Below are 56,453 nucleotides of genomic sequence, written 5' to 3'. Positions count from 1 at the left end.
TGACCGCGGACCGCCCGACCGTGATCGACGCCCAGGTCGACGCGGCCGTTCCGATGATCCCGCCGCACGTGACGGTGTCGCAGGCGCTGAACACGGCCCGTTCCCAGCTGGCCGGTGATCCCGACGCGTTGCGGATCATCGCCGACGGCATCCGCGAGACCGTGGGAGCGAAGGCCCGCTCGGTGCTCCAAGCCCCGAGCCCGTGAACGCACGGACGACTGAGCACAATGGACTGACAGGTCGACGCGCGGCCGTCCGTTTCCCGGTCGAACCGCGCCACGCCCGATTCAACTCCTCGCAATTTCGCGAGAAATTGCGACATCCTCGACTCGGGTCCAGTTGTTATTCGTACTGGTGGCGCGGCCTTTTCGGGTGCGTTCTCGGGGGTGTGGGTCGCAAACTTCTCGCGAAATTGGAGCAGAGGCCCGCAGGTGCGGGGTTTCTCGGGCGGGGAGGTTTGGGGGCTCGGTCAGCGGGCACCCGAAGGGCCGACCACCGTTGACGTTGCGGACCCACGCAGGATTGAGGTGCTGACGCGATGACCACCGCACGGGATATCATGACCGCACAACCCGAATGCGTCGCGACCGACGACAGCCTGGCCTTGGCGGCGCAGCAGATGCGCAGGCTCGGAGTGGGTGCGCTCCCGATCTGCGGGCCCGACCAGAAGGTCAAGGGCGTGCTCACCGACCGCGACATCGTCGTGCGCGGCCTGGGCACCGGCAAGGACCCCGGTCAGACGAACTCGGGCAGCTTCAACGACGGTGAGGCCGTGACGATCGGCGCCGACGACTCCGTCGACGATCTGCTCGACGTGATGATCGAGCACCAGGTCAAGCGCCTGCCGGTGATCGACGGATCCAAGCTGGTCGGCATGGTCTCGATCGCCGACGTGGCCCGGAACCTCCCGCACCCCGACGCCGGCCGACTCGTTGACGCGCTGTCGATGGCCTGACCCGGCCCCCACCCCGCCGCCCCGGCCCTGAACCAGGACCGGGGCGGCGATGCGCGAAAAGCAGAAAACCGTTCCACCTCAACAACTTCCGGACAATCCGCCGAGGCGCGGCACGACAAGGGTCCTTGCAGAAAGATCTTTTGATCGGTGCCCTGTCGGCGGCGAAGCCGCTGAGCGGTGACCGGCTTGAGCAAGAAGACCACCGGCGGGTTCTCAGCGGCTTCCTCGCGAGGACAGCTTTTTCCCTCGTGGCGGAGCCACTTGGGAAAAAGATCCCGCAGCGAGGAAGCCACTGAGGTTCCGCTGAGCGACCCGCTACGAAGGCCACCCGCGAGAAACCTCAATCCGGCAGCAGGTTCTGCACGGTGACGTCCAGCGGGGTGAGGCGGGCCGAGGAGTTCGGTCCGAGGAACGCCGCGAGCCGCGGCGCCAGGTCGGCGCACGCGGCCCGCAGCGGGTCGACGAGCCGCAGCAGCGCGCGCTCCGGCAGGCGCTTCTCGTGCCCGGCGATGGAGATCGATCCGATCGCCCGGCCGCTGTCCGGGTCGAAGATCGGGGCCGCGATGCCGTTGAGCGCGGGGTGGTTGTCGCTGAACGACAGCGCGTACCCGGTCTCGCGGATCCGGGCCAGCAGCGCGTCGAGGCCGTTGCGCTTGGGCGTGCCGTCGCCGCGCAGCACTTCGCGGGCCTGATCGTCGGGCAGGAACGCCAGGATCGACGTGCCCCCGCAGCCGGAGGTCAGCGGGGAGCGCTCCCCGACGGTGCTGCCGAGCCGGTCGGGGTTGTGCGGCGGATCCTCCGACATGATCACCACGCGGTGCGTCCCGCTGCGCAGGTGCAGGTGCGTCGTCTCCGAGGCGCTCGCTGCCAACCGGGCCATCGCGGGCCTCGCCAGCCGCAGCAGCGCCGGTCGGGGGCCGATGAGCGAGGACAGCGCCACGGCGCGGCTGCCGACGCGGTAGCCGCTGCGGCCGACGTGGTCGACGTAGCCCTCGTCCTGGAGCACCCGCAGCGACCGGTAGGCCTTGGACTTGCTCAACCCCGCCTTGGCCGCCACCACGTCCAGGTTCGCCGGTTGTTCCAGACCGGCCAGCGCCTCCAGCACGTGCAGCACGCGCGCCGGCCCGGAGAGCTCGTCGTCCATCCCGCCACCCTCGTTGGTTGCAGATGCTGTCACTCCGCTTGGTGATGCTGCCACGGCTCGCCGACGCTGTGAATCCACCGGGCCCGCCGGGCAGGCCGGGCGCAGAGCAGATCCAGGAGTGTTGATGACGAGCTCACGGCGGAACATGGCGCTGATCGCGTTCCTCCAGGCGCAGAACTGTTCCAACTACGTCGGTTCGTGGCGCGCACCGGGTTCGGCGAGCGATTTCCTGACCGCGGACTACTTCACGCGGATCGCGCGCACCTTGGAGCACGGCGGGTTCGACCTGGCGTTCTTCGACGACCGGCTGGCGATGCCGGACATCTACGGCGGCAGCCACGAACTGGCGGTCCGGCACGGTATCCGCTCGGTCAAGATGGATCCGACGGTGGTGATGCTGGCGATGGCCATGGCCACCCGGCACCTCGGCGTCGCCGCGACCTACTCCACGACCTACTACGAGCCGTTCCACGTCGCCCGGCACTTCGCCACCGCGGACCTGATGACCGGCGGGCGCACCGCGTGGAACATCGTCACCTCGCTCAACGACTCGGAGGCGGCGAACTTCGGGCGCACCGAGCACCTCGACCACGACCTGCGCTACGAGCGGGCCGACGAGTTCGTCGACATCGTCACCCGCATGTGGGGCAGCTGGGAGTCCGACGCGCTGATCCTCGACAAGCGCAGCGGCGAGTTCGCCGACCCCGCCAAGGTCCACCGGTTGGAGCACGAGGGCGAGTTCTTCACCTCGCACGGGACGTTCCCGGTGCCGCGCTCGCCGCAGGGCAGGCCGGTGCTGCTGCAGGCGGGGGCGAGCGGGCGCGGCCAGGCGTTCGCGGCCCGCTGGGCGGACGTGATCTTCACGCACTTCGCGAACGTGGAATCCGGCGCCCGCACCTACACCCGGCTGCGGCAAGGGGTCGAGGACGCCGGTCGCGATCCGGACTCGGTGGTGATCGCGCCGCTGATCAACGTGGTGACGGCGGAGACGGCGGAGCTGGTGGAGCGCAAGCAGGCGATGCTCGAAGGTCTCGCGCGCGACGAGGACGGGCTGGCGCTGCTGTGCGAGGCGCTCAACACCGACTTCGGCAAGCGCCCCTACGAGGAGCCGTTCACCGACGCGGAACTGCGCGCGATGTCCTACCAGGGGCTGCGCGACCGCGTGATCACGTTGAGCGGCAAGGAGAATCCGTCGGTGCGGGACTTCGTGGAGTTCTCCGGGCGCGGCAGGCTCCGCGAGGCCGAGATCGTGGCGGGCACCCCGGACGTCGTCGCCGACCGGCTGGAAGAGCTCCACGGCACCTGCGGCGACGGTTTTGTGATCGCCGCCGCCTCGGTGCCCGGCAGCTACGACGACTTCTCGCGGCTGATCACGCCGGAGCTGCGGCGGCGCGGGCTGGTCGGGCAGGACTACGCCGCGGACACGCTGCGCGGCAACCTCGGGTTGCCGATGCCCGCGGAGGTCGCGGTATGAGCGGCGAGGTCACCGTCCTGACGCCGACGGGCATGCTCGGCTACGGCTACCGGGAAGCGGACTTCGAGTCCTGCGTGCGCGCGGGAGTGGACGCGATCGTCGTCGACTCGGGTTCCACCGATCCGGGGCCGTCGATGCTGGGGCTCGGGCACACCCTGGTCACCGAGGAGTCCTACCTGCGGGACCTGCGGCCGATGGTGCGCGCGGTGCACCGGCACCGGATTCCGCTGCTGATCGGCTCGGCCGGTGGGGCCGGCACCGACGAGCAGGTGGACCAGATGGTCGAGCTGCTGCGCCGGATCGCCGTGGAACAGGGCATCGCGCTGCGCGTCGCGGCGATCTACTCGCAGCTGCCGCGCTCGGTGGTCCGGGAACGGTTGGCGCAGGGCAGGATCGAACCGAACGCGCGCGGCGAACTGCCCTCTGAGTCCGATGTGGACTCGTCGGAGGCCGTGGTGGCGCAGATCGGCGCCGAACCGTTCGAAGCGGCCCTGTCCGGGCCGGTGGACGTGGTCGTCGCCGGACGCGCCTACGACCCCGCGCCGTACGCGGCGTTCCTCGTGCCGCGCGGCATCGAACCGGGAATCGCCTGGCACATCGGCAAGATCCTCGAATGCGGCGGTGTCTGCGCGGAGCCGAAGGGCGGCGGTGCGCTGGCGACGGCGCGCGCGGACTCCTTCGACATCAAGCCGATGGGACCGGAGCAGCGGTGCACTCCGCTGTCGGTGGCCGCGCACACGCTCTACGAGAACAGCAGGCCCGACCTGCTCGCCGGCCCGGGCGGCGTGCTCGACGTCGGCGGCTGCGCGTACGAGCAGCTCGACGAGCGCACGGTGCGCGTCAGCGGCAGCAGGTTCGAGCCCACACCGCGACGGCTGATCAAGGTGGAGGGGGCCGCGATCACCGGGCACCGGTGCATCTTCATCGGCGGGATCCACGACCCCGTGCTCATCGGGCAGCTGGACGACTTCCTGGCGCGCGTCGAAGCGGAAACCGCCGAGCTCCACCCGGAACTTGCGGCCGGGTCCGCGAGCGTGCGGTTCCACGTCTACGGCCGGGACGCGGTGATGGGGCAGCGGGAACCGAACCCGGTGCCGGGCCACGAAGTCGGCATCCTCGGCGAGGTCGTCGCGGAGACCCCGGAAGCGGCCAAGGCGATCTGCACCAGCGCGCGGATCGGGGTGCTGCACCTGAACTACCCCGGTCAGCTCGCCACCGCGGGCAACCTGGCGCTGCCCCTGACCCCGCTGGACAACCCGATCGGACCGGTGTGCGCGTTCAGCCTCTACCACTTGATGGAGGCCGACGGGCTGGAGCACGCCGTGGTGCGCGAGGAGGTGGGCGCATGACCGCCCTGCGCGAGCTGGCGAAGGTGATCCGCAGCAAGAACGCCGGACCGCACGAGATCACCTTCGACGTGATGTTCACCGACGAAGCGACCTTCGCACGCGTCCGCGACAGCGGCGTGCTCACCCCCGAACGCCTCGCGCGGCTCTACCGGGCGGACGTCTCGCACGTGCGGGTGTGCACGTTCTTCGCACCCGCGCTGGCGTTCAAGCTCACCCTGGTCCGCTTCGGCGACCAGGGCGGCGCGGGCGAGCGCGACACCTTCGGCGCGCAGCAGCACGCCCCGCTGCTCGACGTGGAGGTGCCGTGATGGGCGGGCCGCGGCTGCGCCCGGTCGCGGATCCCACCGGGCTGCGGCAGGTGTTCGGCACCGTGCCCGCCGGGGTGCTGGCCGTGTGCGGGCTGGACGGCGAGGTCCCGGTGGGCATGGCGGCGAGCAGCTTCACCTCGGTGTCGCTGGACCCGCCGCTGGTGTCGGTGTGCGTGCAGCGCACCTCGACGACGTGGCCGGTGCTGGCCGGGCTGCCGCGCCTCGGGCTGAGCGTGCTCGGCGCGGGGCAGGACGAGCTGTGCCGCCGCCTGTCCGCGCGCGGCGTGGACCGGTTCGCCGGGACGCGGTGGAGCTCGACCGGCGGGGGAGCGGTCCACGTCGACGACGCGGTCGCCTGGTTCGAGTGCGCCCCGCACGACGACCTGCCCGCGGGCGACCACCGGATCGTCCTGCTCCGGGTCCTGGCCACCGCGACCGTTCCGGCCGCCGAACCGCTCGTGTTCCACGGCGGGAAGTACCGATCGCTGTCGATCGGCTGAGGGCCCGCGTTGATCGTGGCCCGCGCGGCGGGGCGGGTGCCGAGCCGGTCGCCGCTCGGCGGTTCCGCCGCTGACGGGACGGCGCTCGACGATGCCGTTCACCCCGAACGGGGAACGCGCCACCCGACCGATCTCGAAAGGCCCTGACGCGTTCCTCGACGAAACCGCTGGTGTTCTTCCCGTGCTCAAAGGAGAGTCATGGACAGCACTGCTGACGCCGCACCCGCGGCCCCCGACGAACGGCGCGTGCTCGTCGCGCGCCTGGACCGGTTGACGAAGACGACCCGCACGCACCGCACCTGGATGGTGCTGTTGGGCAGCCTGTTCATCGCCGACCTGGCCGACCTCAACGTCCTGTCCTACGCGGCACCGGCGATCCGCGAGCAGTGGGACCTGTCGGTGGCGCAGGTCGGCCACCTCACCTCGCTGTCGTTCATGGGCATGTTCTTCGGCGCGATCGTCGGCGGGCGGCTCGCCGACCGGTTCGGCCGCCGCCGCGTCGTGATCACGGCGACGCTCTTCTACTCGGTGGCGTCGATCCTGTGCGCGCTCGCCCCGAACCTCGCGCTGCTCGGCGTGTTCCGGCTGCTCAGCGGACTCGGCGTGCAGGCCGTGACCGGGGTGCTGATCGTCTACGTGGCCGAGATGTTCCCGCAGCACAAACGCGGGCGGATCCAGGCGTTCATGCTCGGCATCGGGCTGCTGGGCGTGCCGTTCATCGCCGGTGCCGCGCGGCTGCTGGTGCCGATCGGCCCGGACTCGTGGCGCTGGACGTTCGTCGTCGCCGCCGTCGGGATCGTCCCGGCGATCGCGGCCTGGTTCAAGCTGCCGGAGTCGGCTCGCTGGCTGCTGGTCCAGGACCGCGAAGCCGAAGCCGACGTGATCATCACGAAGTTGGAGCGGGAAGCGGGCCTCACACCCGACCAGGACGTCGTGCTCGACGCCGAGCCGGTGCGGGGCCGCTCGCGGGTGCCCGTCACCGAACTGCTCCGCGGTCGCACCCGCAAGATCACGATCGTGGCCTCGCTGGTGATGGTCTTCGACATCCTCGGCTTCTACGGCTTCAACGCGTGGGTGCCGACGCTGCTGGTCGAGCAGGGCTACAGCCACGAGACCACGCTGACCATCACCACGATCTTCGCCATCGGGCCGTTCGCCGGCGCGTTCGCCGGGATGCTGGTGGCCGACCGCTGGGAGCGCAAGACCGTCAGCCTGGTGCTGGCCGCGGTCAGCGGCGCCGCGATCGTCGTGTTCGCCGTCAGCGGTGAGCTGTGGCTGGTGGTGCTCGGCGGGTTCGTCGCCACCGTGCTGCTGCAGACCAACACCGCCGTGATCTACAGCTATCTGCCCGAGGTGTTCCCGACCGCGCTGCGCGGTGCGGGCGCCGGGCTGGCCAACGGGATGGGGCGGCTCGCGGGCACCGTCAACGGCGTGCTGATCGCCGCGGTGTTCGCGTTCGCAGGGTTCAGCGGCGCGTTCGTCGCCGCCGCGCTGTTCATCCTGTGCGAAGGCCTCGTCATCTTCTTCTTCGGCGAGCGGACCACGGGCCGCCGCCTGGCCGACACCGTCGATCACCCGGAGGAGCAGCGCGCATGACCGCACCGCAGACGTTGTCCGCCCGCATGGCCGAATTCGTCTCGGCCACGACCTTCGACGACATCCCCGACGCGGTGCTCCACGATGCCCGCAACCACGTCCTCGACGCGCTCGGCAGCGCGCTCGGCTCGTCGGCGATGAACTTCGGCGACGCCGTGCACACCGCCGCCCAGCGCCTCGGCTCGGGCCAGGAGGCGCACGCCGTCGGATACGGCACCGCGCTGCCCGCTCCGTCGGCGGCGCTGGTCAACGGCACGCTGATCCACGGCTTCGACTTCGACGACACCCACGTCGGCGCCGTCTACCACGCCACCGCGCCCGCGCTGGCGGGCGCGCTCGCGGCGGCGGAGGAGGCCGGGGCGAGCGGCAGGCGGCTGCTGCTGGGCTACGTGCTCGGCATGGAGATCGGCTGCCGGATCGCGGAGGCCGGGGCCGGGCGGTTCCACGCCCGCGGCTTCCACCCCACCGGCATCGCCGGGACGTTCGCCGCCGCGTGCGCGGCCGCGAGCATCCGAGGCGTCGCACCGGAGACCGTGCGCAACGCGCTCGGGCTCTGCGGGAGCCAGGCCGGTGGGCTGCTGGAGATCCGCAACTCCTGGCTCAAGCGCGTGCACCCCGGCTGGGCGGCGCACTCCGGGCTGATCGCGCTCACCCTCGCCGAGTCGGGGTTCAGCGGCCCGGTGACGGTGTTCGAGGGGACCAAGGGCCTGTTCGCCACGCACCTCGGGTTCGTCCCCGACGCGGCGGGACTCGGGCTGGACACCCTCGGCGAGCGCTGGATGACCGCGGAGACCGCCTACAAGCCCTACCCGTGCTGCCACTTCACCCACGCCTTCGCCGACGCCGCCTTCCAGGTGCTCGACGAGCTCGGGGTCGCCACGGTGCGGGCCGCCGACGTCACCCGGATCGTCTGCCCCACCTCGCCGGGCGTGATGCCGGAGGTGACCGAACCGGCCGCGGTGAAGATCGCGCCCGCCACCACCTACGACGCCATGTTCAGCGTGCAGTACGCGGTGGCGAGCGTGCTGGTGCGCGGCAGGCTGGACCTCGCGACCTTCTACGACGACCCGCTCGACGACCCGGAGGTGCTGGCCGTGGCGCGGCTCGTCGAGTGCCCGCCCGACCCGGACAGCGACTACCCCGCGCGCTTCCCCGGCGAGGTCCGGCTGCACCTCGGGGACGGCCGGGAGATCACCCGCCGCGTCACGGCGAGCCGGGGCACGCCGGGAAACCGCTTCACCGACGAGGACGTGATGGCGAAGTTCCTCGGCAACGCGACCCGCAGAACGTCCCGCGAGCAGGCGGAAACGGTCGCGCGGACCGTGCGGGGACTCGGCGTCGAGTCCGATGTGGACTCACTGGTGACGTCGCTGGACGCGGAGGTGCGGCGGTGAGCACGACGATCAGCGCGGCGGTGCTGCGCGGAGAACCGGGCCCCGAACCGGACTTCGCGCGGTTGTCCGTCGAACAGGTGCGGCTCGACGAACCCGGCGACGGCGAAGTGCTGGTGGACGTGCACTTCGCGTCGCTGTGCCACTCCGACCTGTCGGTGCTGACCGGCGATCGGCCCCGGCCGCTGCCGATGGTGCTCGGGCACGAGGCCGCCGGGGTCGTGGCGCGCACCGGCCGATCGGTGACGGAAGTGTGCCCCGGTGATCCCGTGGTGTTCACCTACGTCGCGTCCTGCGGGCGGTGCGGGTTCTGCCGCGACGGCCGCCCGGTGCTGTGCTCGCGGGCCCACGCGGGCAACACCGCGGGCGAGCTCGCGGCGGGCGGACGCCGGTTGCGCGACGCGGACGGGGAACCGGTGCACCACCACCTCGGCGTGTCCGCGTTCGCGGAGCGGGCCGTGGTGGACGCCGCCTCGGTCATCCCGGTACCGGCGGGAACGGACCTGCGCACCGCGTCCCTGCTCGGGTGCGCGGTCAGCACCGGAGTGGGCGCGGTGGTCAACGCGGCCCGGGTCGGACTCGGCGAGTCGGCGGCGGTGTTCGGCTGCGGCGGGGTGGGGCTGGCGGCGGTGCTCGGACTGCGCGCCGTCGGAGCCGCGCCGATCATCGCCGTCGATCGCCACGACGCGCACCTGGAACGGGCGTTGGAACTCGGGGCCGACCTGGCCCTGCACGCGGACGAGTCGACCGCGGAGCGGATCAGGGAGGCCACCGGCGGCGGAGCGCACCACGCGTTCGAAGCCGCCGGTGCCGTCGCCGCGGTGGAATCGGCGTACCGCGGCCTGCGCCGGGGCGGCAGGCTCACCATGGTCGGCCTGGCGAACCCGGCGGCGCGCTGGCCCGTTCCGCCCGCCGAACTCGTCGCGCACGACGTCACCGTCTCCGGCAGCTACCTCGGCTCCGGCGTGCCGCGGCGCGATGTGCCCCGCTACGCCGCGCTGCACGGCGCGGGCCGGTTGCCGGTCGACCGGCTCGCGGCGTCCACCTCGATCCCGCTGTCCGAGGTCGCCGAAGGCATGGCGCGGCTGCACGCCGGGTTCCCCGGTCGCATCGTCATTGACATCGCCGCGAGAGGAGCACGATCGGCATGACCTACCGCCTCTACGCCCTGCGCTACGGCATCGGGCACCGGACGGCGCCGGAGAACTACGCGCCGACCCCGGGGTTCCGGTACCCGGAGACCGACCAGTCGCTGCACTGCTTCTGCTGGCTCGCCGTCTCCGACGAGCACGTCGTCCTCGTCGACGTCGGCGCCGACGAGGCCACGGCGCGCCGGCGCGGCATCGACTACGAGCGCGACCCCGCGGAGTCGGTGCGCCGGCTCGGCCTCGACCCGGCGGCGATCACCGACGTGGTGCTCACCCACCTGCACTGGGACCACGCCGGGAACCTCGGAGCCTTCCCGAACGCGACGTTCCACGTGCGGGAGGCCGAACTCGCCTACGCCACCGGACCGTCGATGGCGCACCGCTTCCTGCGCCGCCCGTACGACGCGGACAAGGTCTGCGAGCTAGTCGCCCTGCTGCACCGCGGGCGGGTGCGGCTGCGCGAAGGCGAGTACGAGGTCGCCCCCGGCGTCACGGTGCACCCCGCGGCGGGCCACACGCCGGGCTCGCAGGCGGTGCGGGTCCCGACCGCGCGCGGCCCCGTCGTGCTCGCCTCCGACGCCCGGCACTACCTGGACAACCGCGTCGGCGGCGACTCCCCCGACGGCGCGCCGTTCTCGGTGGTGGTGCGGACCGACGACTACTGCGACACGTCCGTGCGCCTCGACGCGCTCGCCCCCGGCCAGGTCGTCCCGGGCCACGACCCGGCGGTCTCCCGCCACTACCCGCGGGCCCTGCCCGACGACCCGCTGATCCGCAGGCTGGACGTGGCACCGACGGCGGGGTGAGACCCTCAGTCGTTGCCGGGGCGGGCGTCGAGGGCGGCCGCTTCGTCCGGGGTGGGGGCGGTGCCGCCGAGGTGGGTGGGCAGCCACCAGCGGTCGTCCTCGCCCGCGGGCTGGTCGGGATACCCGGCCTGGAGGTCGTCCAGGATCGCCGCCATGCGGGTGCGGAGGTCCTGGGTGAGGGCGTCGAAGTCGTCGTCCGGGCCGGGCTGGAACGGTTCACCGGCGTGGATGTGGATCGGCACGTGGCGCTTGGTGAGCGTGCGCGGCCGGCTCTTCGTCCACAGCCGCTGGGTGCCCCACAGCGACATCGGCACGACCGGCACGCCCGCGTCGGCGGCCATCCGGACCGCGCCGGACTTGATCGGCTTGACGGTGAACGAGCGGCTGATGGTCGCTTCGGGGAACACGCCGACGACCTCGCCCGCGCGCAGCCGCTCGACCGCCTCGTCGTAGGAGCCCTTGCCCGCGGCCCGGTCCACCGGGATGTGGTGCATGCCGCGCATCAGCGGACCGGCGATCCGGTTGTCGAAGATCTCCTTCTTCGCCATGAACCGCACCAGCCGCTTCGCGGGCTGCGCGCCGAGGCCGCAGAAGATGAAGTCCAGGTAGCTGACGTGGTTGCACGCGATCACCGCGCCCCCCTGGCGCGGGATGTGCTCGGTTCCCGTCACGCGGAGCCGGTTGTCCAGCACGCGGAACATGGTCTTGGCCGCCAGCACGACGGGCGGGTACACGATCTCAGCCACGGAGTCAGGCTACGCACCCGTAAGTTCACGCAGGACCACCTGGGGCCGCCGTCACATTTTCCCAGGTGGTCGCCCCGTTCGGTGGCGGTGAAGTCACGATCGGTGATGGTGTGCGGCCCGCTGGAACGGTGTTCGCCGGGGCGTTCGACGACCACCAAGGTCGCTAGCGGCCACGACACGCGGCACGGGCCGGAGCGTCGCGTGCTGAGCCGTCTTCCGGTGCCACGGCAGCACATCGCGTGGACGCGGAGGCGAAAACCCCGCCCGTCAAAAGTGAAACGGCCGCCGCGCCCCTCATCGCGGAGGGGGCGCGGCGGCCGTCGGGGAGCTAGGGCGGTCAGGCCGCCTGCTGCTCCTTCTGCTTCTTCTTCTCCTGGTCCTTCTTGTGGCCCTTGTAGCCCGCCTGGATCGAGACCCAGACGACCAGCGCCAGCGTGATGTAGAGGGCGTAGTCGTCGATCATCAGGACGAAGTCGACGGCGTGCTGCCCGACTCCGTAGCCGAGGCCCGCGACCAGGCCCGCGATCAGCGCGGCACCGACCGCGTCGAAGATCAGGAACGACACCAGGCCCATCCCGCTCAGCCCGGCCACGGCGAACACCGCGGGGGCGGGGATGCCCGGCAGCGCGGCGACGATGAGCACCAGCGGCATCGCCCAGCGCGGCCAGGACTGGACCCGCGCGACGAACCGCTTGCCGAACTCGCCCGGCGCCCACAACTCGATGATCTTCGCGCCCCACTTGCGGCCGGCGAGCCAGAACAACCAGTCGAACTTGATCATGCCGAACACGCCCGCCGCGACGACCAGCCACAGCTCGGCGTCGCCGACGCGGGCGAACGCCGCGCCGGCGCCGATCGCCGAGAGGCTGCCGGTCACCGCGCTCAGCGCGAGCGGGTGCGAGGCGATCAGGAACGGCCGGAACGGCATCGACGCCATCATCAGCACCACGATGCCGAACGTGGCGAACACCAGGAACTTGTCACCGCGCGACATCGGGTGGTCCCACGGCATCTGGTCGCGGAACGCCTGCCGGGCTTCTTCCAGCTCCTCCGGCGTGTAGTCCTTGCTGCGCCAGCGGAACCGCTTCTTCTTCTCCGCCGGAGCGTCCGATCCGGCTTCCGGGGCGTCGCCCGCCGACGCGGCGGGCGTGTGCGACGCGCCGTGGAGCTCGCCCCCGGTCGGCACGCGCAGGGAGGGGGCGGTGTCACCCTCCAGCCCGATCTCCTGCTGCTTGCGGCCTGCACCAGTCATGTCTCTCCTTCGTGCTTCCAATACCCCCTCGATGCGGCGAGGAGTTCGTCCGGCCTGCGCGAGGCGGTCGACCGAACGGAGACCCGTGCGCCTCATCTGGGAGCAGTTTCGACTATGCCGCAGCGGCATGGACAAGCGACTTCCGCGCCCGAAAACGGTGTCCCCCGTCACACTCCGCGGCCACGCGGCTCGGCGGCCCGAGTGCGCGCGGTGGCCGCCGTCCGTGCCGCTGCTGGAACGCGGTGGCCGTCGGCTTCCGCGGGCGCGGGACATGTCGTGCTGAGGTCCGGATGATTTTCCTTTTGGGTGAAGGGAAATCGAACAGGTCCAGTGTGGATCAATTTCGGGTCGCGGGGGAGGTGGGGAGATTCGGCGGTGGGTGGCGTCCGTCGGCGGTGCGGGCGGCCTGCTTTGCGCGGTGCTGATCTTGCCGGTATGTTGCGTGGCATGGTTCCGGATGACAGCGCCGTTCTCACCCACCTCCGGCGGGGTGTGCTGGAGTACTGCATCCTCGCGATGATCGACGTCGAGCCGTTGTACGGCCTCGACATCGCGCGCAGGCTCGGTGCGCACGACGTCCTGCTGCAGAGCGAGGGAACGCTCTACCCGCTGCTGGCCCGCCTCCGGCGGCAAGGGCTCGTGGAGACCAGCCAAGTGAAGTCCGCGACCGGTCCGCCGCGCCGCTACTACGCGCTCACCGCAGAGGGCAGAACGGCACTGGAGACCTTCCGATCCACCTGGCCTGCCTTCCGCAGCGCCGTCGATTCCGCCATGACAGGAGAACGATCGTGACCAAGACCCACCCTCGCGTGCACATCTACCTGGAAGAGCTCAACGACCTGCTGCGGCACGCTCCCGTGTCCGTGCGCCGGGACGTGATCGCCGGGGTGCACGAGCACTTCGACGCGAGCGTGCCCCCGGACGCGGACGCCGCGACCGTCGACGACGCGCTCGCTCGGATGGGCACGCCCGAGCAGGTCGCCGCGGAGGCGGGCGTCGAGCCGGAACGCGCGCGATCCGCCCGGCTGGGCTCGGTGCTCGCCGCCGCGCTGGCCTGCGCGATGCTGGCGGGCGCGGCGGCGCTCACCTTCCTCGTCGGCGGGCTCATCGGGCTGTCGGCCGGGTTCGACGAGAACCCCGACTGGGAGATCACCGGTGCCACGGCGGCAGCGGCCTTCGTGCTCTCGTTCGTGGCCTGGGCCGGTGGTTCCGCGCTCGCGGTCTTCAACCGGTCCTGGTCGAAGCGGCAGAAGGCGGTGCTGATCGCGTCCTGGCCCGTCGCCTTGCTCATCTCCGAGCTCTGCCTGCTGCCCACCGGGTCCAACTTCGAGCTCAACATCGCCGCGTTCATCGTCCACGGCATCGTCGGCCTGCTCTACGTCGTCGCCATCGCCAAGCTCTGGTTCGCCGCGCGAGCCTGACGGCGGCTACTCGGCGTCGTCCTCGCGCGGGGGGCAGGTGGACATGCCGCGCCAGAGCAGGTCGATGAGCTTTTCGGTCTGGGCGCGCCAGGGGCCGTGCTGGTCGAGGAACAGCAGGCCGCCGAGGCCGCGCAGCACCGTCTCCGGATCGAGGTCCGCGCGCACCGCGCCCACTTCGGCGTTGGCGGCGAGCAGGGTCGCCAGCGAGCCGACCATCGCCTGGTGCGCGCTCTTGGGGAGTTCGCCGCGGGCGGCGGTCGCGGCGCTGAGCGCGTTCGCGAGGCCGCGCTTGGTCATCATGTAGTGCGCCAGGTGGTCCGTCGTCCACACCCGGAACGCCTCTTCGGGGCGGTGCGACTCCAGCAGGCTGGGCACCACTTCGACCAGGTGCCGCACTTCCCGCTCGTAGACCGCGAGGATGAGGTCCTGCGGAGCGGGGAAGTGGCGGTAGACGGTGCCGACGCCGACTCCGGCCCGCTTCGCGATGGCGTTGTACGACACTTCGCCGGAGCTCGACAGCGATTCCGCCGCCGCCGCGACGATGAGCTCGTGGTTGCGCCGCGTGTCCGCGCGCCGGTGGTTCACCGCGCCCGTCCCCATCGCTCCTCCTTCGTCCGCTCTGCTGCCGAGAGCCTCCGGAACTGCATGAATCGACCGGAACAGCGTCGTTTGCCGAGCGGATACTAATCCGCTAGCCTCGATGAGGACAGCGGATTTTTATCCGGTTCCCGGCGTGGCGTCGTGCTCGACGTGGCCACCACCCCCACCACATCATGCCGCCCTGCTCCGGTGCGGAATTCCAGCGGAGAAGAGTTCCATTGCACATCTCACTAGAAGTCAACGGCAGCGCTGAGCAGCTCGACGCCGAACCCGGCGTGACGCTGCTGGACGCGCTGCGCGAACGGCTCGACATCACCGGGCCGAAGAAGGGCTGCGACCGCGGCCAGTGCGGTGCGTGCACCGTGCACGTCGGCGGCCGGCCCGTGCTCTCCTGCCTCACCCTGGCGGCCACCGTGAAGGAACCGGTGACCACGGTGGAGGGCCTGGCGGAGGGCGAGGAGCTGACGCCGTTGCAGCAGGCGTTCGTCGACCAGGACGCCATGCAGTGCGGTTTCTGCACCTCCGGGCAGCTCATGTCGGCCAGCGCCGCGATCGAGCAGGACGTCGACGACGTCCGCGAGTTCATGTCCGGCAACCTGTGCCGCTGCTCGGCCTACCCGAACATCATCGCCGCGATCGACCAAGCGAGGCGCACCGATGCGACCCTTTGAGCTCGACACCCCTGATTCGGTCGCAGCGGCCACCGCGGAACCGGCGACCTACCTGGCCGGCGGCACGACGCTGGTCGACCTGATGAAGCTCAACGTCCTCACCCCGCAGCGGGTGCTGGACATCAACGAGCTGCCGCTGCGCGGCCTCGATTCCGAGGACGGGCTGCGGATCGGCGCGCTGGAGCGGATGAGCGACATCGCCGCGCACCCGGGCGTCTACCCGATGATCTCGCAGGCCCTGCTGCTGAGCGCCTCCCAGCAGTTGCGCAACATGGCCAGCATCGGCGGGAACCTGCTGCAGCGGACCCGGTGCACGTACTTCCGCGACGTCGCGATGCCCTGCAACAAGCGCGAACCCGGCAGCGGCTGCCCGGCGATGGAGGGCGCGGGCCGGATGCACGCGGTGCTCGGCACCAGCGACTCCTGCGCGGCCACCCACGCCAGCGACGTCGCGGTCGCGTTCACCGCGCTCGACGCCGAGGTGCGGCTGCTGGGCGCCGACGGTTCCCGGACGGTGTCGCTCGCCGAGTTCTACCGGCTGCCGGGCGACACCCCCGAGGTCGAGAACGACCTGCGGCCGGGCGAGCTGATCACCGAGGTGGTGGTCCCGCGCCTGGACTGGGCGGCGAACTCCACCTACGTGAAGGTGCGGGACCGGCAGTCCTACGAGTTCGCGCTGAGCTCGGCCGCCGTCGCGCTGGACGTGCGCGACGACCGCATCGCCGACGCCAGGGTGGCGGTCGGCGGGGTGGCCACCGTCCCGTGGCGGCTGCACGCCGTCGAGGAGGCGCTGCGCGGGCTGCCCGCGACCGAGGAGTCCTTCGAGCGCGCCGCCGACGTGGCCGCCGACGGTGCCCGGACGCGCGGCGCGAACGGCTTCAAGCCGGCCCTGCTGAAGCGGACCGTGATCCGCGCGCTGCTCGAACTGACCGAGGGGAGCCGCTGATGCCCAGCCGACTCGACGGGCCGGTGAAGGCCACCGGTCGCGCCAAGTACGGGGTGGACCACAACTTCCCCGGCATGGCCTACGGATATCTCGTGCTCAGCACCATCGCGCACGGCGAGATCGCGTCGATGGACCTCACCGCGGTCCGCGCCGCGCCCGGCGTGCTCGGGGCGTATTCGCCGTTCGACCCGCTGGAGCTGGCCACGCCCACGCTCCCGGCGTTCGGCGACACGTGGGTTCCGCTGCAGGAAAAGGAAGTCGCCTACTACGGGCAGCCGATCGGCTTCGTGGTCGCCGAGACCTTCGAGCAGGCCCGCGACGCGGCGATGCTGGTCGAGGTCGCCTACCACGAGCGGCCCGCGCTGACCTCGCTGGAGGAGGGCCTCGCGGGCGCTGAGGACGCGCCCGGCTCCGACCACGGTGGTGGGCCCTCGCTGGACATCCTCGCCGACGGCGTCGAGTCCATCGAGGACGCGCTGGCGGCCAGCGCGGTGGTGGTCGCGGAGACCTATTCGACGGCACCGCAGAACCACGCCCCGATGGAACCGCATTCCGCCGTCGCCCGGTGGGACTCCGAGGGGCTGACCGTCCACAGTGGAAGTCAGGGTTCGGACATGCAGGCCGCGGAGCTGGCGATGGCGCTGCGGCTGGACCCGTCCCAGGTGCACGCGGTGAACCCGTACGTCGGGGGCGCGTTCGGCGGCAAGGGCCGCACCTCCGCGCCCGCGTTCCTGGCGGCGGCAGCGGCCAGGGAGCTCGGCAGGCCGGTGAAGGCGTCGATGACCCGCGAGCAGGTGTTCACCGCGACCGCGGGCCGCGCTGCCACGGTGCAGGAGGTCTCGCTCGGCGCCGAGGCGGACGGCACGCTCACCGCGGTGCGCCACGACTCGTGGTGCAGCACCGGCGCGGATCGCTCGTTCGTGGAGCCGACCTCGCACGGCACCTCGCGCGAGTGGTACGCGACGCCGAACCTGTCGCTGCGGCAGAAGATGGTGCCGCTGAACCTGCCGCCGACGACGTTCATGCGCGCCCCCGGTGAGGCGCCCGGCTCGTTCGCGCTGGAGAGCGCGATCGACGAGCTCGCGGTGAAGCTGGAGATGGACCCGATCGAGCTGCGGCTGCGGAACAATTCGCTGGCACCGCCCGGAAAAGACCTCCAGTGGTCGAGCAAGTACCTCGACGACTGCTTCCGGATCGGCGCGCAGCGCTTCGGCTGGGACCAGCGCACCCCGGCCGGGCGCACCGACGGCGACTGGCTGGTCGGGGTCGGCACTGCCACCGCCATGTTCCCCGCGCTGCGCTTCCCCGCCTCGGTGCGGGTCACGCTCGGGGCGGACGGCGGGGCCGAGGTCGCCACCAGCGGCGCGGACCCGGGCACCGGCCTGCTGACCGTGCTGTCGCTGGTGGGCGCCGAAACGCTGGACATCGCGCCGGAGCGGGTCACGCCGCGGCTGGGCGACTCGTCGCTGCCGCCGGGCGGCATGTCCGGTGGTTCCACGGCCACCGCCAGCGCGGGTTCGGCCGTGATGGTCGCCGCCTCCGCGGTGCTCGACTCCCTGCTGGAGCTGGCGGCCGAGCCGGGCGCACCGTTCGACGGAGCCGAGGTCACCTACGCCGACGGGCACCTGTTCGCCGACGGCCGGAGCATGCCGTTCGACGAGCTGCTGCGGTCCGTGGGCCGGGATTCCCTATCGGCCACCGGGTCCTCGGCGCCGGGGGAGGAGCTGACGAAGCACTCGTTCAGCTCGTTCGGCGCCCAGTTCTGCGAGGTCCGGGTGCACCGCTGGACCCGGGAGGCGCGGGTGTCGCGGCTGCTCGGCGTGTTCGACGCGGGCCGCATCATCAACGAGAAGGCCGCCCGCAGCCAGCTCAGCGGCGGCATGATCTGGGGCGTGTCGGCGGCGCTGCACGAGGGCATGGAGGTCGAACCGAACGGCCGCATCGCCAACGGCGACTTCGCCGGCTACCTGCTGCCGGTGCACGCGGACATCCCCGACATCGACGTGCACTTCGTCGAGCACCCCGACACCCTGCACAACCCGGTCGGCGCGCGCGGAGTCGGCGAGATCGGCGCGGTCGGCATGGCCGCCGCGGTGGCCAACGCGATCTTCAACGCCACCGGCACCCGAATCCGCCACATCCCGATCACCATCGAGGACCTGCTGGAGGACTGAGCACCGCTGGGGCGCCGATCCGTCGGCGCCCCACCGGGCCGGGGCGTTGCCCGCAGCCTCAACAGGTGCCCGAGCCACGTAAGCAGGTTGGAGTCTTCTCCCGAAGGTCTTTGGATCAGGGACGCGGAACTCAGGCCTCGTCCAGGAAATCCTAAGGTGGCGCTTTGTCGGAGTTGTCATACTGATCACATGGCTGAGCCCTTGGGCACCTCCAACGAAATCAGCGGTGCGGTCCGAAATGCCGTTCAAGCCGCGAGCGTTCACGGTGATGCCTACGTGGGAGGAGTGCATCATCACCACGCACCGGAAGTGCGGTGGCCGTGCCGGGTCGGGGTGGTGCCGCTGGGTGCCGACCGCTTTCAGGAGCGCGATCTGAGCGCTCCGTTGGCCGATGCCATTGGTGCCGGGAGTACGGCGGTGCTCGCTGGGATGGGTGGTGCGGGCAAGACGCAGCTCGTGGCTGAGTTCGCACGTCTGATGTGGGATACCGGACAGGTCGACCTGCTGGTGTGGATTACGGCGGCGGCGCAGGAAGCGATCGTGTCGAGCTATGCCACGGCGGCGGTGAAGATCGGTCAGAGCGCTGGCGAACGGGACGACCAGGAAGCGAGCGACCGTTTCCTGGAGTGGTTGGCTGCCACCGACCGTCGATGGCTGATCGTTCTCGACGACGTGCAGAAGCCGAGTGACCTGCGTGGGCTGTGGCCACCGCGACAGCTGACCGGACGCGTGGTCGTGACCACTCGTCGCCGAGATGCCGCCCTCACCCGTCGCGGCCACCTGATCGAAGTCGGCACGTTCACCGCGGTCGAAGCAACCGCCTACCTGCGTACCAAGCTGGCTGACAGCTCGGCGTCGGCCGACGGCGCCGCCGAACTTGCGGCCGAGCTCGGGTATCTCCCCGTCGCGTTGGCTCAGGCCGCTGCCTACCTCACCGACCGGAAGCTGACCTGCGCCGCATACCTGCAACGGTTCGTGGATCAACGCAGACGACTGCACGAAGTAGTGCCCGAGCCGGAGAGCCTGCCCGACGACCACCGTGCCACACTGGCCGCCACGTGGTCGCTCTCGATGGAACTGGCCGACCAACTGGCGCCCGCCGGGCTGGCGTTGCCCGTGCTGGAGCTCGCCGCCGTACTCGATCCCAATGGCATCCCCGATGCGGTCTTGACCGCTCCGGCGGTCCTGGAGCATCTCGCTACCAGGCTCGGTGCTGCAGAGCCGGTCGAGGCTGAGGACGTACGGGAGGCCTTGCACGGCCTCAATCGCCTCAGCTTGGTCATCGTCGACTCCGACGACCCCCATCGCAGCGTTCGAATCCACGAACTCGTCCAGCGATCCACCCGTGATCGGCTCGGAGACGAACAGCTCGCCATCGTTGCCCACGCCGCCGCCGACGCTCTCATGAGCGCATGGCCGCAGATCGAACGCGACACCGAATACGGACAGGTCCTGCGCACGAACACCGACACGCTCCACCGGCGAACCCGGCTCTGGCACCCCGTGCTCTCCCGCGCCGGCAACAGCAGAGGCGCGGCAGGACGCGTCACCGAAGCCGCCGAGTACTTCACAGCCCTCCGATCTCACGCTATGCAGCGGCTCGGCCCGGATCATCCGGACACCCTGGCCATCCGCCATAACCTCGCCTGCTGGCACGGTGAATCCGGAGATACGGCAGGGGCTGTCGGGGAACTCGAGGACCTCCTTACCGATCGATCCCGAGTGCTCGGTGTCGGCCACATCGACACTCTCTACACTCGCCACGAGCTGGCCCGCTTTCGGGAGGCGGTCGGCGATGTGGCGAAGGCGGTCGCCGAGTACGAACAATTGCTCGCAGAGAGCACCGAACGGCTCGGCCAGGAGCACATCGATACTCTGACCACTCGTCACAACTTGGCCTATTTGAAGGGCAGTACGGAGGAAGGAGGCGCGGCGATCGTCGACATCGAGGGCCTGCTGGCCGATGAATGCAGGTCGCTCGGCTCGGACCACTTCAACACCCTTTCCACCCGCCGTACCTTGGCCAACCAGCTAGGCAAGGTCGGCGATGTGATGGACGCGATCGCGAAGCTCGAAGAATTGCTGGTCGATCAATTTCGCGTGCTCGGCCCGTATCACCCGAGGACTCTGATGACTCGCAACGATGTTGCTTACTGGCGCGGGAAATCCGGTGACGCCGCCGGTGCGGTCGCGGAATTTCAGGAACTGTACGCCGATGAGTCCAGCGTGCTCGGTCCGAGTCATCCGGACGTCCTGATCACCAGGCACAACCTTGCCTACTGGCGAGGTCGAGTCGGGGACGCGAAGGGTGCGGTCGCAGAACTTCAGGACGTGTTGTCCGACCAGAGCCGGGTACTCAGTCCGGATCACCCCTCCATCTTGTCCACTCGGCACAGCCTGGCCCATTGGCGCGGTGAAGCCGGTGATGCGGCGGGTGCGGTCGACGGGTTCGCAACTCTGCTCGCTGATCGGCTCCGGGTGCTCGGTTCTGAGCACCCCGACACGCGGCGCACGCGCGACGACCTGGCCCGCTGGCAGGGTGATGCCGGTGATGTGAACGAATCTGGAAAGTGACTGCCCTGCGCGAGGACGGGGAGCGGGCGCTCGACCGCTGACGTCGAACAGCGCGGCGGCCCATCCGGTGATGCCGGATGGGCCGCCGCGTCGCTGCCGGGGGCGTGCAACTAGGCGTCGTCGCCCCGCGAGATGGCGAGGGCCGCGGTCTTCAGCGGAGCCCATCCGCTGCGGGTCTCGTGGCGCTTGCCGTCGTCGGCGTTCCAGTAGTTGAGGTTGTAGTCGCCGTCGGCGTCGCCGGGATCGCCGTCGGGGTTCTCGCCGTTGTTCTTGAGCGTGCGGATGCCGCAGTGCGTGACCAGCGGCTCCTGGCCCTTGCAGGCGTCGTTGGACGGCGCTCGGTTGCCGTCCCAGTACCGGTATTTGTGGTCGGCGTGGTGGTCCAGGTCGATGGCCGAGTTCCCGTTGACCGTCTCGTCCTGGTTGGAGCCGACGAAGCTCCAGTCCGTCGATTTCGCCCAGTCATCGGTCAGCTTGTAGTCGTGCAGCACCTCGATGAACTTGGAGCCGGGGTCCATCTGCTGCCACTGGGTCGTGCCGGTGCACGAGCCCTTGCAGATCACGCCCTTGTGCGGTGTGCCGAGGGTGACGATCTGATCGACGTTGATCTTCGGGAACTTCTGCTCGCCCCAGTGCTCGTGGCCGAACATCGCGGTGCGCGTGATCAGCCCGCCCATCGAGTGGGCCACGATGTTGACCGGTTGGTCGCCGTGCTTCTTCTTGATGTAGGCGGCCAGGTCCTGGGCGACGTACTGGATCTTGGTGTCGCGGGTCGCGTCGGACTCGTCGGCGGGATTGATGTCCACGTCGCACTTGTCGTCCGGGTAGTAGCCCACGGTGATGAGCTTGTCCTCGTCCCAGCCCTGTTCCTTGAAGTAGTCCAGCGCGGAACCCCACGTCTTGGAGCAGTCCTTGCCCTTCTCTTCCTTCCCGTCCCCGTCGTAGTCCTCGTAGCCGTAGCCGTGCACGAAGTAGACGGGAACGTCCTTGGCGCCCTTAGCTTCGCCGCCTTCAGCGGCCTGTGCGCCGGCGGCGGGCCCGGCGAGCGCGATCAGCGCGGTCGAGGACACGACGGCGATGAAGCGCGATGATTTGTCGAACACTGTTGCCAACCCCTCAGTTCCCCAGTGAATTGCGGCTGATCGACTTTCGAGTCGATCCGCGCGCGGCCGACACGCTAGCAGGATCGGCTCGTGCCATGGGCGGATTTCCGGAGTTCCGATCCGCGGCTCCGGGGCAGCACCAGGTGGCCGCGGCGAGAGCCAACTCTCTTTCAGGCCAACGAATTCCTCGGTGCCCACGGCTTTCCGGGGCTGCGCTACGCGTTCTCGCTTGCCGTCACGGCAGCTTCACTCCGCCGTTTTCCGTGAGGGGCCAGTAGGGGTTGTACGCGACCTCCCAGGGATGGCCTTCCGGATCGAGGAAGATCGAGCTGTAGCCGCCCCAGGAGGTCTCCGCAGGTTCGCGGCCGATGGTGGCTCCGGCGCGGCGGGCCTCGTCGATCGCCGTGTCCACTTCCTCGCGGGAGCCGAGGTTGAGCGCCAAGGTGACCCCGCCCCAGCCGGGCGCGTCCTCGACGGCGCTGTCCTCGGCGAGCCGGGTGCGATCCCACAGCGCGAGGACCATGTCCCCGGCTTGGAAGAAGGTGATGTCGTCGCTCGGCGCGGCAGAGGGGCGCCATCCGAGCGCGGCGTAGAAGCGCCGCGCGCGATCCAGGTCCGCCACGCCGAGCGTGATCATGCTGACTCGTTGTCGCATGCGATCAGTGTCGTCCCCGCCGGTCACCTGCGCCGACCGGGGCGTTCTCGCGCCGATCCGCGCTCAGCGGTCGAGCGGGCGTGCGCGCAAGTGGCCGATCCCTCCGCCATTGCGATCTCCGGCGTCGATCGCGCCGACACGGACACGACCATCGGGATCATCCACAGTGGACCCTTTTGGGGCTCAGCTCTGCGGGGCCTCCGCGGCTTGCAAGGTGCCCGGTGAGAGCCGGTCTCGGCCCCAGCTGCGCTCCAGGTAGCCGATGATCCGGGCGACGTCCGCCGAGGGAACCCGCTCCGGTTCGCCGCGTTCGAGCGGGTCGACGTGGAAGATGTAGACCCGTGAGGCGAACTGGTCGAACGGCAGCGACGCCTCGCCGAACCGTTCCCCGTTGCCCGCGGTGGAGACGACGACGCCGTCGCCCCAGTCCTGCCCGCTGTCGTTGTTGGGGTTGAAGAAGTACACCCGCACGACGTCCTGCGGATCCGGCGCGACGCGCAGGATGGTGATCGCGTGCCAGCCGACGTAGCGGGCCGCGCTGTCGGTGACGGCGATCCCGGCGGGCTGCGGGTGGATCAGCGGTCGCCCGCCGTTGTAGTCGGGGTGGTAACCGGCGTGGAAGCGCCGCAGGAACTCGTCGAGGTCGATGAGGTTCCCGGTCGCGACGTCCACGTTGATCCAGAATCCGCGCCCGGCCCACCAGCCGTGGAACTCGGGGTTGACCCACCGGTGCGGGTCGCCGGGGCGGTCCGCGCAGCGGCGGCCCATCTCGGCGTAGATCCGGTCCAGGTGGGGGACGACGACGGACGACACGGGGTCGAGGTCCGAGGGCAGCGCGGTGGCGACTCCGGAGGCGCTGTCCTTCGAGGAGATCGGCTGCCCCTCGAAGTGCATGATGATCTCGTCGTCGCGCGCCGCCCAGACCACGATCTGCAGCAGGTAGTCCGGGTCGTTGTAGGCCCACATCGACAGCGCGCGGGCCGATTGGCAGGTCGGGTTGTCACCCTGCCCGACGCCGAGCGGCTGGCCCAGCATCGACAGCACGCCGGCGGTCAACCGCGCCTCCGGGCTCGGCTGGTCGCCGAACACGGCCACCAGCCGTTCCCGCGCCACGGGGGAGAGTTCCAGCGCGAGCTGGCGCCACAGCGCCGGAACCACCGGTGGTTCGTGCAGCACGCCGCGGTCGAGCAGCAGCGCGAGCCCGTAGACGCACTGCGCGGTCTGCGGGTGCACCGCTTCCTCCACCAGCCGGTGCACCACGTCGCGGTAGCGCAGGTGGCAGTTGCGCCCGGTGTCGGACAAGCCGAGGGCCTCGCCGACGAGGTAGTCGCTCTCGTGCAGCAGGAACCGCAGCAGCTCGGCGTGGTACGGCGACACCAGGCCGGTGTCGTGCATGGCGCGCGCGAAACCGCTGGCCTCGTACTGCAGCGCGCTGGTGTCCATCGCTTCCAGCCGGGAGCGGAACACCTCGACGCCCGGGTCGTCCCGGCACGCCTCGGTCGTCCCGAACAGGCTGGTGATCAGCCGGTCGAGCCCTTGGCCGGTCGACGCGCCCAGGTCGACGTCCGGGTCACCGCGGTAGACGGCGATCCGGGTGATCAGGGACTGCACCTGGTCGACCTGGATCGGTCGCTGGCGCAGGATCCGCCAGATCTCGTCGACGAGCCGGTCCAGCACGACGTCGTAGCCGACGCCGTCGGCGAGGTGCCGGAACAGGTCGCGGATCAGCTGCGCGTTCCGGCCTTGCGCGTTGCGCTCCGCCTCGTTCGGCGGGGTGAACAGCAGCTCCAGGTTCATCGCGAGCACCTGCGACAGGAACTGGTGCGCGTCGTCGGCGGCGAGCGTCGGGTGCTCGAATTCGCCGCGCGCGACGGCGAGCAGCCGCAGCTCGCTGGTCGCCTCCATCACCACCGTGTCCGCGTCGCCGCAGCGCAGGCCCGGCCCGGCCAGCGACGGGATGAGGATCTCCGGCGACGCCCAGTCGGTCCCGCCGAACAGGCCCGCTTCTTCCAGCGCCTGCGCCCTGGCCTGGACCGCCGCGGGTCCGCCGGGCAGGCGCAGGACGCGGCGCAGCGCCTCCAGCACTCGCCGCAGCTTCGCGTGCTTGCCGAAATCGCGGGTCTCGGCCATGGCCCGGATGGCGTCGTCGAGCGAGACCACGCGCTTGTCCAGCGTCGTGGCCGCACCCGTGACGTCGACGGTCGGTTTCAAGGGCTTCCCTCGGTTGGTTCTCCTGCGCCCTCAGACGTAGAAGTCGAGCTCTTCCTGCCGCTTCAACAGGTCGCGCATCCGGTGGGGGTCGTCACCGAAGAAGTACACCAGGCCCCAGTGGGTGCCGAACGCGGTCCGCTTCGTCACCGTTTCCTCCTGCGGGGCCGAGAGGTCGTGCGACTCATAGTAGTCGTCGTCCTCGGTCTCCTCCGGGACTTGCAGTTCGCTGACGACCCGGCGGCGCGGGTACACGCCGAAGCAGCCCGCCACCCCGGTGGCGTCGACGACTTCGCGCGGGAAGAACGCCTCGATCTCCTCCTCGGTCGTCTTCGGGTCGAAGGCCAGCGCCAAGCCCTGGTAGGCGTTGAACCCGTAGGCCCGTTCCAGCAGCTCGAACACCTTGAACCCCGGTGGCCGGTAGGCGACCTCGCCGAAGTACATCTCGCCGTCGCTGGTGACGAAGTACTCGGGGTGCACGAAGCCGAACTCGATGTCGAAGGTCTTGATGAGCTTCTCGATCTGCTCGGTGATCTGCGGCCGGTACCGTTCCAGGGCCGGGGTCGCCGGGACGAACACCGAGTATCCGAGCGTCACGTACTCGGAGATGTTCAGGAACATGATCTTCCCGTTGTGAATCCACGCCTCGACGGCGAATTCCCAGCCGTCCAGGTGCGATTCCATCAGCACCGGGAACTCCTCGTCGGGGATCGCGTCGATCTCGTCGGGCGTGCGGATCACGCGGTGCCCGAGGCACCCGGCCTTGTCGAACGCCTTGACGTGGATCGGATCGTTCGGGTCCCCGTCGAGCTTGAGCAGCGTCTGGTTGACCCGCTTGAGGAACCGGATCACGTCGTCCCGGTCGTGGGCCTCCTCGAAGATCCCGACCCGGATGCCGCCCAGCTGCGCCCGGCGCTTCATCAAGGCCTTGTCCCGCAACAGCATCGACTGGCCCAGCAGGCGAGGGTTGCCCAGCAGGACGGAGTTGATCGCGCCCGCCCACTCCACGGTCTCCTCGAACAGCGGGATCGCGACGTCCACGCCCTCCTCCTGCAGGATCTCCGCGATCTCCATGGAACGGTCGTTGAGCCGCTCGAAGTTCCACTTCACGTACGGGATGTCGTGTTCCGAGCAGTACTCCTCGATCCAGTCCGGGGCCACGACGACGTAGCGCCGGTCGAACCGGTCGAGGGCTTCCACCGCGTTGAGACTCCAGCCGAGGAGCGCTACGTAACCCTTGTTCGGGTCCTTGATGGCAGATTCGGGCATGGGCCGTTCCTCCATCGGTCGCGTATTCGGTTCTCGTTGGCGTCGTGAAATCAACCGTAGCCCGCGAAGACCCCGGCGAATCCTCGCGAACGAACCCCTTGGCGCCGGTGCGTCCAGGTGCTTGACGCGCGGCATTCGGCCCAGTGGAGGCGTCCAGGGGAGAGGCGGTTCGGCGCGGCGGCCGATGCGATTTCGGCTTCGCCCGCGGCGCAGATCGTGCGGCCGCGGGAGCCGTCGAGCGGCTTGAAGCGCCGCAGGTGGACCGGCCCGCGAACGTCATGACCGCACCAGCACCGCAAGAACCCGAACCGGTCCTGCTCGACGCAGTGCCACTTGCCGTCGGTCGGCCCGGCGGCCCAAGTCGCCGATGCCGGGACCGGCTCGGGACGAGCGAAGTCAGTGCCTCGCAAGGCAAGGCGGCGACCGATGTCCATCTCAGAGATTGCCGAGGCTGGCCATGGCCCTCGCCAGATCGCCGCGCGCTTCGACGATCCGCCGCCGGATTCGGGGCACCTGCGCGGGGTCGTCCGAGGTGATCGTCGTCAACAGCGGTTCGGCGGCGCGAACGAGGACCGCAGGGCGCACTGGCGTGCCGGGGAAGTCCTCGGCGCCGGGAATGACGTGCCCTGACTCGTACATCCAGGTCACCAGCGCGGCTCGGGTCGTGGCGCCGGTCTTCTGGAACGTCTTGCGCAGCGCGGTTTTGACGGTGTCCTCGGCTCGGTCGATCTCGGCGCCGATCTCGGAGTTGGACCTTCCGCAGATCAGCGATCGGGCGATCTTCAGCTCGGTCTCGGACAGCTCCGCCGTGAGGTCGAGGGCGGTGAGCCGGTCGGGGTCGCGATCCATCACCGGTGTTCTCCTGTCGTGGCTTTTCGAGGTGGGTTGGCGCGCGCCCACTCACGCGCCTTGTGGGCGACGTCGAGTTCGTCCTGCCAGGCCTGGGTGACCCGAACGGTGTCGAGCAGCGCGTGATCGCCGCGCTTGCCGCGCTGATCACCGCCGTGCACGGTGAAGAAGCCGTCGGGTCGTCCCCAGCGCAGCGTGATCCCGCGACGGTGGTCGTAGTGCCACGCGCAGGGAAGTCCGTAATCGCGTGTCGTCATCAGACGCCGTTCTGTCCGGTATTCGCGGACCGCCGGAATGCGATTCGCGTTGCAGGGCCTGGTGAATGCGGCCGGACCCGGCCGCACGACCGGGAGACGAGCCGTGCGGCCGGGCTGGCCCGTGACGCTCGGGGGAGCACGTCACACGGCCCGGCCACCGACACCAGCCGGGGAGCGGCCCGGTGCCGGGGCACCCCGGCCGAACGGTCGGGGTCCGCCCGGCGGGGGAGAGCGAGTCAGCGCCGCTGAGCGGATTTGGCACGGTGTGCTCGCCGGGGAACACGTTCAGTGAGATAGCGTGAACATCGCGGCGACTGACAACGAGACAGTAACGCGAAAGTTTCGAGTAACCTATGCCCTTGATGGGTGAACCCAGATCGAGTCGGTCGTTGCGGCTCGTCGGGCAGAGCGAGAAGGAGACGATCTTGTCGGCGAAGGACCCGCAAGTTGTACTGATCCAGCTCGGGATCTTGCTCCGGCGCCTCCGCGAGACGCAGCGATTGACCGCTGCGGTGGCTGCCGATCACTTGGGCTGTTCGACGGCGAAGATCTCGAAGATGGAGAACGGCAGGCAAAGCATCAAATCGGACGAGGTCGGCAAGCTGCTAGAGCTCTACCAAGCCAACGATTCTCAAGCTGCGGAAGCACTTCGGCTCGCGGCAGTGCCTACGCCGCGTCGGCGTGGCACTTACCGGGACAACGTTCCCGACTGGTTCCGTCGCTTCCTGGTCCTGGAGTCCGAAGCGTCCGCACTCACGATCTACGAGAACGAGCTGATCGCGGGAATCTTGCAGTGCGAGGAGTATGCGCGAACGGTGTTGACTGCGGGATATCCGTTCGCGTCGCGGCAAGAGCTGGATAGCCAGGTCGAAGTTCGCCTTCGGCGACGGGACGTCCTGATGAAAGCGGACGCTCCGCACGTCGACGTCATCCTGCACGAGGCGACGCTGCACAGAGTGATCGGTGATGACTTGATCATGCGACAGCAGTTGGGACTGCTTGAAGAGCTGGTTGCGCTGCCGAACCTGGAACTCCGCATCCTGCCGTTCCGCCCGAGTCCGTCTGCCGGTACAGATGGCGCATTCATGGCGAAGAGCGCGTTCGTGGTGCTCCAGCTCGAATCGACGGGTGCCGTGGTCTACGTCGAGGACATCGCTGGTGCGAACTACCCGGAGGAGGCGGCTGTCATTGAAGCTCACGCAAATGCTTACCGGCGTCTCCGTAACGTGGCTCTCACGCCTGATCAGTCGCGAGAGCTGATCGGTAAGGTGAAGTCCCAGTACAGGTAGACCGAGAGCATTGTGAGGGTCGCTGTCATGACCAGGATTGAGCTGCGGCAGCTGTCGTGGCGGGTTTCCAGCTACACCGGCAACACCGGCAACTGCGTCGAGATCGCCACCTTGCCGGACGGGGCGTGCGCTGTCCGGGACACGAAGGATCGCGAAGGTGGTGTCCTCGTCGTCGGGGCATCGCAGTGGTCGGCGTTCCTCACGCACATCCAGCAGAGTGCGTAACCGCCGCTGCCAACTTGCACCGGTTTCTTCAAGGCCTACCTCGTGAATCACGAGGTAGGCCTTCGCTCGTCGGTGGAGCGCGCTTCGCGGGCGCCGGTTGAGTCGTACCCTGCGGACGACGTTGACGTGACGAGCCCGATGGAGACCGGCGTGCACCTGCTCAGCACTGCGACCTCGCCTGATGAAGCCGCTCGTGGAGCTCGGGTGGCGGTGTTGCCGGTGGGCAGCTTCGAGCAGCACGGCGGGCATCTGCCGTTGATCACCGACACCGTGATCGCCTGCTTGATCGCGAACCGCATCGCCGAGCACTACGACCTGTTCCTGCTGCCGCCGATCACCGTGTCCTGCTCCCACGAGCACGAGGACTTCCCCGGCACGGTCAGCATCAGCGCCGCCACCTTGATCGCGATGGTCGACGACATCCGCTCGTCGCTGCGCAGGTCCGGCGTGACGAAGCTGATCCTGGTCAACGGGCACGGCGGCAACTACGTGCTGTCCAACATCGCCCAGCAGGCCAACGTGGACGAGCCGAGCGTGGCGCTGTTCCCCGGCCGCGACGACTGGACGCGCGCACGGGACGCCGCCGGTGCTGTCTTGAACGCCCATCAGGACATGCACGCCGGAGAGATCGAGACATCGCTGCTCCTGCACGCGCACCCGGAGCTCGTCGGCGACGGATACCAGGACGCCGATCACCGAGCTGACGATCGAGCTCACCTGCTGGTCACCGGAGTGAACGCATACAGCGGCAATGGCGTGATCGGGCAGCCGTCCGCAGCCTCCGCAGCCAAGGGCGAACTGGCGCTGGACAGCCTTGTCGCCGCCTGCGACGAACACCTGCGAGCGCTCGACGAGCGCTGACGCACGACGGGTCCGTCGAGCTGATCGATATGGTGGGGGCCGGGCTATGCAGGATCCTTGTTCGGAGTCGCAGAAATGACCAGATCTGAGCTGCCGCAGCTGTCGTGGCGGGTTTCCAGCTACACCGGGAACTCGGGCAACTGCGTCGAGATCGCCACGTTGCCGGATGGGGCGTGCGCGGTACGGGACACGAAGGATCGTGACGGTGGCGTCCTCGTCCTCGGGGCATCGCAGTGGTCGGCGTTCCTCACGCACATCCAGCGGGGTGCGTAACCGCCGCTGCCAACTTCGCACCGGTTTCTTCAAGGCCTACCTCGTGAATCACGAGGTAGGCCTTCGCTCGTGGTCAGCGGGTCTGGCCGTCCGGGCGGTGGAGTTGTGCTGCGGCGGCGAGGACGAGGTGGTGCCACGGGTCGTGCGGGTCGCGGCCGGTGAGGTCGCGGACGCGGCGCAGGCGGTAGCGCAGGGTTTGCGGGTGCAGGTGCAGCCGGTTCGCCGCGTCGGTGACCGTGTCGGCCGCCAGGAACGCGGCGAGGCCGTCGAGCAGGTGCCGTTGGGACGGGGCGGCGATCGGGCCGAGGACCGCGCGGACCACGGCGGCGGGGTCCGCGTCGGGGCGGGCCGCGAGCACGCTCAGGAAGCGGGCGTCGCCCTCGTCGAGCAGGGCGCGGTCGCGGAACGAGTGGGCGGGGGCGGTGTCGAGCGCGTGGGCGGCCAGGCGGTGGCTCGCGGCGACGGCCGTGATCGGGTGGCCGACGATGAGGCAACCGCGCCATTCCCGCTCTCGGCACGCCTCGTCCAGTTCGGGACCGGGGCGGACGTTCAGGAGCAGCACCGCGCGCGGTCCGTGCAGGGTGAGCAGCGGCCGGGCTGCGGCGTCCGCGAACAGGTCGTGGGCGGCGGATTCTTCGATGGCAGCACCGGAATCGGTCGATTCGACGATGAGCAGCGACGGTTCCGGGGCGAGTTCGACGCCGAGTTCGCGGCTGCGGTCGGCGAGCGCTCCGGCGGAGGACTGCCTGCCGACGAGCAGGTCGTCCAACAGGTCGCGACGGGCGCGGTCGAGGTCGGCGCCGAGGCGGTCGCGCGCGGCCCCGTACCCGGCCATGAGGGATTCGGACAGGTCGTCCAACGCGGTGAGCAGCACCGTGGTGAGGTCGGCCACGTCGTCGACGTCGAGCCTGCCGCGGCCGAGCTCGCGCAGGTGGTCGGTCGCGGCGACCGCCGCCACCCGGTAGGCGCGCAGCACGGCGGTGAGCGGGCGGCCGTCCTCGGCGCGCGCGGCGCCGATGCCGCGGAACCGGCCGCGGTCGGCGTCGTCGAGGACACCGCCGCCCTCCGCCCACGCCCGCAGCAACCGGACCAGCACCCACGAGGTGATCGCTTCGACGTCGCGGAGCTGATCGCCGCGCACGTCCCGGTACGCGGGCACGGCGGTGCGGACCGCGTCGAGGGTCGCATCGGTCAGGTCGGACAGCCGGGACCGGACCTGATCGACCACCTGGACCCGTTCGGACGTGCTCATGGGCGCCTCCTGTTCATCACCGGGTGACAAACCTACTGCGTCTCCCGGACGAACGAGCTGGTCACCGGGCACCGGACCGAAGCAAGCTGGGGTCCGCGCAACGGTGAGCGACGAACGGGCGGTGGCAGTGGTGGACGCGGACGTGATCGTGGTCGGAGGAGGCCTGTCGGGGCTGGTCGCGGCGCACGAGCTGACCGCTCGCGGGCGGAAGGTGGCGCTGGTCGACCAGGAGAGCGCGGCCAACCTCGGCGGTCAGGCGTACTGGTCGTTCGGCGGCCTGTTCCTGGTGGACACGCCCGAGCAGCGGCGCCTCGGCGTCAAGGACTCCGCCGAACTCGCGTGGAACGACTGGCAGGGCAGCGCGCAGTTCGACCGCTTGGAGGACGAGGACTCGTGGGCGGTGCGCTGGGCGCGCGCCTACGTGGACTTCGCCGCGGGGGAGAAGCGGTCCTGGCTCGACGCGCACGGGATCAAGTTCACCCCGATGGTCGGGTGGGCCGAACGCGGTGACCTGCGCGCCGACGGGCACGGCAACTCCGTCCCGCGCTTCCACGTCGCCTGGGGCACGGGCACCGGAGTGGTGGGGCCGTTCGTGCGCAGCGCCCAGCGGGCCGCCGACGAAGGGCTGCTCACCTTCCACCACCGCCACCAGGTCGACGAGCTCGTCATCCAGGACGGGGCGGCGACGGGAGTGCGCGGAACCGTGCTGGCCGAGGACTCCTCGCCGCGCGGAGTGGCGTCCAACCGGGACGCGGCCGGTTCCTTCGAGCTGACCGCGCAGGCCGTCGTGCTCGCCGGTGGCGGCATCGGTGCCAACCACGACCTGGTGCGCGCGCACTGGCCGAAGCGGCTCGGCACCGCACCGAAGAACATGGTCACCGGCGTTCCCGAGTACGTCGACGGGCGGCTGCTCCAGATCAGCGACGCCGCCGGGGTGCGGCTGGTCAACCGCGACCGGATGTGGCACTACACCGAAGGAATCCAGAACTGGAACCCCGTGTGGCCCGGTCACGGCATCCGGATCCTGCCCGGGCCGTCCTCGATGTGGTTCGACGCGCTCGGCCGCCGCCTGCCCGACCCGTGCCTGCCCGGCTACGACACGCTCGGCACGCTCAAGCACCTGCGCACCACCGAGGACATCGCCGGCCACGACCACTCCTGGTTCATCCTCACCGAGAAGATCATCGAGAAGGAGTTCGCCCTGTCGGGCTCCGAGCAGAACCCCGACCTCACCAGCGGCGACCGCAAAGCGGTCCTGCGGGAACGCATCCTGTCCAAGGGCGCGACCGGGCCGGTGGAGGCGTTCAAGAACCGCGGAGCGGACTTCGTCGTCGCGACCGGCCTGGACGAGCTCGTGGCGAAGATGAACGGCCTGACCGACCGGCCGCTGCTGGACGCCGCGTCGCTGCGCGGCCAGATCGAGGCCCGCGACCTGCAGATCGCCAACCCCTACAGCAAGGACTCGCAGGTGCAGGGCATCCGCAATTCGCGCCGCTTCCTCGGCGACCGGCTCAGCCGCACCGTCGCGCCGCACCGAATCCTGGACCCCGCCGCCGGCCCGCTGATCGGCGTCAAGCTGCACGTGCTGACCCGCAAGACGCTCGGCGGCATCCAGACCGATCTCGACTCCCGCGCCCTCGGCTCCGACGGGCGTCCCATCGACGGGCTGTACGCGGTCGGGGAGGCCGCCGGGTTCGGCGGCGGCGGTGTGCACGGCTACAACGCGCTGGAGGGCACGTTCCTCGGCGGCTGCCTGTTCTCCGGGCGCAACGCGGGCCGCGCCGCGGCCGACGCGGTCGCCTGACCTCCCTGCCGGCACGACCACGAAAGGCGGAATCCTCCCGTGTCCCAGGCGCTTCCGCGCATCGCGGTGTTCGGCGCAGGCAGCATCGGCGGCTACCTCGGCGGCCGGCTCGCGCCGGTCGCCGACGTCACGCTGATCGGCCGTGCCAAGGCCATGGCCGTCGTGCAGGACGACGGGGTGTCGGTGACCGGTGGCAGCCGCCCGCCCCGGTACGTCCCCGCGTCCGCGCTACGGACCGCCACCGGGCCGGACGCCGTCGCCGGAGCGGACATCGTGCTCATCACCGTCAAATCCGCGGACACGGTCACCGCCGCCCGCGACCTCGCCCCGCACCTCGACGAGCGGACCGTGGTGTGCAGCCTCCAGAACGGGCTGCACAACGCGGAGCTGCTGCGCGCCGAGCTGCCCGAGCACACCGTGCTGGCCGGGATGGTGCCCTACAACGTCGTGCAGACCCGGCCCGGACACTTCCACCAGGGCAGCGAGGGCGCGCTGATGCTGGACGACGTCCCGGCGGCCCGGCCCCTCATCGCCACCCTGGCCGAGGCGGACCTCGCCGTGCAGCCGCACGCCGACATGCGCGGCGTGCAGCACGCGAAGTTGCTGATGAACCTCAACAACGCGCTCAACGCACTGTCCGGGCTCCCGCTGCGCACCCAGCTCGAACAGCGCTCCTTCCGCGCCTGCCTCGCGCTGTGCCAACGCGAAGCCCTCGCCGCCTTCCGCGCGGAGGGCGTCGAACCGGCCAAGCTCATGCCGATCCCGCCCGCGCTCATCCCACGGCTGCTGCGGTTTCCCGACGCGGTGTTCCGCCGCGTGGCCCGCCGCATCCTGGCCATCGACCCGCACGCCCGCTCCTCCACGTGGGAAGATCTGCAACGCGGGCGGGTCACCGAGATCGACATGCTGCAGGGCGAAGTCGTCGCCATGGCCACCCGCCACTCGCTGCCCGCGCCGGCCTCGGCCCGAGTCGTGGAACTGGTCAAGCGAGCGGAGAAGACACCACCGGACCGCCGCGACACCTGGACCGGCCCGGAACTCCTGGCGGACCTCCGCGCGGCCTGCCGGTGACAAGGCCCGATCGAGGCGGGGGAGTGCCGTAGGCAGCGCCGCGCGAACTGGATCACGGCGGATTCGATCACCACCCAGCTCGACGCGCACGACGCCATCCGTTCCGGACGAGCCTTCGCGACGCCATTCACTGATCTAACAGTTGCTAAAGTTTGCAATTGCTGACATCTTGTTCCCCGGTACGAGCCGGAGCACGACGCGCGCTGGTGGCGGGGCACGCGTCGCGGGTTCCGCGGAGGGAGATGGATGAGCACGCCGCTGTATCAGCTGAAGGCCGAGTTCTTCAAAACGCTGGGGCATCCTGCGCGGATTCGGGTGCTGGAGCTGCTGAGCGAACGCGAGCACGCCGTCTCCGAAATGCTCCCGGAGGTCGGGATCGAGTCGGCGAACCTCTCGCAGCAGCTCGCCGTGCTGCGCCGGGCCGGGCTCGTCACCACCCGCAAGGAGGGTTCCGCCGTCTACTACTCGCTGACCAGCCCGCACGTGGCGGAGCTGATGGCGGTGGCGCGGACGATCCTGACCAAAGTGCTGTCCGGGCAGGCCGAACTGCTCGACGACCTGCGCAAGCCCGACGAGTCCGCGAGCGCGTGAACCGCGGTCGCCTGCCGAGATCCGGCCCTGCCGGTCGGCGGGGTGACCGCCGCGCTCCAAGGGGAATTGGGAGCACCCTGTGCTGAATTTGTGGCGCAAGATCCGCAGGACGGGGCGGGTGGCCGAACCCGCGCCGCCGAAGCCGGGCGACGAGCCCGCGCTCGCGGCGGAATTAGGCGGGTCGGTGCAGATCCGGCACGTGGACGCGGGATCGTGCAACGGCTGCGAAGTCGAGATCGGCTCCGCGTTCGGTCCGGTGCACGACGCCGAACGCTACGGTGCCCGGCTGGTGGCCTCGCCGCGGCACGCTGATGCGGTGCTGGTGACCGGCCCGGTGACGCGGAACATGGCCGAACCGTTGCGGCGGACCTTCGAAGCGCTGCCGGAACCGAAGTTCGTGGTGGCCGTCGGCGACTGCGCCCGCAACTGCGGCGCGTTCGCCGAGGCGTACGGGGTCGAAGGCGCCGTGCGGGACGTGGTGCCCGTCGACGTGGAGATCGCGGGTTGCCCGCCTCGCCCGGAGCAGATCGTCGAGGGCCTGCGGAAGTTGACCGGTCGATGAACCTCGTCGAAGCGGGCCTCGGTGCGGCCGTGGCCGCCGGGCTGGTCAGTGCGTTGCTGGCCTTGACGTTCCCGCGGCGGATGCGTCCCGTCCCGGTCGGGGTGGGGACGGCCGTCGTCGGGGCGGGCGGTGCGGTCGCGGGGGCCGGCGCCTTGGCCGGGCAGTCGTGCTCGGTGGAGTTCCCGGCGCTGTTGCCGCTGTTCGGCGCGTCGTTCGCGGTGGACGAGTTGAGCGGCCTGTTCCTGGCGGTGACCGGGGGTGTGGCGATCGCGGTGGCGGTGTACGGCATCGGGTACGCCCGCCACGGGCTCGACGGCAGGTGCGTTCAAGCGATGACGCCGTTGTTCGTGCTGGCGATGCTGCTGGTGCCGACGGCGGACAGCGTCGGCACGTTCTTGGTGTGCTGGGAACTGATGGCGCTGACGTCGCTCGTGCTGGTGCTCGCCGAGCACCGGCGTCGCGACACCGTGGTGGTGGCGGGGCGCTGGTACGCCGTGATGACGCACCTCGGCGCGGTCGCGATCATGATCGGGCTGCTCGTGCTGGCGGGGCACGCCGCCGATGATTCGTTCCCGGCCCTGCGAGCCGCCGCGGCGACGCTGACGCCGACCGCAGCAGGCGTCGTGTTCGTGCTGACCTTGGCCGGGTTCACGTCCAAGGCCGGAGTCCTGCCGCTGCACGCCTGGCTGCCGCGGGCGCATCCCGAAGCTCCGAGCCACGTGTCGGCGCTGATGTCGGCGGCGATGGTCAACCTCGGGATCTACGGCATCGCCCGGGTCGGTTTCGACCTGCTCGGCGGCGGGCCTGCCTGGTGGTGGCTGCTGGTGCTCGGGCTGGGCGCGCTGTCCGCGGTCTACGGGATCTTGCAGGCAGCCATGAGCGCCGATCTCAAGCGCCTGCTGGGGAATTCGACCACCGAGAACATGGGACTCGTGCTGATCGGGCTCGGAGCGGCCGGGCTCTTCGCCTCCGGGGGAGATCGGGTGCTGGCGGGCGTGGCCCTGGCCGCGGCTCTGCTGCACGTGATCAACCACGCCGCCTTCAAGACGTTGCTGTTCCTCGCCGCCGGGTCGGTGCTGCGCGCCACCGGCAGCCGCGATCTCGACGAGCTGGGCGGGCTCCGGACGGGCATGCCGGTGACCACGTGGTGCTTCGGACTCGGAGCGCTGGCGGCCTCGGCGTTGCCGCCCGGGACCGCGTTCGTCAGCGAGTGGCTGTTGCTGCAGGCCCTGATCCACGGGCTGCCCGCTTCGGGCGGGGCCACGGCGATCGTGATGCCGGTGGCGGTCGCCGCGGTGGCGCTGACCGCCGGGCTGGCGGTGGCCACCTTCGTGAAGGCCTTCGGCGTGGGGTTCCTGGCCCGGCCGCGCAGCAGCGCTGCCGCGGAGGCGGTGGAAAGCCCGCCCGGCATGCTGGCCGGGATGGGATTGGCGGGTGCGGCCTGCGTCGTGCTCGCGCTGTTGCCGAGCGCGGTGCTGCCCGCCATCGCGTCCGTGAGCACCGCGATCTCGGGTCGCGCGCAACCCGCCGTGAGCGGCCTGATCACGTTGCGGTTGAACGGGGTCGCGGGTGCGCTTTCGCCGTTGCTGCTCATCGCAGCACTGCTGGCGGTCGCCGCCGTCTTCTTCGCGGGGGTGCGGCTGATCGCGGCACGACGAGCCCCGCGCGCCGCGCGGTCGTGGGACTGCGGTGCGGGACCCTTGCCCGCCCGCACGGAGTACACGGCGACGTCGTTCGCCGAGCCGCTGCAACGGGTCTTCGACGACGTGGTGCAACCGGAACAGGACATCGACGTGACCCACCACCGGGAATCGAGCTACCTGGTGCACGCCGTCGAATACCGCCAGCGGGTGCCCGATCGCCTCGAACGCCGCGTTTACGAGCCCGTCCTGAAGTTGTTCGCGGCCTGGGGCGAAACCGCCCGGGGTCTGGCCAACGGCAGCATGCACCGCTACCTCGGCTACGGCTTCTACACCGTGTGCGGGTTGTTGATCTTGCTGGTGGTGATCCGATGAACGCGCTGGGCGTGATCGGCGGGATTCTCCAGTGCCTGCTCGTGATCGGGGGAGCACCGCTCCTGATCGGGATGATGCGCCAGGTCCGGGCACGCCTCGAAGGCCGTGCCGGGGCCGGGATCGGCCAGCCGTGGCGAGACCTGCGCAAGCTGCTGCGCAAGGAATCGATCGCACCGCACGGCACCGGCGAGGTGTTCCGCGTCGCGCCGTTGCTGCTGGTGTCCACGACGGCGGTGGTCGCGCTGGTGGCTCCGTTCGTGACGACGTCGTCGGCCGTGAGTCCGGTGGCCGACCTGTTCGCGGTGGTCGCGCTGCTCGCGCTGGGCACCGTCGCGCTGGCGCTGGCCGGGCTGGACACCGGCACCGCGTTCGGCGGCATGGGCGCCAGCCGAGAGATGACCATCATCGCCCTCGTCGAGCCGACGCTGCTGGTGTCGATCTTCGCGTTGTCGGTGCGGGTCGGATCCACGGATCTGGGGGCGATCGTCACCTCCGCCTTGCACGACCCGGCGCGCGTGATCTCCCCGGTCAGCCTGCTGGCCGCGGTCGCGCTGGGTGTGGTGATCATCGCCGAGACGGGCCGGCTCCCGGTGGACAACCCGTCCACGCACCTGGAACTGACGATGGTGCACGAGGCGATGACCCTGGAGTTCGCGGGCCGGGACCTCGCCCTGGTCGAGTGGGCCTCGGCGATGCGGCTGACCGTGTTCCTCGGGCTGCTGGCGAACCTGTTCGTCCCGTGGGGCATCGCGACCAGCGCCGCGCCGCTCGCCCTGCTCGTCGGGGTCGCGGCCTTCGTCGCCAAGGTGGCGCTGCTCGGCGGCCTGCTCGCGGTGGGCGAGGTGTTCGCGGCCAAGCTGCGCCTGTTCCGGGTGCCCGAGTTGCTGGCCGGTTCGTTCCTGCTCGCGCTGCTGGCCGTCGCCGCGTCCTTCTTCCTGGCACAGCCGCACTGACAAGCATCCGAGGAGAAGCACCATGACGACCGACCACCCGAGATCGCGATGAGCCACGACCTCTACGTCCAGCTGCTGGACCTGGCGTGCGGACTGCTGCTGATCACGTCGGTGCTCGTGCTGTGGCGGCGGGAGCTGACCGTCATCATCCGCGTCTTCGCGCTGCAAGGAGCGGCGCTGGCGGCTCTCGTCGCGGTCCTTGCCGTGCGGGACGGGTCGGTCGAGCTGGGGGTCGTCGCGGTGGGACTCCTCGTGCTCCGCGCGGGAGTGCTGCCCGCTCTGCTTCGACGGGCGCTGGCGGCAGCCGGTGAGCAGCGGCGGGACGTCCGGCCGTTGGTCAACGTGGCGTCTTCGCTGCTCGCCGCCGCGGTGCTGGCGCTACTGGGCCACGCGATCTCGCGACCCCTGGTGGCGTTGGCTCCGTCGGCGGCGACGCAGGCCGTCCCGGTCGGCATGACCGTGGTGCTGATCGGCTTCTTCGTCCTGGTCACCCGGCGGCGCGCGCTGTCCCAGCTGGTCGGGTTCCTGCTGATGGACAACGGCATCACCGCGGTCGGCTTCCTCACCACCTCCGGTGCGGGACCGGCCGTGGAACTGGGGGTGTCCCTGGACGTGCTGATGGTCGTGCTGGTGCTGCAGATCCTGACGACGCGCATGAGGGACACCTTCGGCGACACCGACCTCGACGAACTGAGGGAGCTGCGCGACTGATGACGCCCCTCCTCCTGGCTCCCATCGCCGTTCCCGTCCTCGGCGCCGTGATCTACGCGTCGGCCGGATGGCGTCGCGCCACCGCCGGGGTGAGCGCCGCGAGCGCCGCCCTCGTGCTCTGCGCCGCCGTCACGATCGCCGTCGAGGTCGTCCGCCACGGCCCGCGCACCGCGTTGGCGGGCTCGGTGCGGGTGGACGCGCTGAGCGCGTTCATGCTGGTCGTGATCGGAGCGGTCGCCCTCCTGGCCACGGCGGCGACACCTGGCCACCTGCGCACCGAGATCGCCGCCGGGCGGGCCGGCGCCCGGACCGCCGCGCGACATTGCCTGCTGGTCCAGTTGTTCCTGGCGGCCATGTCGCTGGCGGTGCTGGCCGCGAACCTGGGCGTGCTGTGGGTCGCCGTCGAAGCCACCACCGTCGTGACCGCGTTCCTGGTGGGACAGCGGCGGACCCGTTCCGCCGTGGAGGCGGCGTGGAAGTACGTGGTGATCTGCTCGACGGGCATCGCGTTGGCGTTGCTGGGCACGTTCCTGCTCAACTACGCCGCGCAGCACGCGGCGCCCGGAGCCGGTCTGGACTGGGCGGAGCTGACCGCCGTCGCCCACGGCCTCGATCCGGACGTCACGCGTATCGCAGTCGTGCTCCTCATCGTCGGGTTCGGCACCAAGGCGGGGTTGGCGCCGTTGCACGCTTGGCTGCCCGATGCGCACAGCCAAGCACCGGCGCCCGTGTCGGCGTTGATGTCGGGAGTGCTGCTGTCGGTGGCCTTCTACGCGATCCTGCGGGTGAAGGTCATCGCCGATGCCGCGCTGGGAACCGGATTCGCACAACTGCTGCTCGTGGTGATCGCCGTGATGTCGCTGGTGCTCGCGGCGTCACTGCTGCTGGCCCAACGCGACTACAAGCGGATGCTGGCCTACTCCAGCATCGAGCACATGGGCCTGCTGGCCCTGGGCACCGCGGTCGGTGGACGCGCCGCGATCGCCGCCGTCCTGCTGCACGTCCTCGGCCACGGATTGGCGAAGGGCGTGCTGTTCCTCGGCGCCGGGCGCATCCTGCAGGTCACCGGAACCAGCCGCATCGACCAGGTGCGCGGCCTGGCCGAGCGCGAACCGGTCTTGGCCGGCTGCTTCGGATTCGGCGTCCTCGCCCTCATCGGATTGCCCCCGTTCAGCCTGTTCGCCAGCGAGCTCGGCATCGCCCGAGCGGGGTTCACCGCCGGGCTGGGCTGGGCGGTAGCCGCTGCTCTCGTCCTCGTCCTGGTGATCGCCGCGGCGTTGGTGACGCACACCGGCCGCATGGTGCTCGGCGCCGCTCCCGAAGCGCCGGGCGCCGCCACGGCTCCTCGGCGAGCCCCTGCCTTCGCCACCGCGGTGCTGGTCGTCGGCCTGGTGGCCTGCGCTGCGCTCGGGGTCACGGCCGGACCGCTGACCCCGCTGTTGTCCCTTGCCGCCGACCTCGTGGGAACGCCATGACCACACCTGAAGACCACACGCCCGGTCATCGGCGCACCGCGCGCACGATCCGGCCGGACGAGGTGCCCGAACAGGCGGGCGCGCTGCTGGACGCCGGATTCCGGACCGCGCTGATCGCCGGGCACGACGACGGCGACGCGTTGCGGGCCGTCTACCTGTTCACCCTGGCCGACACCGACCGCCGCGTAGAGCTGCACGTCCCGCTCGATCGCGACCACCCGCACGTGCCGAGCCTGGCCGGGATGTCGTTCCCCGCCGGTCGGTTCGAACGCGAGATGCGCGACCTGTTCGGGATCGTGCCCGACGACCATCCGCTGCCGCGCCGATTGGTCCGGCACTTCCACTGGCCGCAGGGCTGGTACCCCATGCTGGACGGTGCCGGAGCGCCCCCGGAGTTCGGCGACGTGGAGGGGCCTTACCCGTTCCGCACGGTGGAGGGTCCCGGCGTCTACGAGATTCCGGTGGGGCCCGTGCACGCGGGCATGATCGAGCCGGGGCACTTCCGCTTCTCCGTCGTGGGCGAGACCATCCTCAACCTCAGAGCCCGTCTCTGGTTCGTCCACAAAGGACTTGAGAAGCTGTTCCACGGGCGCAGGCCCGAGGACGGCTTCGAACTCGCCGAGCGGATCAGCGGCGACACGGCCGTCGGGCACGCCCTCGCGTACTGCCAGGCCTTCGAAGACGCCCGGTCGCTCCATGTCCCGGTGGATGCTCAGCGGCTCCGCGCGATCCTGCTGGAGCTGGAACGCCTCTACAACCACGTCACCGACCTCGGCGCGCTGTGCAACGACGCGGGGCACGGCGTGCTCAACGCCCACGCCGGGCGCATCCGCGAACGGCTGCTGCGGATCAACGACGAGGTTCGCGGCCACCGCCTGCTGCGCGGTGGCGTCCACCTCGGCGGGGCGGCGGTCCGGCGGCTGCCCGACACCGGCGCGCTCGCCGCCATCGGCGACGACGTAGCGGAGCTCGCCGCGCTAGCGCTCGGCCACAGCGTCGTGCGCGACCGCTTCTCCGGTACCGCGGTCCTCACCCGGGAGCAGGCCGTCGACCTCGGGACGCTGGGCTACGTCGCCCGCGCCAGCGGCGTGGCCGTCGACGCCCGGCACGACCACCCGGCGCTCCCGGAACCGGGGGAGCGGCCCTCCCACAGCCGCACCGACGGCGACGTCCTGGCCCGTTTCACCGTGCGTACCGAGGAAATCGCTCACTCCATCGAGCTGATCACGCGCCTGGTCGGTGAGCTCGACGGGCGCACGACCTCCGGTACCCCCGAAGCCACCGCGGACGCCGCCGGTTCCGGAGTGGGCATCGTCGAAGGCTGGCGCGGCACGATCGTGCACCGAGTGGAACTCGCCGCCGACGGCACCCTGGCGCGGGTCAAGGTCGTGGACCCCAGCTTCCTCAACTGGCCCGCTCTGCCCGTCGCGCTGAGCGACACGATCGTGCCGGACTTCCCGTTGACCAACAAGAGCTTCAACCTCTCCTACGCCGGCAACGACCTCTAGCTCCGGCGAGTCGTCCCGTCCCGCAGCGCGGTGTCGATCTCGGCGGTGGTGGGCGCCGTGGCGGGGCCGGAGCGGGTGACGGCGATGGCCGCCGCGACGCTCGCCCGCCGGACCGCGGCGGGGAGGTCCTCCCCGGCGGCCAGTCGCGCGCACATCACGCCGGCGTGGGCATCGCCCGCGCCGTTGGTGTCCACGGCCTCGACCTCGGGGGCGGGGCAGTTCACCACGTCCTGGCCGGGGCGGGCGAGCAGGGCGCCGCGCGATCCGGCGCGCAGCACCACGGTGCGGCCGGTGGCGGTGGCGAGCGCCGTCGCCGCGTCCGCGCCGTCCGCCTCCGATCCCAGGCGCCGCAACAGGATCAGCGCTTCCTGCTCGTTCGTGGTCCACACGTCGGCGCGGTCCAGCAGGACGCGCACCGCGTCGAGGTCGACGTCACCGATCACGGGGGCGGGGTCCACGACGACGGTGCACCCGGCCGGGACCGTCGGCAGCCACTCCAGCAGCGCCGCGCGGTTGGCGTCGTGCACGAGGGAGTAGCCCGACGCGTAGACCACGTCGCCCTCGCCCGGGTCGGTGCCGCGCAGCCGGGCCACGTCCACCGCGCCTTCGGCTCCGGCGGTGGACACGAACGTCCGCTCCGCGTCGTCGTCGACGAGGGCGACGCTGAACCCGGTGTCGATGCCCGGATCGGCCGGGCCGGTGAGCTCCACGTCCTCGGCCGCGAGCGCCGCGCGCACCACGTCCCCGAACGGGCCGGTCCCGTGGCCGCCCGCGTACACCACGCGAGCACCGTCGCGCGCGGCGGCGAGCATGACGTTCACACCGCCCCCGGCGAGGAATTCGTGCCCGGAGGCGAACACGTCACCGCCTGCAGCGGGGACCGCGGGCACGCGCAGGACGAGGTCGACGACGGCCTGCCCGGTGTGGATGACGCGGCCGGTGCTCATTCGTCACCCGCCGCGGACCGGAGGCCGAACACGGCGTAGAGCGCCCCGCCGACGACGGCCGCCGCGATCCACGCCATGCCGTTCACGCCGATCCACGTGTCGTGCAGCGGTCCCGTGTACCACGGAACATCGCCGGGGGTGACCTGCATGAACAGGGCCGCGAAGACGATGGCGGCCAGCCACGGTCCGAGGGCGGACCAGCGCACCCCGCCGGTGTAGTAGTAGGCGCCCCTGCTGGTGAGGTCGAGCAGGCCCTCGGGGTCGTAGTGGCGGCGGCGGATCAGGTCGACCAGGAAGATCCCGACCCAGGCGGAGATCGGCACCGCCAGCAGCGAGATGAACGTGGTGAACGGACCGTAGAACCCGTCGGCGACGAGCAGGAACAGCAGCGACCCGATCGTCGTGACCACGACGTCGACGATCACCGCCCACACCCGCTTGACCCGCAGGCCGAGGGTGAGCGTGGTCAGGCCCGCCGAGTACACCGACAGGTGGTTCGACAGCAGCAGGCCGATGAACGAGATCACCAGGTAGCCGACGGCGACCCCGAGAGGCAGCGTGTCCCGGATGGCGTCGAGCGGATTCGAGGACGAGGCGATGGCCGCGTCGGACGCGCCGAGCACCGAGCCCATGCTGATCATGATCACCAGCGGGATGCCCGCACCGGCCGACGCGGACATCACCAGCGGCAGCGCGCGCACCGTCGGGGCCTGGTAGCGGGCCATGTCCGCACCGGAGTTCGCCCAGCCGATGCCGGTGCCCGCGACGATGGTGCCGATCCCGGTCAGCACCGCGGCGAGGCCACCGCTCGGCGCGCGTCCCACCTCCGCCCAGTCGATGTTGACGACCAGGTACGCCAGGATCAGCAGGTTCGCCGCGCCGAAGATCCAGGTGGACCACTTCTGCACGACCAGGATCACGGCGTGGCCCATCCCGGACACGGCGACGGTGAAACCGACGAACAGCGCCACGCCCGCGACGGCGACCAATGGCGCGGACTTCGCGTCGCCGCCGGTGCCCGCGAGCAGCGACACGCTGGTGACGATCGCGAGCGCGGCCGTCGAGGTGTTCACGGTCTCCCAGCCGAGCCGCGACACGAGTGCGACCGCGGTCGGCCCGGCGTTGCCCCGGGTGCCGAACACGGCGCGGGAGAGGGTGAGGCTCGGCGCCCCGCCGCGACGACCGGCGATGGAGATCAGGCCGACCACGGCGAACGAGCCGAACGAGCCGATGATCGCCACGACGACCGCCTGCCACGCGGACAGGCCGAGCGCGACGAGGCTGACGCCGAGCGGCATGCCGACCACGGAGATGTTCGCGGCGAACCACACCCAGAACAGCTCCAGCGGGTTCCCGCGGCGTTCGGGGACGGGAACGGGTTCGATGCCGCGCTGCTCCACCGCGCCGAGCGCACCGGCGCGCGGGGGCTCCACCGGACTCGCCGCCGGAGATCCGGTCGGGGTCTCGGACACGGGGGTCACCTCATCTTCGTTGACGATCGCCGCACGGCGAGGAGCCGCCGCGCGAGTGGTGCCGGGTCGAGGTCGTTGACGTCGAGCACCCGGCGCACCGCCGCCTCCGGGAAGGCGCGGATTCCGTGCACGGCACCGAGAACGGCCCCGGCCATGGCGGCGACGGTGTCGGTGTCGCCGCCGAGGGACGCCGCGGTGCACAGCGCGTCGAACGGGGACTCGGCGCCGCGCTCGACGAGCAGGAGCGCGGCCACCACGGACTCCTGCGACTGCACCGAGGTGCCGACGACGTCGTAGAGGAACGACTTGAAGTCCTCGTCGCCGAGGCGGTGCGCGTGCGGGCTGAACGCGTCCAGCCGTTCCGCGACGGAGCCGCCTGCCACCCAGTGCCCGCGAGCCTCGCCGTCGCGCGCCGCGGTGGTGGCGGCCTTGAGCGCTCCCGCGGTGTCGGCCCCGTCGATGCCGGCCGAGACGGCGGCGGCGATGGCGCAGGCCGCGGAGATCCCCAGGCCGGTGTTGTGCGTGACCCGGCTGGCCTCGACGACCGCGTCGATCAGGCGGCCGTCGCGGGCGTGGGCGATTCCGACCGGGGCGATGCGCATCGCGGCGCCGTTCGTGGTCCCGTAGCGGCCGGTGTCCTCGATGGAGGCGCCCGCCTGCAGCTTCGCCAGGGCCGCCTTGGTGGACGGGCCGAGCAGGTCCAGCGAGCCGCGCTCGATCATCACCTGCTCCCAGGCGATGAGCTCCGCGGCGAAGGCGTGCGGATCGATGCTCCCGGCGCCGTCGGCGACCAGGCGCGCGACGATCATCGCCTGGTCGGTGTCATCGGTGACGGAGGCGGCGGGCATCCCGGGGGCGATCGGCTGATCGGCGGCGCCGTCGGCGAAGTCGTCGATCCGGCCGTAGCGCTCGCGGACCAGCTCCCGCGGCATGGACTGCGTCGGCATGCCCAGGGCGTCGCCGATGGCGAGGCCCACCAGGGCGCCGTGCGCGCGGTCGAACGCGGGATCCGCGGCGGTCACCGTTCTTCCCCGAAGTTCGACGCGAGCGTGAAGTGCCGCGGGTCGAGCAGCGACACGACGTGCTCGGCGAACCGGCCGTCGTCGGTGAAGGAGGTGCGGGCGGTGCGCAGGAAGGCGGTTCCCGCGTCGTGGCCCAGGATCTCGGCCTCCCGCTCGTCCAGCGCGTGCACGTCCGCGCTCTGCGTGCCGCGCGTCGACAGGTACCCGGCCTGCACGAGGGTCTGCGAGATCGAGCCCTGGATCAGGCCGGTCTCCGGCAGTTCCGCGAGGCGTCCCTCGGCGGGGAGGGTGGCGCATTCGAAGGAGATCGGCTCGACGGTGTCCTTGCCGGAGCGCAGCAGCCGGACGCGGCGGACCGCGATGCCCTGCTCCAGCCGGACGTCCTCGGGCAGCAGCGGGATCTCGGAGCGCTGCACGCGCTCGATGCCGAGGACGGCGACGGCGACGGTGCTGCCGGTGCCCGCGAGGGATTGCGCCCAGCCGCGTTCCTGGCTCAGCTGGTGCCCGTCGAAGATGACGAACGAGCCGCGCCCGGTCTCCGTGACGATGAGGCGCTGGTGCTGGAGCTCGCTGAGCGCCTGCCGCACGGTGCCCCGGGACACGTCGAACTCCTCGGCCAGCCGCAGCTCCCCGTCCAGCTTGTCGCCGGGCCGGTAGTGGCCGTCGCGGATGCGCCGCGTCAGGGTGTCGACGATCTGCTGCCGCTTCCCCGGAGACACCTGTCTATACATGTTGGTACATGTACACCAGTATCGTTCTCGAAGGCAAGGACGGCGTCGCGATTCCACCCTTCCGCGCCGGACGGGCGCGCTGCTCGCGGCGCACGACGAGGAGCGGCGTACGCCCGACTTTCACCGATACCTACGGCGACGGCGTCCACTCGGCGCGTTCGCAGCACCACGGCGCGACGCTGTACGGAGTCCTGGGCATCGCGCGGTCCGACCGCGAACGCCGGAACGAGGTCGTGCGCGACAACTTGAGGTTCTACGGCGCCCCGCACGTCGCGTTCCTGTTCATGCCGCGGCTCGGCGGCGGAGTGCGCGCCGCGAGCGACGTCGGGATGTACGCGCAGAACTTCCTGCTGTCGCTGCGCGGGCGAGGTTTCCACGGCATTCCCCAGGCCGTGCACGGCCTGGACGCCGCTACCGTGCGCGAGGCGCTGGGCGTGCCGGACGAGCTCAAGCTGCTGTTCGGGATCTCGTTCGGCACGGCCAGGCCGGACTCGCCGGTGCGCAGCCTCGATGTCGGCCGGGTTCCGCTGCAGGCGAGCGTGGTCCTGCACGACACGCCCCTCTGGTGAGCCCGCGCGGTCGCCGTCGCCGGTGACCGCACCGCCGACGCGGGCGCCGTCGAACCGGCGTGGGCCCGGCACGTCCCCGGAGCCGTACCGAGCCGGTCGACGGCGAGCCCCGCGGCCCCGTCGCAGACGTGCCGCGCGGCGTCAGCAGCCCAACCGGGTGGCCAGGTCAGCGGCGGAGGTGGCGGCGAGGTCGCAGGTGGTGTCGGCTGCGCGGTCCGCCTCGCGGTGCGGGCCCTTCTCCGCGGGGCGTTCCAGGAAGGCGGTGCGCAGTCCGGCGGCGCGCGCCCCGTCGAGGTCCCAGCCGTGCGCGGCGACCAGCAGCACTTCGTGCGGCGCGACGTCGAGCAGCCGCGCGGTGGTCAGGTACGGACCGGCGGCGGGCTTGTAGCTGCGCGCGAGTTCGGCGGACACGATCGCGTCGAAGGGCAGGCCCGCGGTCTTGGCGAGTTCGACCAGCAGCCCGAATCCGCCGTTGGACAGCGCCACCACGGTGTACCGGCGCCGCAACCTGGTCAGCAGCTGTTCGCTGTCCGGCCACGCGGGCAGCCGGTGCCAGGCACGCACCAGCCGGACCCGGTCGGCCTCGTCCACGACGTCGGCCACCCCGTGCTCGGTGAGCAGGGCGTCGAGCGATTCGCGGTGCAGCGCGTCGAGGTAGGCCCACTCGCGTTCGCCGTCGTTGACCCGCGCCATCGACGGCAGGTAGCGCTCGCGCCAGGAATCGGCGAACGCCGCCGGGTCGAGGTCGACCTCGCGGTGCGCGAAGACCTCGCCGACCTCGGTGGTGATCCCGGTGTGCCAGTCCACGGCGGTGCCGAAGACGTCGAACGCCACCACGCGCACCTCGTCGAGCATGCCCTTGCCCCTTCCATGCGGTTCCGGGGCGTCACCGCCCTTGCCACGAGGGTGGGCGCTTTTCGGCGAACGCGCGAGGGCCTTCCGCGGCGTCCTCGGACGCGAGCACCACCTGGTAGCGCGGGAGCGTCCCGCCGCGCAGCAGGTGCCACCCGGATTCGACGTCGCACGCGCCGGATCTCCTTGATCGCGGCGATCGCCGGCGGAGCCGCAGGCGAACTCGAATCGCACGTGTGCGGCATCTCGGCGGAACGGGGGCTCCCGGATTGCCCCGAACGGGCGTTAAAGCTTTCGGGCGCCCGGCCCCGGCGGCCAGCATGGCCGAGGTGAAGATCGATCGGCGGAGGGGCGCGAGTGGTGGATCCGCGCGGTGAAGCAGTGCTGATCTCGGATCAGTCGACCGGGCGGTTCCAGGATCGGACGGCCGACATCGCCGGAGTCGAGCCGCTGCCGGACGGCCGCGTGGGCATCATGTTCAACGGTGGCAAGCGCTATCCGTACGGGGCGAACCGGGTGCGTGTTCTCCGCGATCCGCAACACACCACGCTCAGCGGGGACCTCCGGGCCGAGGTGTGCGGCACGGTCTGGGACAGCGCCATCGAGGTCGCCACGTTCGCGGGACCCGAGGGCGGGTGGTCCAGGGTCTTCTACCGAAGCGGTGAGGGGGTCAAGCACCGCGCTTATCCGGCTTTCCAGGTGCGCGTCCTCACCTCCGCAACCGCAACCGGGGCGGCGGCCGACGTGTTCCGCTATTGGCGGGCCGTGGTGGCCGGGCTTCCCGACGATGATCCGCTGGTGCGGCCGTACCGCAGGTTGAGCTTCGTCGACCCGGAGAGCGCGCTGGGGGCGTACCTGGCCGGCAGGCCGATCGAGCGTCGGGAACCGGCCGGTGTCCCGATCTTCCCGTTCCGGTGCAACCTGAGCCAGCGCCAGGCGGTCGAGAACGCACTCACCTGTTCCGCCTCGGTCATCGAAGGGCCGCCGGGGACCGGCAAGACCGAGACCATCCTGAACCTGATCGCCAACATCACGGTGCGGGACGAGACCGTCGGCATCGTGTCGCACACCAACTCGGCCGTCGACAACGTGCGGGAGAAGCTCGAAGAACTGGGTTTCGGGCACGTGCTCGCGAGTCTCGGCAAGATGGAGAAGCGCAAGGCGTTCTTCGCCGACCAGGCCACGCGCAACGCTCAGGTCGCCGCGTTCGCCGCGGAGACCCCGCCCCCGCCGGATCCGCGGCGGCTGGCCGACGTGGATCGGCGGCTGCGTCGGCTGCAATCCGGCGAACGGACCCGGGCCGAGCGACGGCACGAGATCGCGGCGCACCGCTTGGAGCGGGAGCACTTCGAACGGCATCTGCACGGCGACGAGATTCCGGACCTCGCCGGTCTCCCGCTGCTTCGCCGCTCGTCCGGCCGAATCCTCGACTACCTGGCCGAGAGCGAGCTGGAGCGCAATGGCGCGCGTCCAGGGCTGTTCCGGCGGATTCGGAAGTACTTCCGGTACGGCTCGGTGCGCGGCCTCGACCCGGAGGACACCGAGGTGGTCCTCCGGTTGCAGCGCGCCTACTACGCCAAGCGGATCGCCGAGCTGGACGAGGAGATCGCCCGGCTCGACGACGAGTTGCGACGAGCGGACTTCGACCGGCTGGCGCAGGAACATCGGGACTTGTCGGTGCAGGCGCTGCACGCGCACCTGGGCGAGCGGTACCGCGGACTGGCGCGCACGGTGCACGACGGTGACCAGTACCGGCGGGGCAAGGAGTTCCGCCGATTCATCGAGGACTACCCGGTCCTGCTAAGCACCTGCCATTCGTTGAGCTCCAGCATCGCGAGCGGTTTCCTTCTCGACTACCTGATCATCGATGAGGCGTCCCAGGTCGACCCGCTCGTGGCCGGACTGGCGTTGGCGTGCTGCCGCCATCTCGTCGTGGTGGGAGATTCTCGGCAGCTGCCGCCCATCCCGATCGCTTCCGCGGCCGACCACGTGGCACCGAGCCCCGCCTACGACTGCAGGAAGAGCATCCTCGAATCGCTGCGGGAGGTGCACGGCGACGAACTCCCGAGGGAACTCCTGCGCGAGCACTACCGGTGCGACCCGGCCATCATCGGGTTCTGCAACAAGAAGTTCTACGACGACGAGCTCATCCCTTACACGTCCGGTGGCGACGGCCGCCCGATGATCGTCGTGCGCACAGTCGAGGGCAACCACATGCGCCGGCACCGGACCGGGGGACGTTCGAACCGGCGCGAGCTGGAGGTCATCCGAGCCGAGGTGATTCCCGCTCACTGCGCGGAAGTCGATCCGGCCGACATCGGCGTCACCACGCCCTACCGGCTCCAGGCGGACAAGGTTCGCGACCTGCTCGACCAGATCGCCTCCGACACCGTGCACAAGTTCCAAGGCAGGCAGAAGAAGGTCGTCGTGATGACAACCGTCCTCGACGAGAGCTGGCCCGGTCGCAGCGGTCTGCCGTTCGCGGACGATCCGCACCTGATCAACGTGGCGGTGTCCCGGGCGATCGAGCGCTTCATCCTGGTGACGAACAACGACATGATGCCGACCAGCCGCCACATCCGGGACCTGGTCGGGCACATCCGCTACCACGATCTCGACGAGGACGTCGTCGACAGCGCGGTGGTCTCGATCTTCGACCTGCTCTACCAGCGGTATTCGCAACGGCTGCGGTCCTTGGCCGGGCGACTGCGCAACGAGCGGGCCTACAAGTCCGAGGACATCGCGTGGACCGTGCTGCACGACATCCTCGCCGAAGAGCGCTACCAGCACCTGACGGTCGTGGCGCAAGTGCTGGTGCAGAACCTGTTCCCGGATCTCAGCGTGCTCACCCCGGAGCAGGCGAAGTACGTCGGGCATCGGGCGTCGGTCGACTTCGTCGTCTACAACCGCGTGACGAACCGGCCGCTGCTGGCGATCGAGGTCGACGGTTTCGCCTTCCACGAGAACAAGCCGGAACAGCTGCGCCGGGACGAGCTGAAGAACCAGGTCTTCCGCTTCCACGACATGCCGCTGCTGCGGTTGCCGACCACCGGAAGCGGGGAGCAGCAGCGGATCCGGCAGGCGCTGGACGACGCCGAAGCCCACTGGGCGCGGCCGATCAGCTGAGCCGATCGGCCGCGCCGGAACCCGCGAGCGTCAGGCGGTGGTTTCGGTCAGTGCTGTGCCGAGGATGCTCAGGCCGCGGTCGATCTCGTCGTCGGTGGCGGTGAGCGGTGGGGCGATGCGGAAGGTGCCGCCCATGCCCGGCAGTTGGACGATGTTCATGTGCAGGCCCAGTTCGGCGCAACGGCGGGTGACGGCGGTGCCGAGCGCGTCGGCGTCGCCGCCCGCCGGGGTGTCGACCAGTTCCAGGCCGACCAGCAGGCCGCGGCCCCGGACGTCGCCGATAGCGGAGTGCTTCTCGGCGAGCTCCAGCAGGCCGTCGCGCAACCGGGCACCGAGCTCACCGGCGCGCAGGTCGAGGCGGTCGCGGCTGAGCACGTCCAGCACGGTGTTGCCCACCGCGGCCGGGAGCGGATCGTTGACGTGCGTGGTGAAGAACAGGAACCCGCGGTCGTGCGCCCGCTGCTCGATGTCGGCGCTGGTCAGCACGGCGGCCAGCGGCAGCCCCGCGCCGAGGGTCTTGGACAGGGTGAGGATGTCGGGCACGACGCCGTCGCGCTCGAAGGCGTACCAGTCGCCGGTGCGGCACAACCCGGTCTGCGCTTCGTCGATGATCAGCAGCATCCCGCGCTCGTGGCACTTGTCCCGCAGCGCGGCGAGGTAGCCCGGTGGCAGGTCGACGACGCCGCCGGAGCTCAGGATCGGCTCGACCAGGCAGGCCGCGAGGGCGCCGACGGACTGCGCGTCGATCAGGTCGAACCCGAGGTCCAGCTGCCTGCGCCAGTCCAGGTTCCCGTCGGCGTCGACGATGTCCGGGCGGAACCGGTCCGGCACGGGCAGGGCGAAGTTGCCGGGAGCGGCGGGGCCGTACCCGCCGCGACCGGCCACGTAGGTGGCGCCGGCGGCGGCCTGCGTCATGCCGTGCCACGAACGCGCGAACGACACGACCTCGTGCCCGCCGGTGACGAGCTTCGCCATCCGCAGCGCCGCCTCGTTCGCCTCCGCGCCGGTGGTCAGCAGCATGGTCTTCTCCAGCGGCGCGGGAACGGAGTCCGCGAGCCGCCGGGCCAGGTCGAGGACGGGACGCGACAGCATGCCGCTGTAGAGGTGGTCGAGTCGTCCCACCTGCTCGTGGACGGTCGCGACGATCTCCGGGTGGGAGTGCCCGAGGATCGCGCTCATCTGCCCGGAGGTGAAGTCGAGCAGTTCGCGGCCGTCCTCGGTGAACACCGAGCTGCCCGCGGCGCGATCGATGACGGCCGGGCTGAAATCGCCCCGGCCCGAGTAGCGGATCAGGTGGGCGGCGCTGTTGTGCGGCATGACGACAACGCTACGAACGCGGGTCCATGCGCGTCCATCACACGATGTCGACGTTTCTGTTCGGCATTGCCGCACAATGGGAGGGGTGTTGAACCCGTGGCGCCTGCGCCTGCTCGGCCTGCTCGACAACCTGGGAACGGTCCGGGCGGTGGCCGACACGCTGCACCTGAGCCCGTCGACGGTCTCCCAGCAGCTGGCCGTGCTCGAAGGCGAGACCCGGACCCAGCTGCTGGAGCGCTCCGGTCGCCGCGTGCGGCTCACCCGCAGCGGCATCGCGCTGGCCCGGCGCGGGCGGGAGATCCTGGACCGGATGGCCGAGGCGGAGGCCGAGCTGCGCGCCCTGAACAACGAACCGATCGGCACCGTCCGGCTCGGCGTGTTCCAGAGCGCGATCCCCACCCTCGCCGTACCGGTCGCGGCCCACCTGGCGCACTCGCACCCGCACCTGCACGTGGAACTCATCGAATCCGAACCGCACGAGAGCGGCGCGGCGCTGCGCACCGGCGAGGCCGACGTGATCGTCACGACCACCGACTACGTCGAGTTCCCCTGGGGCAAGGACCTCGACCTGATCCCGCTGGGCACCGACCCGGTCGTCCTGGTCCTGCCCGCGGAGCACCCGCTCGCGAAGCGCCGGGTCGTGGACCTCGCCGCCTGCGCGGAGGAGACCTGGGCCTGCGACCGGCCCGGTTCCTACATGGCCGAGCTGACCTTGCGCCTGTGCCACGAGTCCGGCTTCGAACCTCGGGTCGCCTGCCGGTTCAGCAACATCCTGCTGCTGCTCCAGCACGTCGAAGCGGGCCGCTCGCTCGCGCTGCTGCCCGGCCTCGCGGTGGCACCAGGGCATGCGGTCGTCACCCGTGAACTCACCACGCCGGTGCACCGCAACGTGACCATCGTGGTGCGCCGGGGCACGACGTCGCGGGCCGGGGTGAACGCCGTCGTCGAAGCCCTGCTCGCCCACGCCGACATCCCCGCCCTGTCCGCACCGTCCACTCAGGACGCAATGCGAACTCCGGAGGAGGACGCGGAATGAGGCGGAACTCCGCCGTCACCTCCGTGGGTGAGGCGCATCGTTGCGGATCGGTGGGGTGACCTGCGCGCTGAGGACGTCAACCTTCTGCTGAGCCGACGGACCTCCGATCTCCGCCGAAGTGCTCGTCATGCGCGTTCTCGAACGCTCACAAAGGGTCCAGGCGGAGTGTTGCGACGGCTGTGATCGCTTCGAACGCGCGGTCCAGGGCGGGGCCGAAGTCGGCGTTCTCGTCGGTGGACCACACGGTCCAGGCCAGTTCGAACGCGAGCACGGTCGCTCCGGCGACGGCCTGGGCCTGCAGCACGTCGGGCACCCAGTCCAGCAGGGCGGAGGTGAGTTCTTCGCGTTCCACGTCGTTGAGCGAGGCCAGCCGTGCGCGCACGGGCGCCGCGGACTCGATCAGGTGCGCGCGCTTGCGCAAGGCCGCGGCGTCGGCGTTGATCGCGTCGACCACGGGGTCGAACGCGCGGCGCACGGTCGCCCACACCGAATCGCCGGTCGAGGCGTCGGCGGTGCGCACGCAGTCCGCCGCGGAGATCCGCGTCGCCCGCACGGCGGCGACGATCGCGTCCTCCTTGGAGTGGAAGTACCGGTGGAACGTCGCTCGGGACACCCCGATCTCACCGGCGATGTCCGCGACCGTCGTGTTCTCCAGGCCGACGTCGGCGATGTAGTCGGCCGCCGCCTTGGCGAGCTCCGCGCGGAGGAGCTCCCGGCTGCGCTTGCGTACGCCACTGGACATGGACCGAGTCTAAACAGTGATACTCTGAGTCCGCAGTGAGACAATGTCTCACTCATGCGAGGGTGCGCAGGTGCTCCGCGAGAGCGCGATCCGGTCGATCGTTCGGAGTGTCCTGTTCGGACGATCGGGGCCGTTCGCTCCTCGCGCCCCGCAAGGCCGAACGACACCGATCCGGGAGCAGGCAGTGGTCGACGAAGCAACGCGACAGCACCGAGCGCAGGACCCGCGCACCGGTTCCTCCTCGGATTCCGATGCCGCCGCTCCGGAAGCGGTCGGTCCCGCCGTGCTGCTGCTGGCCGGTGGCGTGGAATCCGCGCACGGGTACTTCCCCGGCCTGGTCGAAGGACTCACCGCGGACCCCGGCTGCCGCGTCATCCTGCACGACCGCCCCGGAGCGGGCGAGGGCGAAACCGTTGGCACGCTGCAGGAAACGGCACACGCGCTGCACGCCACCCTGCGGGAAAGCGCCGCGGGGCCGGTGGTCGTCGTCGGCCACAGCCTCGGCGGAGCGTTGGCCGCGCTGCTCGCCCGCGACCACCCGGAGGACGTCGCGGGACTCGTGCTGCTGGACCCCACCCCGATCAACGCCCCCGGCATCACCGTTCGGCTGGAGCGGGTGTGCCGCACGATGGCGGTCGTCCTCCGCGTCCCCGGCGCGCGCCGGATCGCGTCCGCGTTCGTGGGCCGGTACATGGAGGCAGAGGTGCGGCGCCTCGGGCTGCGGCCGGACTGCGAAGCGGCGTTCCGGCAGATCTCGCGAGGTGCGCTCGACTTCGCCGGGCTCGCCGCCGCGCTGGTCGGGGTCGGAGCGCTGTCGGCGAACTTCCGGGAGGCGGACCTGCCACGCGTCCCGGCCGCCGTCGTCTCCGCCGAACGCAAGCCCGCCAGCGAGGCCCGGCGCGCGCACCAGCGGCTCGCGTCCGCCCTCGGGACGAGCCCCATCATCTGGCCCGGCGCGACGCACGCGGTCCACCTCGACCACCCCGACGACACCCTCGCCACCATCCGCGACGTCGTCACCCGCGCCACGCCGTCCGCGGAGCGGGATCGGACGTGATCGGTCGCGGTCCGCGGGTTCTTCCGGGCTGAACGGGAAAAGCGGGGATTTTCCGGATCTCCGCGGCGTGGTGATCGCTGTGAGGATGGGGCTTGCGCCGCCGGTCCGCGGATCGGCCGATCCTCAGGGAGCCGATGATGGAGATGCTCGCGTGATCGCCAACGCGCTCGCCGCCGTGCTCGCGGCCTCGCTGCTGGCACCGGCCGCACCGGCGGCGGGGGAGCCGGACGACTCGTGGACCGGGCCGCTGCACACCGAGGGCAGCAGCATCGTCGACGCCGACGGCGACCCGTTCAAGCTGAAGTCCGGGAACTGGCACGGCGCCAGCGGCACCTGGAACGGCAGCGGCGACGTCGACGACCCGGCCAACCACCACGACGGTGAGAACGGCAACGGCATCCCGCTCGGCCTGGACCGGGCTTCGATGAGCGACATCGTCGGCAGCTTCCAGGAACTCGGGATCAACAGCATCCGGCTGCCGTTCTCTAACGACATGATCGACGACGAGGCGGCCGTGCCCGACGACGCGGTCGCCGCGAACCCGGAACTGCGCGGCAAGACGCGGCTGGAGGTCTACGACGCCGCCGTCGAAGCGCTCACCGGCAGCGGTCTCGCCGTGATCCTGAACAACCACACCAACACGGCTCGCTGGTGCTGCGGGGTCGACGGCAACGAGCGCTGGAACAGCGCGCAGAGCGACCAGGAATGGGAAGAGGACTGGCTGTTCATGGCCGGTCGCTACGCCGACAACTCGCGGGTGGTCGGCGCGGACCTCTACAACGAGGTGCGCCGCGACGTCTTCGACGACCCGAACTGGGGGCTCGGCGACGAGCACGACTGGTTCGCCGCCTCGCAGCGCGCGGGAGACCGGATCCTCGACGAGGCCAACCCGAACCTGCTGATCATCATCGAGGGCATCAACTGGACCGGCCTCCCGGTCGACGGGCTGCCGCACGAGCGGCCGACGCTGGAACCGGTGCGGGAGCTGTCGCACGAGCTGGTGAAACCGGACAAGCTGGTCTACTCGGCGCACTTCTACGGCTACACCGGCCCCAATCACAGCGGCGCCACCGGTACGGGCGAGACCACCGATCCGCGCTACCAGGACATGTCCCGCGACGAGCTCTACGACGTGCTGCGCAGGCAGGCGTTCTTCGTCACCGAGGACGGCATGCCCTACACGGCGCCGCTGTGGATCAGCGAGTTCGGCGTGGGGCGCGGCGAGCAGGATCCGAAGGCGCGCGCCTGGTTCGAGAACTTCGTGGACTTCCTCGTCGACAACGACGCGAACTTCGCCTACTGGCCGCTGGTCGGCTGGCAGGAGGGCGGCGAGACCGACGGCTGGGGACTGGTGCACTGGGACGAGGCGGGCGACCGCATCACCCTCGACGACGCCGACTGGCGCACCGGCGCCTGGCGCCGCTTGACGGGCGGCTGATCCGAGGCCGGGGCGCCCGAGGCCCGTTCGGGCATCCGGCGCCCCCGGGGAATCGCCCGCGGGCGCAGTTCCTCCCGCGCGCTGTCGCCCGTTTTCGCCGGGGGGGGGGGGGGGGCATCGGGTACGGAAGAGCACACGAGTTAAAACCCTTAACCATA

52 protein-coding genes (1 of these 52 running past the window's edge) are annotated in these 56,453 nt (G+C 70.7%); 34 read left to right on the top strand and 18 right to left on the bottom strand.

Annotated features, from left to right (window positions below; all coding sequences use genetic code 11):
- Both ACWD38_RS18180 and ACWD38_RS18175 read left to right on the top strand, forming a co-directional pair.
- A protein-coding gene (locus ACWD38_RS18180) for a thiamine pyrophosphate-requiring protein (RefSeq protein ID WP_450124508.1) crosses the window boundary here: on the top strand, positions 1 to 206 show its final stretch. The gene continues 1,606 nt to the left of window position 1, outside the view; 206 of the gene's 1,812 nt are visible here — the last part of the coding sequence; the start codon falls outside the window, past its left edge; its stop codon occupies positions 204 to 206.
- A gap of 332 nt (positions 207 to 538) precedes the next feature.
- Entirely contained in the window at positions 539 to 955 is a 417-nt protein-coding gene (locus ACWD38_RS18175) for a CBS domain-containing protein (RefSeq protein WP_450124507.1), read from the top strand.
- 340 nt (positions 956 to 1,295) lie between these two features.
- Here the strand turns inward: ACWD38_RS18175 and ACWD38_RS18170 are convergent, their stop codons facing one another.
- Positions 1,296 to 2,099 (bottom strand): IclR family transcriptional regulator, encoded by an 804-nt coding sequence (locus tag ACWD38_RS18170; RefSeq protein ID WP_184480317.1) that lies wholly within the window; start codon positions 2,097 to 2,099, stop codon positions 1,296 to 1,298.
- A 124-nt stretch (positions 2,100 to 2,223) separates the two neighbouring features.
- Here ACWD38_RS18170 and ACWD38_RS18165 point away from each other — a divergent pair, with 124 nt between their 5' ends.
- The 8 genes from ACWD38_RS18165 to ACWD38_RS18130 all read left to right on the top strand — a co-directional run bounded on the left by ACWD38_RS18165 (position 2,224) and on the right by ACWD38_RS18130 (position 10,671).
- On the top strand, positions 2,224 to 3,573 hold the full coding sequence (locus tag ACWD38_RS18165) for an NtaA/DmoA family FMN-dependent monooxygenase (RefSeq protein WP_450124506.1): 1,350 nt from the start codon (positions 2,224 to 2,226) through the stop codon (positions 3,571 to 3,573).
- Positions 3,570 to 4,922, top strand: a complete 1,353-nt coding sequence (locus ACWD38_RS18160; RefSeq protein ID WP_184480313.1) for an acyclic terpene utilization AtuA family protein — start codon at positions 3,570 to 3,572, stop codon at positions 4,920 to 4,922. Before ACWD38_RS18165 ends, ACWD38_RS18160 begins: the two co-directional genes overlap by 4 nt.
- Complete coding sequence (locus tag ACWD38_RS18155; protein ID WP_184480311.1) at positions 4,919 to 5,230, top strand: DUF4387 domain-containing protein; 312 nt, start codon at positions 4,919 to 4,921, stop codon at positions 5,228 to 5,230. Before ACWD38_RS18160 ends, ACWD38_RS18155 begins: the two co-directional genes overlap by 4 nt.
- Entirely contained in the window at positions 5,230 to 5,730 is a 501-nt protein-coding gene (locus ACWD38_RS18150) for a flavin reductase family protein (RefSeq protein ID WP_184480309.1), read from the top strand. Before ACWD38_RS18155 ends, ACWD38_RS18150 begins: the two co-directional genes overlap by 1 nt.
- Positions 5,731 to 5,928: 198 nt before the next feature.
- Positions 5,929 to 7,326, top strand: coding sequence for an MFS transporter (locus ACWD38_RS18145; RefSeq protein ID WP_450124505.1), 1,398 nt, complete (start codon positions 5,929 to 5,931; stop codon positions 7,324 to 7,326).
- On the top strand, positions 7,323 to 8,720 hold the full coding sequence (locus ACWD38_RS18140; protein ID WP_450124504.1) for an MmgE/PrpD family protein: 1,398 nt from the start codon (positions 7,323 to 7,325) through the stop codon (positions 8,718 to 8,720). Before ACWD38_RS18145 ends, ACWD38_RS18140 begins: the two co-directional genes overlap by 4 nt.
- Positions 8,717 to 9,868 carry a zinc-binding dehydrogenase gene (locus tag ACWD38_RS18135; protein WP_184480303.1) on the top strand — a complete coding sequence of 384 codons (1,152 nt, stop codon included), beginning with the start codon at positions 8,717 to 8,719 and terminating at the stop codon, positions 9,866 to 9,868. Before ACWD38_RS18140 ends, ACWD38_RS18135 begins: the two co-directional genes overlap by 4 nt.
- Positions 9,865 to 10,671 carry an N-acyl homoserine lactonase family protein gene (locus tag ACWD38_RS18130; protein WP_450124503.1) on the top strand — a complete coding sequence of 269 codons (807 nt, stop codon included), beginning with the start codon at positions 9,865 to 9,867 and terminating at the stop codon, positions 10,669 to 10,671. Before ACWD38_RS18135 ends, ACWD38_RS18130 begins: the two co-directional genes overlap by 4 nt.
- 5 nt (positions 10,672 to 10,676) lie before the next feature.
- On the opposite strand, the gene ACWD38_RS18125 is transcribed toward ACWD38_RS18130, so the two are convergent.
- Entirely contained in the window at positions 10,677 to 11,417 is a 741-nt protein-coding gene (locus ACWD38_RS18125; protein WP_450124502.1) for a lysophospholipid acyltransferase family protein, read from the bottom strand.
- A gap of 337 nt (positions 11,418 to 11,754) precedes the next feature.
- Positions 11,755 to 12,669 (bottom strand): DedA family protein, encoded by a 915-nt coding sequence (locus ACWD38_RS18120; protein WP_184480297.1) that lies wholly within the window; start codon positions 12,667 to 12,669, stop codon positions 11,755 to 11,757.
- 447 nt (positions 12,670 to 13,116) lie between these two features.
- Between ACWD38_RS18120 and ACWD38_RS18115 the strand changes: the two genes are divergently transcribed.
- Both ACWD38_RS18115 and ACWD38_RS18110 read left to right on the top strand, forming a co-directional pair.
- On the top strand, positions 13,117 to 13,461 hold the full coding sequence (locus ACWD38_RS18115; protein ID WP_450124501.1) for a PadR family transcriptional regulator: 345 nt from the start codon (positions 13,117 to 13,119) through the stop codon (positions 13,459 to 13,461).
- Positions 13,458 to 14,090: an HAAS signaling domain-containing protein gene (locus ACWD38_RS18110; protein WP_184480293.1), complete on the top strand. Its 633-nt coding sequence runs from the start codon at positions 13,458 to 13,460 to the stop codon at positions 14,088 to 14,090. Before ACWD38_RS18115 ends, ACWD38_RS18110 begins: the two co-directional genes overlap by 4 nt.
- Before the next feature lie 6 nt (positions 14,091 to 14,096).
- Here the strand turns inward: ACWD38_RS18110 and ACWD38_RS18105 are convergent, their stop codons facing one another.
- Positions 14,097 to 14,690, bottom strand: coding sequence for a TetR/AcrR family transcriptional regulator (locus ACWD38_RS18105; protein WP_184480291.1), 594 nt, complete (start codon positions 14,688 to 14,690; stop codon positions 14,097 to 14,099).
- 218 nt (positions 14,691 to 14,908) lie between these two features.
- Between ACWD38_RS18105 and ACWD38_RS18100 the strand changes: the two genes are divergently transcribed.
- The 4 genes from ACWD38_RS18100 to ACWD38_RS18085 all read left to right on the top strand — a co-directional run bounded on the left by ACWD38_RS18100 (position 14,909) and on the right by ACWD38_RS18085 (position 21,055).
- Positions 14,909 to 15,361, top strand: coding sequence for a (2Fe-2S)-binding protein (locus ACWD38_RS18100; protein WP_184480290.1), 453 nt, complete (start codon positions 14,909 to 14,911; stop codon positions 15,359 to 15,361).
- Entirely contained in the window at positions 15,348 to 16,307 is a 960-nt protein-coding gene (locus ACWD38_RS18095; RefSeq protein ID WP_450124500.1) for an FAD binding domain-containing protein, read from the top strand. The genes ACWD38_RS18100 and ACWD38_RS18095 overlap by 14 nt, the downstream gene beginning before the upstream one ends.
- Positions 16,307 to 18,481: a xanthine dehydrogenase family protein molybdopterin-binding subunit gene (locus ACWD38_RS18090; protein ID WP_450124499.1), complete on the top strand. Its 2,175-nt coding sequence runs from the start codon at positions 16,307 to 16,309 to the stop codon at positions 18,479 to 18,481. Before ACWD38_RS18095 ends, ACWD38_RS18090 begins: the two co-directional genes overlap by 1 nt.
- A gap of 189 nt (positions 18,482 to 18,670) precedes the next feature.
- Entirely contained in the window at positions 18,671 to 21,055 is a 2,385-nt protein-coding gene (locus ACWD38_RS18085; RefSeq protein WP_221315872.1) for a tetratricopeptide repeat protein, read from the top strand.
- A gap of 110 nt (positions 21,056 to 21,165) precedes the next feature.
- Here ACWD38_RS18085 and ACWD38_RS18080 read toward each other — a convergent pair whose 3' ends face one another.
- The 6 genes from ACWD38_RS18080 to ACWD38_RS18055 all read right to left on the bottom strand — a co-directional run bounded on the left by ACWD38_RS18080 (position 21,166) and on the right by ACWD38_RS18055 (position 27,396).
- The gene (locus ACWD38_RS18080) at positions 21,166 to 22,158 is read right to left on the bottom strand and encodes a PGAP1-like alpha/beta domain-containing protein (protein WP_184480283.1); all 993 of its coding nucleotides are present in this window, start codon (positions 22,156 to 22,158) and stop codon (positions 21,166 to 21,168) included.
- A gap of 235 nt (positions 22,159 to 22,393) precedes the next feature.
- Entirely contained in the window at positions 22,394 to 22,813 is a 420-nt protein-coding gene (locus ACWD38_RS18075) for a VOC family protein (RefSeq protein ID WP_184480281.1), read from the bottom strand.
- Between the two features lie 183 nt (positions 22,814 to 22,996).
- On the bottom strand, positions 22,997 to 25,024 hold the full coding sequence (locus ACWD38_RS18070; protein ID WP_450124498.1) for a hypothetical protein: 2,028 nt from the start codon (positions 25,022 to 25,024) through the stop codon (positions 22,997 to 22,999).
- 30 nt (positions 25,025 to 25,054) lie between these two features.
- Positions 25,055 to 26,290, bottom strand: a complete 1,236-nt coding sequence (locus tag ACWD38_RS18065; RefSeq protein ID WP_450124497.1) for an ATP-grasp domain-containing protein — start codon at positions 26,288 to 26,290, stop codon at positions 25,055 to 25,057.
- Positions 26,291 to 26,725: 435 nt separating this feature from the next.
- Positions 26,726 to 27,139, bottom strand: coding sequence for a response regulator transcription factor (locus ACWD38_RS18060; protein ID WP_184480275.1), 414 nt, complete (start codon positions 27,137 to 27,139; stop codon positions 26,726 to 26,728).
- Positions 27,139 to 27,396 carry a hypothetical protein gene (locus tag ACWD38_RS18055; protein WP_184480273.1) on the bottom strand — a complete coding sequence of 86 codons (258 nt, stop codon included), beginning with the start codon at positions 27,394 to 27,396 and terminating at the stop codon, positions 27,139 to 27,141. Before ACWD38_RS18055 ends, ACWD38_RS18060 begins: the two co-directional genes overlap by 1 nt.
- Positions 27,397 to 27,821: 425 nt before the next feature.
- Between ACWD38_RS18055 and ACWD38_RS18050 the strand changes: the two genes are divergently transcribed.
- From ACWD38_RS18050 to ACWD38_RS18035, 4 genes are all read left to right on the top strand, one after another.
- Positions 27,822 to 28,685: a helix-turn-helix domain-containing protein gene (locus ACWD38_RS18050; RefSeq protein WP_221315871.1), complete on the top strand. Its 864-nt coding sequence runs from the start codon at positions 27,822 to 27,824 to the stop codon at positions 28,683 to 28,685.
- Positions 28,686 to 28,712: 27 nt separating this feature from the next.
- On the top strand, positions 28,713 to 28,910 hold the full coding sequence (locus ACWD38_RS18045; RefSeq protein ID WP_184480268.1) for a DUF397 domain-containing protein: 198 nt from the start codon (positions 28,713 to 28,715) through the stop codon (positions 28,908 to 28,910).
- Between the two features lie 138 nt (positions 28,911 to 29,048).
- Positions 29,049 to 29,771, top strand: a complete 723-nt coding sequence (locus ACWD38_RS18040; RefSeq protein ID WP_221316562.1) for a creatininase family protein — start codon at positions 29,049 to 29,051, stop codon at positions 29,769 to 29,771.
- Between the two features lie 75 nt (positions 29,772 to 29,846).
- On the top strand, positions 29,847 to 30,044 hold the full coding sequence (locus ACWD38_RS18035) for a DUF397 domain-containing protein (RefSeq protein ID WP_184480266.1): 198 nt from the start codon (positions 29,847 to 29,849) through the stop codon (positions 30,042 to 30,044).
- A 73-nt stretch (positions 30,045 to 30,117) separates the two neighbouring features.
- On the opposite strand, the gene ACWD38_RS18030 is transcribed toward ACWD38_RS18035, so the two are convergent.
- The gene (locus ACWD38_RS18030; RefSeq protein ID WP_184480264.1) at positions 30,118 to 31,296 is read right to left on the bottom strand and encodes a PucR family transcriptional regulator; all 1,179 of its coding nucleotides are present in this window, start codon (positions 31,294 to 31,296) and stop codon (positions 30,118 to 30,120) included.
- Positions 31,297 to 31,399: 103 nt separating this feature from the next.
- Here ACWD38_RS18030 and ACWD38_RS18025 point away from each other — a divergent pair, with 103 nt between their 5' ends.
- The 9 genes from ACWD38_RS18025 (at position 31,400) to ACWD38_RS17985 (ending at position 41,986) form a co-directional block, all read left to right on the top strand.
- On the top strand, positions 31,400 to 33,100 hold the full coding sequence (locus ACWD38_RS18025) for an FAD-binding dehydrogenase (RefSeq protein ID WP_450124496.1): 1,701 nt from the start codon (positions 31,400 to 31,402) through the stop codon (positions 33,098 to 33,100).
- 39 nt (positions 33,101 to 33,139) lie between these two features.
- Positions 33,140 to 34,171 (top strand): 2-dehydropantoate 2-reductase, encoded by a 1,032-nt coding sequence (locus tag ACWD38_RS18020; RefSeq protein WP_221315869.1) that lies wholly within the window; start codon positions 33,140 to 33,142, stop codon positions 34,169 to 34,171.
- Between the two features lie 246 nt (positions 34,172 to 34,417).
- Entirely contained in the window at positions 34,418 to 34,762 is a 345-nt protein-coding gene (locus ACWD38_RS18015; RefSeq protein ID WP_184480261.1) for an ArsR/SmtB family transcription factor, read from the top strand.
- A gap of 79 nt (positions 34,763 to 34,841) precedes the next feature.
- Positions 34,842 to 35,324, top strand: coding sequence for an NADH-quinone oxidoreductase subunit B family protein (locus ACWD38_RS18010; RefSeq protein ID WP_343071473.1), 483 nt, complete (start codon positions 34,842 to 34,844; stop codon positions 35,322 to 35,324).
- Positions 35,321 to 37,339 (top strand): proton-conducting transporter transmembrane domain-containing protein, encoded by a 2,019-nt coding sequence (locus ACWD38_RS18005; RefSeq protein WP_450124495.1) that lies wholly within the window; start codon positions 35,321 to 35,323, stop codon positions 37,337 to 37,339. Before ACWD38_RS18010 ends, ACWD38_RS18005 begins: the two co-directional genes overlap by 4 nt.
- Positions 37,336 to 38,292 (top strand): respiratory chain complex I subunit 1 family protein, encoded by a 957-nt coding sequence (locus tag ACWD38_RS18000; RefSeq protein WP_450124494.1) that lies wholly within the window; start codon positions 37,336 to 37,338, stop codon positions 38,290 to 38,292. Before ACWD38_RS18005 ends, ACWD38_RS18000 begins: the two co-directional genes overlap by 4 nt.
- 48 nt (positions 38,293 to 38,340) lie before the next feature.
- Complete coding sequence (locus ACWD38_RS17995) at positions 38,341 to 39,003, top strand: hypothetical protein (protein WP_184480253.1); 663 nt, start codon at positions 38,341 to 38,343, stop codon at positions 39,001 to 39,003.
- Positions 39,003 to 40,478: a proton-conducting transporter transmembrane domain-containing protein gene (locus ACWD38_RS17990; protein ID WP_450124493.1), complete on the top strand. Its 1,476-nt coding sequence runs from the start codon at positions 39,003 to 39,005 to the stop codon at positions 40,476 to 40,478. The genes ACWD38_RS17995 and ACWD38_RS17990 overlap by 1 nt, the downstream gene beginning before the upstream one ends.
- On the top strand, positions 40,475 to 41,986 hold the full coding sequence (locus ACWD38_RS17985; protein ID WP_450124492.1) for a hydrogenase large subunit: 1,512 nt from the start codon (positions 40,475 to 40,477) through the stop codon (positions 41,984 to 41,986). Before ACWD38_RS17990 ends, ACWD38_RS17985 begins: the two co-directional genes overlap by 4 nt.
- Here ACWD38_RS17985 and ACWD38_RS17980 read toward each other — a convergent pair.
- The 4 genes from ACWD38_RS17980 to ACWD38_RS17965 are packed head-to-tail and all read right to left on the bottom strand — an operon-like array spanning position 41,983 to position 46,146.
- Positions 41,983 to 42,933, bottom strand: a complete 951-nt coding sequence (locus tag ACWD38_RS17980) for a PfkB family carbohydrate kinase (RefSeq protein ID WP_184480245.1) — start codon at positions 42,931 to 42,933, stop codon at positions 41,983 to 41,985. The two genes, ACWD38_RS17985 and ACWD38_RS17980, sit on opposite strands and share 4 nt — an antisense overlap.
- Positions 42,930 to 44,405: a purine-cytosine permease family protein gene (locus ACWD38_RS17975; RefSeq protein ID WP_450124491.1), complete on the bottom strand. Its 1,476-nt coding sequence runs from the start codon at positions 44,403 to 44,405 to the stop codon at positions 42,930 to 42,932. The genes ACWD38_RS17980 and ACWD38_RS17975 overlap by 4 nt, the downstream gene beginning before the upstream one ends.
- A 5-nt stretch (positions 44,406 to 44,410) precedes the next feature.
- Positions 44,411 to 45,427: an ADP-ribosylglycohydrolase family protein gene (locus ACWD38_RS17970; protein WP_450124490.1), complete on the bottom strand. Its 1,017-nt coding sequence runs from the start codon at positions 45,425 to 45,427 to the stop codon at positions 44,411 to 44,413.
- On the bottom strand, positions 45,424 to 46,146 hold the full coding sequence (locus tag ACWD38_RS17965) for a GntR family transcriptional regulator (protein ID WP_343071470.1): 723 nt from the start codon (positions 46,144 to 46,146) through the stop codon (positions 45,424 to 45,426). Before ACWD38_RS17965 ends, ACWD38_RS17970 begins: the two co-directional genes overlap by 4 nt.
- A gap of 20 nt (positions 46,147 to 46,166) precedes the next feature.
- Between ACWD38_RS17965 and ACWD38_RS17960 the strand changes: the two genes are divergently transcribed.
- Positions 46,167 to 46,727 carry a nitroreductase family protein gene (locus tag ACWD38_RS17960; RefSeq protein WP_450124489.1) on the top strand — a complete coding sequence of 187 codons (561 nt, stop codon included), beginning with the start codon at positions 46,167 to 46,169 and terminating at the stop codon, positions 46,725 to 46,727.
- 141 nt (positions 46,728 to 46,868) lie between these two features.
- Here ACWD38_RS17960 and ACWD38_RS17955 read toward each other — a convergent pair whose 3' ends face one another.
- Positions 46,869 to 47,582, bottom strand: a complete 714-nt coding sequence (locus ACWD38_RS17955; RefSeq protein WP_184480236.1) for a haloacid dehalogenase type II — start codon at positions 47,580 to 47,582, stop codon at positions 46,869 to 46,871.
- 378 nt (positions 47,583 to 47,960) lie between these two features.
- On the opposite strand from ACWD38_RS17955, the gene ACWD38_RS17950 reads away from it, so the two are divergent.
- Complete coding sequence (locus tag ACWD38_RS17950; protein WP_184480233.1) at positions 47,961 to 50,705, top strand: AAA domain-containing protein; 2,745 nt, start codon at positions 47,961 to 47,963, stop codon at positions 50,703 to 50,705.
- A 30-nt stretch (positions 50,706 to 50,735) separates the two neighbouring features.
- On the opposite strand, the gene ACWD38_RS17945 is transcribed toward ACWD38_RS17950, so the two are convergent.
- Entirely contained in the window at positions 50,736 to 52,022 is a 1,287-nt protein-coding gene (locus ACWD38_RS17945) for an aspartate aminotransferase family protein (protein WP_184480230.1), read from the bottom strand.
- Between the two features lie 85 nt (positions 52,023 to 52,107).
- Between ACWD38_RS17945 and ACWD38_RS17940 the strand changes: the two genes are divergently transcribed.
- The gene (locus tag ACWD38_RS17940; protein WP_184480227.1) at positions 52,108 to 53,058 is read left to right on the top strand and encodes a LysR substrate-binding domain-containing protein; all 951 of its coding nucleotides are present in this window, start codon (positions 52,108 to 52,110) and stop codon (positions 53,056 to 53,058) included.
- Between the two features lie 145 nt (positions 53,059 to 53,203).
- Here the strand turns inward: ACWD38_RS17940 and ACWD38_RS17935 are convergent, their stop codons facing one another.
- A complete protein-coding gene (locus ACWD38_RS17935) occupies positions 53,204 to 53,800 on the bottom strand; it encodes a TetR/AcrR family transcriptional regulator (RefSeq protein WP_184480224.1) in 597 nt (198 codons plus the stop codon).
- Positions 53,801 to 53,984: 184 nt separating this feature from the next.
- Here ACWD38_RS17935 and ACWD38_RS17930 point away from each other — a divergent pair, with 184 nt between their 5' ends.
- Complete coding sequence (locus ACWD38_RS17930) at positions 53,985 to 54,857, top strand: alpha/beta fold hydrolase (protein WP_343071469.1); 873 nt, start codon at positions 53,985 to 53,987, stop codon at positions 54,855 to 54,857.
- A 151-nt stretch (positions 54,858 to 55,008) separates the two neighbouring features.
- Positions 55,009 to 56,295 carry a glycoside hydrolase family 5 protein gene (locus ACWD38_RS17925; protein WP_343071468.1) on the top strand — a complete coding sequence of 429 codons (1,287 nt, stop codon included), beginning with the start codon at positions 55,009 to 55,011 and terminating at the stop codon, positions 56,293 to 56,295.
- Positions 56,296 to 56,453: the final 158 nt, after the last annotated feature.

This window comes from Saccharopolyspora sp. NPDC002578 (assembly GCF_053592695.1).
The sequence above is the reverse complement of the archived record's forward strand: the minus strand, read 5'-3'. Positions and strand labels throughout refer to the sequence as shown.

Excerpts from the sequence above, each read along its gene's own strand:
- ACWD38_RS18105 (WP_184480291.1), bottom strand. The coding sequence starts at position 14,690 with ATGGGGACGGGCGCGGTGAACCACCGGCGCGCGGACACGCGGCGCAAC.
- ACWD38_RS18155 (WP_184480311.1), top strand. The coding sequence starts at position 4,919 with ATGACCGCCCTGCGCGAGCTGGCGAAGGTGATCCGCAGCAAGAACGCC.
- ACWD38_RS18085 (WP_221315872.1), top strand. The coding sequence starts at position 18,671 with ATGGCTGAGCCCTTGGGCACCTCCAACGAAATCAGCGGTGCGGTCCGA.
- ACWD38_RS18140 (WP_450124504.1), top strand. The coding sequence starts at position 7,323 with ATGACCGCACCGCAGACGTTGTCCGCCCGCATGGCCGAATTCGTCTCG.
- ACWD38_RS18015 (WP_184480261.1), top strand. The coding sequence starts at position 34,418 with ATGAGCACGCCGCTGTATCAGCTGAAGGCCGAGTTCTTCAAAACGCTG.
- ACWD38_RS18160 (WP_184480313.1), top strand. The coding sequence starts at position 3,570 with ATGAGCGGCGAGGTCACCGTCCTGACGCCGACGGGCATGCTCGGCTAC.
- ACWD38_RS18130 (WP_450124503.1), top strand. The coding sequence starts at position 9,865 with ATGACCTACCGCCTCTACGCCCTGCGCTACGGCATCGGGCACCGGACG.
- ACWD38_RS17960 (WP_450124489.1), top strand. The coding sequence starts at position 46,167 with ATGTACACCAGTATCGTTCTCGAAGGCAAGGACGGCGTCGCGATTCCA.
- ACWD38_RS18055 (WP_184480273.1), bottom strand. The coding sequence starts at position 27,396 with ATGACGACACGCGATTACGGACTTCCCTGCGCGTGGCACTACGACCAC.
- ACWD38_RS17995 (WP_184480253.1), top strand. The coding sequence starts at position 38,341 with ATGAGCCACGACCTCTACGTCCAGCTGCTGGACCTGGCGTGCGGACTG.
- ACWD38_RS18045 (WP_184480268.1), top strand. The coding sequence starts at position 28,713 with ATGACCAGGATTGAGCTGCGGCAGCTGTCGTGGCGGGTTTCCAGCTAC.
- ACWD38_RS17935 (WP_184480224.1), bottom strand. The coding sequence starts at position 53,800 with ATGTCCAGTGGCGTACGCAAGCGCAGCCGGGAGCTCCTCCGCGCGGAG.
- ACWD38_RS18170 (WP_184480317.1), bottom strand. The coding sequence starts at position 2,099 with ATGGACGACGAGCTCTCCGGGCCGGCGCGCGTGCTGCACGTGCTGGAG.
- ACWD38_RS17980 (WP_184480245.1), bottom strand. The coding sequence starts at position 42,933 with ATGAGCACCGGCCGCGTCATCCACACCGGGCAGGCCGTCGTCGACCTC.
- ACWD38_RS18030 (WP_184480264.1), bottom strand. The coding sequence starts at position 31,296 with ATGAGCACGTCCGAACGGGTCCAGGTGGTCGATCAGGTCCGGTCCCGG.
- ACWD38_RS18005 (WP_450124495.1), top strand. The coding sequence starts at position 35,321 with ATGAACCTCGTCGAAGCGGGCCTCGGTGCGGCCGTGGCCGCCGGGCTG.
- ACWD38_RS17990 (WP_450124493.1), top strand. The coding sequence starts at position 39,003 with ATGACGCCCCTCCTCCTGGCTCCCATCGCCGTTCCCGTCCTCGGCGCC.
- ACWD38_RS18165 (WP_450124506.1), top strand. The coding sequence starts at position 2,224 with ATGACGAGCTCACGGCGGAACATGGCGCTGATCGCGTTCCTCCAGGCG.
- ACWD38_RS18000 (WP_450124494.1), top strand. The coding sequence starts at position 37,336 with ATGAACGCGCTGGGCGTGATCGGCGGGATTCTCCAGTGCCTGCTCGTG.
- ACWD38_RS18150 (WP_184480309.1), top strand. The coding sequence starts at position 5,230 with ATGGGCGGGCCGCGGCTGCGCCCGGTCGCGGATCCCACCGGGCTGCGG.
- ACWD38_RS18075 (WP_184480281.1), bottom strand. The coding sequence starts at position 22,813 with ATGCGACAACGAGTCAGCATGATCACGCTCGGCGTGGCGGACCTGGAT.
- ACWD38_RS18035 (WP_184480266.1), top strand. The coding sequence starts at position 29,847 with ATGACCAGATCTGAGCTGCCGCAGCTGTCGTGGCGGGTTTCCAGCTAC.
- ACWD38_RS18175 (WP_450124507.1), top strand. The coding sequence starts at position 539 with ATGACCACCGCACGGGATATCATGACCGCACAACCCGAATGCGTCGCG.
- ACWD38_RS18060 (WP_184480275.1), bottom strand. The coding sequence starts at position 27,139 with ATGGATCGCGACCCCGACCGGCTCACCGCCCTCGACCTCACGGCGGAG.
- ACWD38_RS18120 (WP_184480297.1), bottom strand. The coding sequence starts at position 12,669 with ATGACTGGTGCAGGCCGCAAGCAGCAGGAGATCGGGCTGGAGGGTGAC.
- ACWD38_RS18095 (WP_450124500.1), top strand. The coding sequence starts at position 15,348 with ATGCGACCCTTTGAGCTCGACACCCCTGATTCGGTCGCAGCGGCCACC.
- ACWD38_RS18145 (WP_450124505.1), top strand. The coding sequence starts at position 5,929 with ATGGACAGCACTGCTGACGCCGCACCCGCGGCCCCCGACGAACGGCGC.
- ACWD38_RS18090 (WP_450124499.1), top strand. The coding sequence starts at position 16,307 with ATGCCCAGCCGACTCGACGGGCCGGTGAAGGCCACCGGTCGCGCCAAG.
- ACWD38_RS17955 (WP_184480236.1), bottom strand. The coding sequence starts at position 47,582 with ATGCTCGACGAGGTGCGCGTGGTGGCGTTCGACGTCTTCGGCACCGCC.
- ACWD38_RS18040 (WP_221316562.1), top strand. The coding sequence starts at position 29,049 with ATGGAGACCGGCGTGCACCTGCTCAGCACTGCGACCTCGCCTGATGAA.
- ACWD38_RS17985 (WP_450124492.1), top strand. The coding sequence starts at position 40,475 with ATGACCACACCTGAAGACCACACGCCCGGTCATCGGCGCACCGCGCGC.
- ACWD38_RS18115 (WP_450124501.1), top strand. The coding sequence starts at position 13,117 with ATGGTTCCGGATGACAGCGCCGTTCTCACCCACCTCCGGCGGGGTGTG.
- ACWD38_RS18065 (WP_450124497.1), bottom strand. The coding sequence starts at position 26,290 with ATGCCCGAATCTGCCATCAAGGACCCGAACAAGGGTTACGTAGCGCTC.
- ACWD38_RS17945 (WP_184480230.1), bottom strand. The coding sequence starts at position 52,022 with ATGCCGCACAACAGCGCCGCCCACCTGATCCGCTACTCGGGCCGGGGC.